The organism is Streptomyces sp. NRRL F-5122 (genome assembly GCF_001507435.1).
In the GTDB taxonomy this organism is placed as follows: domain Bacteria; phylum Actinomycetota; class Actinomycetes; order Streptomycetales; family Streptomycetaceae; genus Streptomyces; species Streptomyces lannensis.
Genome location: NZ_LMWH01000117.1, coordinates 57,672 through 115,023, shown reverse-complemented (window position 1 = coordinate 115,023; position 57,352 = coordinate 57,672). Strand labels below are relative to the sequence as shown.

The window sequence follows — 57,352 nt, the reverse complement described above, 5'->3', positions numbered from 1 at the left end:
GTCCGCGCCCGACCACAGCAGACGGCCCTGCCCGTCGCTGATGGTGGTGGTCTTGATGGTGTTCTGCTTCTTCTTGCCGGAGACGTAGGCCCGCCGTCCGGGACGGTTGGTCCTGGACCTGTGGACCTGGGTCTCTGCTCCGTCGATCCGCAGGGTGATCCCCTCGGTTTCCGCGTAGGCGAACACGTCCGCCAGGGTACGCAGCCGCACCTGGGGGCGGTCGGGGACCGCGAGGCCGTGCGCCGCCGGCAGCGGGCGGATCTCGCCGATGGCGCGGGAGACCGTGGAGCGGGCCGTGCCGTACAACTCGGCCAGTGCGGCGTGCGGAAGCCCGGTGCGCAGGTACACCAGGGTGACCAGCACCCGGTCGGTGAAGACCAGGTCGTACTTCGGCCCGGCTCCGGCTGCTCGCTGCCGCGCACCACCACGCCTCTCGTCGAGCAACGACTCACACCGAGCCAGCCACGGGTCCGCCAACTCTTCGATCAAATCCCGAGATGTGCACGGGAGACGCCGCAGAAGGCAGAATGGGACAAGGCCCCACGGGGCCAAGCTGACGTCACACTCGGCCTAACCCTCCGCGTCACGGTCGTTGCTCGGCTGCAGATGGCTATTCGGCGGGCTCGGCTATCAGGGCGGTGCCCACCCGGTCAAAGCCGAGCCGGGAGTAGATCCGAGCGACATCGTCGTCGCTCGCGGACAAGAACACGGTCCCGACTCCGCGAGAGCGTGCATCGGCCACCAAAGACGCGGTGACCGCGAGCGCGAGGCCGCGTCGGCGCGCGGTTGGCAAGGTCCCCATCCCGACAATCTCACTGACCGTTCCGACGGGTTGGTGCCGACCGGCGCATAGGGCTCTTCCGTCCACGACCGCTGCGGCAACGCCGGTCAGGCCGGCACGTATGCGGGACGCCATGCGTTCTACCGATCCATCAGCGGCCCGGCTGTCAACGGCCTCGTCCAGTTCCGTCACGCCAGCCACTCCAACCCGTGTGCCCGGTTCGCCGAAGGCCAGGTAGAGCAGGGCCAGGGCACTTGGCAGAGTGGGATCATCAGGTCCGAGGGAGCGGACAACAACCCCATCGGCCCGCTCCGGCAAAGCCGGGATGAGCGCGTGCGGGCTCAGCACCATCAAAGGGTGCTCATGCACAACGAGGCCCGTCTGCTCGACAGCCGTCCGCAGCCCAGGAGTGGTCTCAGCGACCCATTCGAAGCTCTCCGGGAGGTCCAGTGCCCGCTGCCGCTCGCGCACACTTGCAACCTCCGCAGCGCTCACTGCACCGGACCACCCCACGGACGGGCGCGCGTAGAAGGGAAATCCGTCTCCGTCGCGGACGAACAGGGTCAGCGGCCCGAAGTCCTCGACGCGGGCCGAAGAACGGGGTACCGAGTCGTAGTAGTGCTCAAGGCTGTTCAACACCCCACGCCGATCATCAAGATCCACAGCAGTCACAGTGGAGATCCAAGCAGTAGCCCGCGAACCGTCGCCACCGAATTGCACCTCCTGAGCGGCCGTCCTGCTCAGCGACGACCTGAGCTATCGCGGACCGAGTCGTAAGGCCGTTCCCCTCGCCCGTCTCAGGTGATGTTGATGTTGACGTTCCAGCCCATTCTCCTCAGGCGCTGCTGGGTCTCCAGCGTCAGTTGGTGATCGAGGCCGAGGGTGCGCACGTAGTGCCGGAGGATGTCGACGAGCAGCAGTCCGGCCTCGTGCCGCTGTCCCAGGGTGTGCAGTGCGGCCACCAGGTTGCCGCCCACGGCGAGTGTCTGGAGGTCGTCCGGGCCCAGGGCCTGCTGGTAGCCGGTGTACGCGCGGTTGAGCAGCTCGTAACCCCTTTGCTGGTCGCCCGCCTTGAACAGCACGGAGCCCAGCAGCGAGGCAGTGTCCAGGGAGTCGGGGTGGCCGGGGCCCAGAATTGCGTCGCGGCCTTCCAGCGTCCGTCCGATGAGGGCGAGCCCTTCTTCCCACTCATCGCCCATCACCAGCGCCGCCCCGAGATTGTGCGCGTAGGCGAGCGTGTCCGGGGCGTCGGCCCCGAAGAGGCGTGCCGAGCGTTCGTAGGCTTCGCGGTGCATGGCCTCCGCTTCGGGCAGCAGCCCACGCTGATAAAGGGCGTGTCCCAGCGCGTCGTACAGCTCGACCGTCATCGGGTGACCGGGGCCGAGGAGGCGTTCGTAGTCGGTGAGCAGATCCCGCATCACCGGCTCCGCCGCCTCGTACAGCTCGCGGTCGAACAACTGCTGGGCGAGTTCCTGTCGTTCGGCGGTCTCGGGTGGCAGATCCGGGGTGTGCTCGCCGTGCGGATCCCCGTCCGGTGGTACGTAGTCCTCCCTGGGCTGTGCCGTGCCTCGGTGTTCCGGGTGCATGGTTGATGTTCCTCTCGTCGCGGTGGCGGATCAGATCCCCGAATGCACGAACGGTGCCCAGACACGGGGCGGGTGGCCGGCCCTCCTCAATTCCCGGACCGCTTCGTACAGGGCCTGCGCCGCTTCGCCGGTGTCCAAGGTGCCGCCGGAGGCGAGCGCGTCGTAGAGGCCGGCGGTCACCTCGGCGGCCGTGGTGGCGCCGACGGACCACAGCGTGCCGACGACCTGCCGCCACCCGGTGTACTGGAGGGCGCTGGTGACGGCCATGGCCTCATCGGGGGCCCCGGCTCCGCCGAGGGCTGTCTGGCATGCGGAGAGGAAGACGAAATCGCCTTGGGCGAAGTGGTCGGACCGCAGGTCGGCCACGGTCAGCACCGCGTCGTGCAGCACCACGCCCCCCTGCGAGGGCCGTGTCAGGTCCTGGCCGCCGTGGCAGCTCAGATGTGCCCAGCGGTGTGTGCGCAGCCCTTCCCGTACGGCCTGGCGGGTCGCGCGTTCGCCACGGAGCACTGTCGATGTGGGGAACGCCGCTCGCAGTGCGGCCAGTTCGTCCTCGACCTGAGGCAGGGGACCGTAGCCGGGGGTCGACGGCAGCCCCACCACCAGCATTCCGTCCCCCGGCGCGGAGGAACGGGCGGCGGCACGGCTGTCGAGCAGAGCGCGCAGGGTGGGCGTGTACGAGGGCGTCACCAGGTCCTGGACGCATTCCCCGGCCTGAACGGCGGTACCGGCGCCGGATTCCGGGATCCCGGCGGCATGCAGGGGCAGCAGCGCCAGCAGGCCGGTGGGGCACCACCACAGGCGGGGGAGGCCCGCGCCGTCGGGTGGTGAAGTGGTCAACTCCAGTGCCCGCAGGGGAGGTTCCACGATGTCCCGCCACAGCCATTCCAGCGTACGGGTGACGATGAGATTGAGCGTGACCTGGGCCAGGGCGTCGCGCGGTCCGGTCTCGTACCGCTGGAGTGCCGTCAGATAGCGCTGCGTCCTGGCCAGAAGCTCCGGATGGCCTACACCGAGCGGGACCGTCCGGGTGGCGGACGTGGTGACGATCAGCGCGTCGGTGCGCCACTGACTCGACACCACCAGCACGACGGGACCGTCCGCGGCGGCCTGGCGCAGCTCCTCGATGCCTGCCGGACGCCGGAAGTCCTCGAAGCCGGTCAACGTCCTGATCTGGGCGACGAGGTCCTCACGTTCGGCGGCCAGCGTCAGGCGCCCGTCGGCGATCCGGCCCCACCACGGCTCGGAGGCGCCCGCCTCGGGTGACGTGTTCAACTCCCTTTCGACGACGGTCAGCCGCTCGGCCAGCTCCGCCTCCACGGCTTGCAGGGCATCCAGTTCCGTACGTGAGTCGAGTAGCTGGGACCACAGGACGCCTCGCCCCTGTTCCAGTAGCTCCACCGCCCGATCCGGGTTTCCGGCGGCGATCGCGCAACTCGCGGCCTCCCCGGCCAGTCCGCTCCACAGGGTGAGCAACTCCTCCTGTGCACGCGTGTCCTGGGCGGGCGTGACCAGCGTGGGCAGCACGTCGAGTGCCTGGGCGTACAGGTCGACGGCCGCGGCCCAGGCACCTCGTCGGCACCGTGCCCGCGCCGCGTATGCAGCGGCCGAGGCGCGGGACGAGGGTTGTACCGAGGGGTCGGTGACGAGCCCTTCCCACAGAGACAGGGCCCGGTCGGTCTCGGCTGCCCCGCCCAGCTCGGCCAGCAGAAAGGCAAGGAGCAGTACCGCATGGGCCCGCTGCGGATGCCGCGGCGGAGTCACCCGCACGGCGCGCTCACTGAGTTCGAGCGCCCGGTCGGCGTCGCCGCGCCGGCCGTGGAGACGGTAGAGACTGTACGAGAGGGAGCTCAGGCCGCGGAGACGGCCGCCGAGGTCCGGATGGTACGGGCCGGTCTGTTCGACGGCACGCAGCAGGCACTCGTACGCCTCCCTGACGTCCTCGAGCTCGGCGGGATCCAGCACCGGCCCTGACGCCTTCCTGCGCTCCCACTCGAGCTGTGCCGTCTCGTGGACCAGGTCGGTGAGGCCGAAGGGGGTGACCTGCCCGAGTAATCCGAAATTCCGGGCCATGAGTGCTTCGCCGAGACTTGCGAGGTGGGCCGGCGCTCCCGGGTGACCCGGCAGGTCTGCGCTCGCCGCCCCGGTGCGGGCTGCCTCACGGAACGCTTCGACGGCCCGGTCGAGAAAGGACCGGTCGTGAGCGTACTCGGACGCGGCGAACAACGCCCGCCCGAAGGTGTGCAGATGATCCGCACGGCGTGCGAGGCCGGCCGTCCCCGCCTTTTCGCCCGGGCCCTCCTTCACGGCTCTCTCTCCCGCAAGGAGAGCGTCGTCCAGATCCTGGACGGCACCGGTCTCCTCGAACCGGCTGAGCAGGGCCTTGCTCAGGCCGGCCAGAGACGCGGCCCGGTCGGGCGATCTGAGCGGTGTGGCGTCGGCGCCCTGTGTCAGCAACTCGATGGCTCGGTGCAGCGGGCGTGGGTCCCGGGTGAGGAGATACCGCGAGTGGTATGCGCCCCCGAGGCGGCTCCTCCGGGTGGCGAGGGCCCTGTCGTTCTCGGGTGTCCGCGCCACGGTGCGCTCCAACTCCTCGATGCCCTGGTCAAGTTCACCCTGGTCACCGGTCAGCTCATAGCGCCCGATGCGCGCGGAGGCGAGTCTCTCCTCGAACATCGCACGCAAGTGGTGCTCCGGCGGTGTCGATCGCACGGCACGGGCACTGAGCCGGACCGACTCGGCCCAGGCGACGGCGTCACCCGTGAACCTGGCCCGGTACTGGAGCACAGCGCTGAGATTGTCGAGGCGGAGTGGCAGTTTGGGGTCCCATGGCTCGGTGCCGCGCACCGCGTCTCGCGCTGCCCGCTCCGCCCGGTCGAGATCCGTCGGGTCGCCGCGCCGGTAGTACCGCATGTGCAGGGCCAGGCTCAGGTTCGACAGGTCTCCGGCCCAGTACTCATGGTCCGGCGTGTATGCCTCGACCGTGCCGTTGAACAGCTCGATCACCTCGTCGAGCTTGTCCAGGTCCTCGTCGACCTGCACCTCTCTCAGCAGGTGGGCCGCCCGGCGCCCCCAATGCTCCGGCCCGACGAAGGAAAGGTCGTAGTTCGACGGGTTGCGGGACAGCAGGGCTCGCACCTCGTCGGGCACCCTGACCGACTCCGCGCCCTCGACCGCGCCGTACAGCACGAGCGCACCCCAAAGGTCGTCGATGGGGCCGTCCTGGCCCAGCGCCACCGTGCGCGCCCAGTGCAGCCCGGCCAGTGCGTACACGGCCTCGACGGTGGCGCCCTGCCCGGTCAGGACGGTCCGCCAGATCCGCCCCGCCGGGGCCAGCACACCGGGCCCCGTCACGGCGTCCCGGTCGCCGCCATGCTCCCATCGGCTCACCCGTTCCCGTACCGCGTCCACGGCTTCGTCCAGGTCCACGCAACTGACCCCCGTAGCGATGCGTCCACAACTACCGTAGGAGATCAGGACCTTCGTGACCACGACAGGAAGGAAAGGCCGCATTGCCTACTGCCGAGGATCGAGCCCTGGCCGGGTGGTTGTGCGCCGTCGCGCCGGAGTTGCGCGCGGGCGCGCTCGGTGACGAGGAGGTGTTGGCCTGGATCGATGCCGCGCTGGCCGCGGTACGGAACGGAGAATCCGCTGCCCCGGTGTGCCGTCGCCTTGGCTATCCGTCCCGGGCGGAACCGGACAAGCACACGGGTGATCTGACCGTTCTCGACGACTTCGGCTTCGATCCGGTGGTCGTCCAGGGCGAGTACCGATGCCCGACGGGACGCTGCTCGCGCAGGTCGCAGGCGGACGAGTCCGGCCGGGAGCCGCGCTGCCAGGTCGACGACGCGCCGATGATCCTGCGTGCGAAGCCCTGACGATGAACACTGTCCTGGCGGAGCTTGGCAAGAAGCTCGCCGACCGCTGGATGGGCGCTCTGCTGCTACCCGGTCTGCTCTTCGTCGCCACCGCCGTGTGCGGAGTGCTGCTCGGGCAGGGATCGGCAATCGATTCCGCGCACCTTGCCGACGAACTCACGCGTCTCGGCGAGCGGATGACGACGGGTCCGGCGGCGACGGCCCTCACGGTCGCCGGAGCCCTGCTGGCCGCCACCGTGTCGGGACTGGTCGTGCAGGGGCTCGCGGCTGCCGTACGGCGAGTGCGGGTCGCCCGCCGTCCGCGGCGCTGGGTGAGATGGCGGCGGGAGAGGGCCCGCGCCGCACGAGAGCGGGACGGGGGCACCAGCCCGGACCGGTACCTTCCCGCGCGGATCACGGACATCGGGGACCGTTTCCGTCTGGTGGACGAACGGGTGGATGCGCAGTACGGGCTTTCGGCCGCCCTGGCGTGGCCTCGGCTGTGGCTCCTCCTGCCGGAGACCGCCCGGCCGCTGATCAGTTCCGCGTACTCCCGGTACCAGGGTTCGTCGGAAACCACCGCGTGGGGGCTCCTTATCATGTGCCTCGGGCTGGCCTGGTGGCCGGCGCTGCCGGTGGGCGCGGTCTTGGGACTCGTCGGCCGGCACAGGGGCCGGGCGTCGGGTGCAGCCCTCGCGGACCTGGTCGAAGCCGCCGTCGACCTCCATCAGCGGCAGCTGGCCGAGGCACTGGGCGTCGACCTTCCCCACGGCCGGATCACCCCCGCCGAGGGGCTGCAGATCAACGGCATGCTCAACAAGAGGGCGTGAGCGGGGGGTTCGGGTCAGGTGCGGCGGCCCGCACGATCGCACAGTCCCCGCGGCTGGAGCCGGGCGCTGAAGAGAGTCACCTGCGGGGGGCCGGCCGCGTCGTCCTGATCGACGGCTCACTGAAGCGGGTTTCCTGCCCAGGGATCGCGGCCGGTGCAGGGGTCTACAGCAGCACGGGGAAGGCGGTGCGCCTGGCCGAAGCGTTGCCAGTATGTATTCCTAATTTAATAGAAGCAAAGCGTGCTCGATGTCTTGACAGTCGGGTTGTGTGGCGGCAGTGTTCGGCACCGTGTCGCGGGGTGGCAACGTTGTCATCCTGGTCCCTCAGCCCGCCGTTCCTTGGATTTTCCCTGATCGGAGCCTCATGTCGGATCAGTCCACCGTGCCCTCCCGTCGTGCCGTACTGTCGGCGGGGTCAACCCTGTTGGCAGGGTTCGGCCTTGGCATGGGGCCGCTCGCGTCCGCCGCCACGGCTGGAGCAGGACACCCCGACCGGGACACGCGGTCGAGCGAACTCGCCGTCTACCGGCCGGTTTCGGTGTCCTCGACCGACTATGCCCCCACGCCGGCGGAGTTCGCGGTGGACGGTCTCGCGGTGCGCGGAGTGCGGGGCAGCGGCTGGCGTGCGGCGGCGGGCGATCCGCAGTGGATCAAGGTGGATCTTCAGGCGCTGTGCGAAGTCAGTTCCGTGCGGCTGGTGTTCGAGGCCACCTCGGACGATCCGCCGTTCAAGGAGTCCCCGACCGGCAGCCCCCGGGACAACACCACCGGGCAGGAGATCCTGTCCAGTTGCGCCGTGGACTTCGTCATCGAGATCTCGCGTGACGGCAAGACCTGGACGGCCGTGTACCACACCGATTCCGGCAAGGGCGGCGAGATGGAGATCGCCCTGCCGAAGACGGTCACCGCACGCTGGGTCCGCATGACGGTCGCCAAGCGCTCCAACGCCAACCCCCTCGGTCTCAACGGACTTCAGGTGTACGGCACCTGCCGCACCCGGCGCCCGGAGGTCACCGGCTGGACCGACTGGGCTGTGCGTGAGCGGCACCCCGAGCCGCTGAAGGTGGCCGGCGACGGCACCGTCCCGCTGGAGTCCGGCTGGGACCTGACCATGGACGACTGGACCGGCGCCGACGGTGCCGCCCTGTCCCGCACCATGTACGACACGAGCCGCTGGCTTCCGGCGACCGTCCCCGGCACCGTGCTGACCTCGTTGGTGGGCCAGGGTCATCTGCCCGACCCGGTGGCCGGGTTCAACAATCTGCACGTGCCCGAGGCCCTGTCCCGGCACGCCTGGTGGTATCGGCGCGAGTTCGCCCTGCCCAGGGGACTGCAGACCGGCTCGGGACGGCACGTCTGGCTGGAGTTCGACGGCGTCAACCACGAGGCCGAGGTCTGGTTCAACGGCACGAAGGCCGGCTCCTTCAGCAACCCGTTCTCGCGCGCCTCCTACGACGTGACCCAGTTGTTGGCGTCCGACCGCCAGGCGCTCGCGGTGAAGATCACCCCGATGCCGTTCCCGGGCAGTCCGACGGACAAGGGCCCGGCGGGCCTCGCGTTCGTGGACGCGGGCGCCAACATGATGAACCGCAACTCGCCCACCTACCTGGCCTCCTCGGGCTGGGACTGGATGCCGGCGGTGCGCGACCGTGCGGCCGGCATCTGGAACCACGTCCGGCTGCGCTCCACCGGCGCGGCCGTCATCGGCGACCCGCGGGTGGACACGCTACTGCCCGGCCTGCCCGACACCAGCACCGCGGAGCTGACCGTCGTGGTCCCGGTGCGCAACGCCGACTCCGGCGACAAGCGCGTCACCGTGACCGCCGCGTTCGGCCGGGTGCGGGTCACCCGGACCGTGACGGTGGCCGGCGGCACGAGCACGGACGTCACCTTCGCCCCCGCCGACTTCCCGCAACTGCGCCTGCACGATCCCAAGTTGTGGTGGCCCAACGGCTACGGCGAGCCGAACCTGCACGACCTCACCCTGACCGCGTCCGTGGACGGCCGGGAGAGCGACCGCCGCACCACCCGCTTCGGCATACGCCAGTTCGGCTACGAGTACGGCGCAGTGCCGATGACGTTCCGGTGGAGCAGCGACATCTTCACCCAGAGCGTGGACTTCCCCCGGCAGAAGGCACGTTACGTCCGCATCCTGTGCCACACCCGCGCCACCCAGTGGGGCTCCTCGATGTGGAGCCTGTCGGTCCTGAACAGCGCCACGCCCGGCGACGACCTGGCCCTCGGCAAGAAGGCGACCGCGTCCTCCACCGACGACCCCTCGCGTGGGGCGGGCAACGTCACCGACGGCGACGGCGACACCCGCTGGTCGTCCTCCTTCGACGACGAGCAGTGGGTCCAGGTGGACCTCGGCTCCTCCCTCGCCTTCGACCGGATCACCGTCAACTGGGAGCAGGCGTACGCGAAGACGTACACCGTCCAGGTCTCCGACGACGGCTCCGCATGGACCGACGTGCGCGACGTCGACAACGCCGCCGCTCCGCTGCCGTTCAACACCTCCGGCTCGGCGAGCATGCAGAACGTCGAGTTCGAGGCGGTCACCGCCCGCTACATGCGGGTGTTCTGCCGGACCCGCGCCACCGGCTGGGGCTTCTCGATGTGGGACCTGGCCGTCGTGGACAGCGCCAGACCGGGCACCAATCTGGCGCTGAGCAAGCCCGCGACCGCCTCCTCCGAAGGCGAGGGCACGGTCGCAGGCAACGCGGTGGACGGCGACGTCAACACCCGCTGGACCTCGATCTACGAGGACGACAGCTGGATCCGGTTCGACCTCGGCGCCCCGGAGCGGTTCGATCGCGTGGCCATCACCTGGGAGCAGGCGTACGCGCGGACGTACACGATCCAGGTCTCCGACACCGGCACCGACTGGAAGGACGTCAAGTCCGTCGACAACTCGATCGCGCCGCTGAAGATCAGTGTCAACGGTGTGCGGGTGTTCTGCCGGGGCGGCAACTGGGGCTGGGACGAGTTGCTGCGCCGGATGCCGGCCGAGCGCATGGACACGGCGGTGCGGATGCACCGCGACATGAACTTCACGATGATCCGCAACTGGGTGGGCAGCAGCAACCGCGAGGAGTTCTACACCAGTTGCGACCAGCACGGCCTGCTCGTGTGGAACGACTTCCCCAACGCCTGGGCGATGGACCCCCCGGACCACGACGCGTTCAACAGCACGGCTCGGGACGTCGTGCTCCGCTACCGCATCCACCCGAGCGTTGTCGTGTGGTGCGGGGCCAACGAGGGCAACCCGCCCGCCGCGATCGACGACGGCATGCGCGACGCGGTCCACTCCGGGGCACCCGGCGTGCTGTACCAGAACAACTCGGCCGACGGCATCGTCACCGGCGGCGGTCCCTACGGCTGGGTGGAGCCGGAGAAGTACTTCTCCGCCACCACCTACGGCAGCAAGAACTACGGCTTCCACACCGAGATCGGCATGCCGGTCGTCTCCACGGCGGAGACCGTGCGCCGCCTGGTCGGCCACGAGCCCGAATGGCCCATCGGCGGCGCCTGGTACTACCACGACTGGAGCACGAAGGGGAACCAGGCCCCGCAGAACTACCGCGCGGCCATCGAGTCCCGGCTCGGCACCGCGAAGGACCTGGACGACTTCTGCCGCAAGGCGCAGTTCCTCAACTACGAGAACCATCGCGCCATGTTCGAGGCATGGAACGCCAAGCTGTGGGACGACGCGAGCGCCCTGCTGCTGTGGATGTCCCACCCCGCCTGGTACAGCACGGTCTGGCAGACCTATGACTACGACTTCGACGTCAACGGTGCCTACTACGGCTCCCGCAAGGCCTCCGAGCCCGTCCACGTGCAGGCGAGCCCGGTCGACGGGCAGGTCATCGCCGTCAACCACACTCCGCACGCGATCCGTCAGGCCACCGTGACGGCCCGCTGGTACGACCTCGACGGCCGGATGGTGGCCGGCGAGCAGAAGGCGACCGTGGACGTCGCGCCGTCCGCAACAGCGAAGGCGTTCACCGCCGCCCCGAGCGGCTCCCTGCCGGAGCTGTACCTGCTGCAGTTGCGGCTCACGGACGAGCACGGCAAGACGCTCGCGGAGAACACGTACTGGCGGTACAAGACCCCGGAGGCCATGCAGGCGCTGAACAAGGCACGGCAGACCAGGGTCGCGGTGGACGTCACCGGCTCGCACAGCAGCTCCGACGGACGGCGCGAGCTGACCGCGCGCGTGACCAACCGGGGTTCGTCGGTCGCGTCCATGGTGCGCGTCTCCTTGGTGGACACCCCGTCCGGCCACCGGGTGCTGCCCGCCGAGTACAGCGACAACTACCTGTGGCTCCTGCCCGGTGAGTCCCGGACGATCACCGCCAGTTGGCCCGCGCATGTGGAGGCAGCACGGCCGCGGCTCCGGGTCGAGGGCTACAACGTGCCCGAGGTGACGAGCGGTTCATAGCGGGGATCGGTTGCGACTGAGCGGCCTTCCGGTTGCCTCGGCACAGGGGGCCGCTTTTCGGCTTTCCGTTCGCTCGAATTGGTCGTAGTCCTGGCCGGCGCCGATCCCGCTCCTTCTGGTGCTTTTTCTCCGGCACGGTGCAGAGCATCGAGCGCGGCCATGCGGGCGCCTGGGGGGGTACCAAATCCAGAAAGAAGCCCGCCGCAGAGGAGGAACAGCCGAGTGGTGAGTAAACGACCGCCCGGCAGTGGTGCACGAGGGCAGAGAGGCGCGTAGGTGAGCGTACCGAGGTCCGCTCCCTGGCCTCGATCGGCAACATCGAGAGCCGCTACTCGCTGTAGCACGGCAGCCCGACCCATGGCCACTAGACCGCTCGCACAACAGTTCCCGCGAGGCATCAGCCGGGTCCGCCCAGCACGATCTTCCACACCCGGGTCGCCACCTGGAGGTTGAGCCGATGCTCCACGTTAGCGAGGTCTTTGCCGCTGATGTCGCGGATGCGCTGGAGCCGATAGCGCAGCGTGCTGCGGTGGATCGCGAGGGATTCGGCGGTCTCGTCGTAGTTGCCGCCGCAGTCGAAGTACCGGGACAGGGTCTCCACCATGGCCGTGTGGTGCCGGGAGTCGTAGTCGATGAGCTGCCCGAGCCACTCGTGGACGAACGTCTGTAGTTCCTGGTAATCGTTGCCAGGTCCCAGGATGCGGTAGAGGCCGAGTTCGTCGAAGAACGTCGTGCCGTAGCACTCGCAGGAGTAACGGCGCACTTCCAGGGCGCGCTGCGCCTCCTGGTAGCGGTGAGGGATGTCGTCCAGGCAGTCGCAAGGGGCGCTCACTCCGATCGCCCCGGACGGTGTCCCGGTCTCCCGGGCGAGCGCCTCGTACAGTGCGTGGGCGTGCGGCCTGTCGTCGGCGACCAGGACCACGTGGTCGGAACGTCGGGTCAGCAGCGAGCGCATGCCCACGTTGGAGGCCGCCCGGCCCACGGTCTGCGCGAAGGAATCGTCCGCAGTCCGGTTCGACCACTGCACCACGACGACGTAGTGGATGCGGTGCAGGTCGTGTCCGACTGCCTCGGACCGGGCGTAGGCACTCGCCTCGTCCGTCCCTGCGAGGAGGTCGTCGACCAACTCGCGGTGCAGCCTCAGCTCCACTTCGGCCAGGTTACGCAGATGCGCTAGCTCCGGGGCGAGCGCCGTGGCGGCGTGTTCCATCGCGAGCACCGTGTGCTCATCGGCCTCGGTCCGGGGATCGACCAGGGCGAGCACGCCCAGGATCTTGCCGTGCGGGCGGATCAGGGTGATCAGCCGATCCTTCATCCGCACCGGCCCGACCTCCCGAGCGACGGCGTGCAGCATTTCGTCCTGGCGCACGGGGTCCGGCTCCGGATAAGGGTCGGGGCGGTTGGGGCCGGTCCAGGACCTCAGCCGACCGAAGCGGTCCTCGACCACCGCGGGGAGTCCAGTGAGCCCATGCAGTGCGTGGGTGATGGCTTCCTCACCGCCGCCCGAGGCAGCGACGTCGGCCATGAGTGCGTGAACGGCCCGCTGGTACCCCAGCTCAGCCACGACGGAGATCAGCTGCCGCTGGAAGGCTGTGCGTTCCCCCCTGAGCCGGTGCAGCGCCAGAGCGTCCTCGTGTCGGCGGCGGTGTGCGAAGGCGACTGACAGAGCAGCAGCGGTGTGCCGGACGAGCGTGGCGAGCAGGGAGCGCTCAGCCTCGGTGGGCTGGGAGCAGGACGTAACCACGAGGTAACCGTGGAGTCCCTCAAGTCCGCGCAACCCCAGGGCCCGGCCCCAGGGACTGCCGGATACGGTCACAGGGCCGTCCTGCCCGGCCAGCTCCCGCACCCTCCGGTCCACGGCCAAGGCATGGATCCGCCCGTTCCTCGGGCTGGGGACCAGGTCGCCGTCCACCCTGAGGTATCCGGCCTGGGCGCTGTATGGCCCTGCGGCGCCTACGTGGTCCATGGCCAGGCGCAAAATCTCGCCTTCGTCCAGGGTGTCGAACAGGGCGCTGGAGAGCACCATCAGTTCGTGGAGGGCATGGTCGGCTGGGGTTGACACGGGCGGACCGGGCCCTCTCCGCACGGCCATGTGGGACCGCCTGGCGCTGCCCCACGGGAGGCCCCCCTCCCGGTCGGAGCGGTGGTACAGGCTGTATACCCGACTGCCGGACATGGGATCACTCCGTTCTCCCGAGCCGTCTGGGAGGCGAGCGGTGTTCCGGGTACCCGCTCTCCGGCAGGCTCATCCGAGATGTTGGGATTCTTCCTCTAGTACTCGTGGGGCGACCGGACCCGCGCATTTCTGACTCGCCAGGCGCAGGCGTGGAACCACTCGGCTCGCCACCCTGAGAAGTGTTCGAACCCCTCCGTGCGCATCGGCAGGAAGGGCTGGGCGATGACCGAGCAGAATGGCAGGCCGGTTGCCTCGTACAAGACGTACTGGGAAGCCGAACGCGCCGTTGACCACCTCTCTGACCATGGGTTTCCCGTGGAGGGGGTGGCGATCATCGGCGAGGACGTGCGCCTGGTCGAGCAGGTGATCGGCCGGGTGGACTACGGCAGGGCCGCCCTTCACGGGGCGGCGAGCGGTGCGCTCCCGGGTGTCCTGATCGGCTGGCTGTTCGGCCTTGTGAACTGGCTCGACCCCGTCGTCTCCGGCTCCTCGCTCTGTGCGGGTTGATCTTCGGAGCTGTCGTCGGCGCGCTGCTTGGTATGCCGCTGCAGGGCCGTCGCCAGGCTTTCTCCTCGCTCCGCTCGATGCAGCCGAGCCGGTAGGAGGTCGTCGTGGTCGCTGACGTGGCTGTGTGGCTGATCGGCGCGCTGCAGACCACGGGCGGAGGTCCCATCCATACCTGAACGAACGTGATTCGGAGAGTCGGCGCAGGCCGCCGCACCAGGAGGAGATCTTCATGGCGAAGGCAGTGGGCATCGACCTGGGCACCACCAACTCGGTGATAGCTGTGTGGGAGGGCGGCGAGCCATCAGTCGTGCCCAACAGCGAGGGCAACCGCACGACACCGTCCGTGGTGGCCTTCACCGACACCGGCGAGCGACTGGTGGGCCAGCTGGCCCGGCGCCAGGCGATCCTCAACCCGAAGGGCACCATCTACTCGGCCAAGCGGTTCATCGGCCGGCACTTCGACGAGATCTCCGACGAGGCCAAGGCGGTGGCGTACGACGTCGTCGAGGGCGACGGCGGGGCGGCCCGCTTCAAGGTGCGGGACAAGCTGTACGCGCCTGAGGAGATCAGCGCACAGGTGCTGCGCAAACTCGCTGACGACGCCTCCAAGCAGCTGGGGGAACGGGTCACGGAGGCGGTCATCACGGTGCCCGCGTACTTCAACGACGCTCAGCGGACCGCCACCAAGGACGCCGGACGGATCGCGGGCCTGGAGGTGTTGCGGATCATCAACGAGCCGACGGCGGCTGCCCTCGCGTACGGCATGGACAAGAAGCAGCATGAGACCGTCCTCGTCTTCGACCTGGGCGGCGGCACCTTCGACGTGAGCATCCTCGACGTCGGCGACGGCGTGGTGGAGGTGCGCTCCACCGCCGGCGACAGTCACCTGGGCGGCGACGACTTCGACCGGCGTCTGGTGGATTACCTCGCGGACGACTTCCAGAAGGAGAACGGCATCGACCTGCGCAAGGACCCGCAGGCGCTGCAGCGACTGTTCGAGGCGGCGGAGAAGGCCAAGACCGAGCTCAGTTCGGTGACGCAGACGCAGGTCAGCCTGCCGTTCATCACCGCCGACGCGTCGGGCCCCAAGCACCTCACCGCCTCGATCATGCGGTCCACGTTCGAGCAGATCAGCGGCGACCTGGTGGAGCGGTGTCTGGGACCGGTCCAGCAGGCCATGGCTGACGCCAAGGTCGGCGAGAGCGACATCGACGAGGTCATCCTCGTGGGCGGTTCCACACGTATCCCGGCGGTCCAGGCCCTGGTCCGCCGGCTGACGGGTGGCAAGGAACCCAACATGAGTGTCAACCCCGATGAGGTCGTGGCGCTGGGCGCCGCGATCCAGGCTGGAGTGCTCAAGGGCGAGGTCAAGGACGTCCTGCTGCTCGACGTCACACCCTTGTCGCTGGGCGTGGAGACGCGCGGCGGAGTGATGACGAAGATCATCGAGCGGAACACCACCATCCCGGTGCGCCGTACGGAGACCTTCTCCACCGCTGAGGACAACCAGCCGGCCGTCGATGTGGTGGTCCTCCAGGGCGAGCGCGAACGGGCCGCCGACAACCGGGTGCTGGGCCGGTTCCAGCTCACCGACATCCGGCCGGCGCCGCGGGGCGAACCGCAGATCGAGGTCACCTTCGACGTCGACGCCAATGGCATCCTCAACGTCAAGGCCCGCGACCGGGACACTGGCAAGGAACAGGGCATCACCATCAGCGAGAGCTCCAACCTCGACCGCAGTGAGGTCGAACGCATGGTCCAGGAGGCCGAAAGCAACCGGGGCCAGGACCAGGTACTCCGCGAGGCCGTCGACGCCCGTAACGAACTCGACGCGATCGCCTACCAGGTCGAGAAGCGTCTCACCGAACTGGGCGACGCAGCGCCCGCGCACGAAAAGGCGCGAGCCGAGATGCTGGTGGCAGAGGCCCGCGACGCGGTCAAGAACGAGGCTGGAGTGGACAAGGTCAGGCCGCTGATTTCCGAACTCCAGCAGATCTACGCCGGGCTCGCCGCCCACCAGGCCGGAGCCGCGGCGGCGAGTGGTCCGTCGGACACCACCGGGCCGGACGGCTCCGGGCAGGGCGGTGCCGGCGCCGACGAAGACGTGATCGACGCCGAGTTCGACAAGGGCTGAGGTACCCGCCATGCCGATCCCCCCCCAGGACCGAGCGTCCGACCTGCCGCCCGAAGGCGCCGCACAACCGTCGCAGGGCGACCTGCCTGAGCCCGCGTCGCCGGCCACGGAGGCCGAACCGGGGCCCGACGCGGCCACCGGTCCGGCCGGGGCCGAAGACGAGTACGCGGCCGCGCTGAAAGAGGTCGAGGACCGCTGGCGTCGTGCCCTCGCCGACCTCGACAATCTTCGCAAGCGTCACGCCAGGGAACTGGACCGGGAGCGCGCGGTCGAACGCGCCCGCACGGCTGCGGCCTTCCTTCCCGTCGTAGACAACCTCGAACTGGCCCTAAACCACGCGGGCTCCGACCCCGGGGCGATCGTCGAGGGGGTCCGCGCTGTGCGCGACCAGGCCGTGTCCATCCTCGAACGCCTCGGCTACGAGCGTCACGCCGAGACCGGCGTCCCGTTCGACCCCTCCCGACACGAGGTCGTCGGCGTGGTCCAGGACCCCGACGCCCCACCGGGCACGGTCGTCGAGGTGCTGCGCCCCGGCTACGGCGAGGTCGAACGGCAGCTGAGGCCGGCCGCCGTGACTGTCGCGAAGCGGGAGTGAGCGGCCATGGCGCGGGACTTCTACGAGGTGCTCGGCGTGTCGCGCAACGCCGACAAGGACGAGATCCAGCAGGCGTATCGCAAGCTGGCCCGCAGGTACCACCCCGACGTCAACAAGGACCCGGGGGCGGAGGAACGCTTCAAGGACCTCAACGAGGCGTACAGCGTCCTGTCGGATCCGAAGACCCGGGCCCGCTACGACCGCTTCGGCGAGGACTTCCGCAAGATCCCCGAGGACTTCGACGAACGGGTCGCGGCCGGAGCGGGCGGCGGCTTCCGCGCTCGGGGCACCGCGGGCGCGGGCGGCCCCCGTGTCCGATACGCCACCGGCTTCGGCGACGACTTCGGAGCGGAGGGCATCGACATCGAGGACCTGCTCGGCTCCATGTTCGGAGCCGGCGCCGCCCGAGGCGGCGTCCCCGGAGCGGACCAGGAGGCCGAACTGCCGCTCACCGTCGAGGAGGCGTACCGAGGCGGCCGTCGCACCGTCACGCTCGCCGGTCCCACCGGGCAGCCGCGGCGGTACGAGGTCGACGTGCCGCCGGGCGTCACCGACGGGCAGCGCATCCGGCTGGCGGGTGAGGGCGCCCGGGGCAGTGGTGACGCCGCTGCGGGCGACCTGTACCTGCGGGTACGTTTCCGGCCCCACCCCCGGTTCCGGCTGGACGGCCGCGACGTGCACATCCAGGTCCCGGTCGCCCCCTGGGAGGCGGCCCTGGGTGCGACCGTGCCGGTGCCCACGCCCGGCGGCGGCACGGCCAAGGTCACGGTGCCCGCGGGCTCGTCCAGCGGCCGGCGGCTGCGGCTGCGTGGCGAGGGCATGCCGAACCCGCGCGGCGCGAACGGCGACCTGTACGCCGAACTCCGCATCATGGTGCCGCCCACCCTCGGCGACCGGGAGCGCGAACTGTTCGAGGAGCTCGCCGCCACTTCCTCGTTCGACCCCAGGAGGACGCGATGAACGAACGACCCTCGGGAGCAGCAGGCATCGACAGGGCCGGCGTGGGCGCCCGTCCGGTACGAACGGGCGCCGACCTCACCGCCTCGACGGCTGTCCGGTACGCGATCGTGCCGGTGCCCAGGCTCTCTCTGCAGACCGTGGCCCGCCGCTCCGGCGTCCATCCCGACCTCATCCGCCGGTTCGTCGCTCTGGGCCTGGTCGAGGCCGAGCGCGACGCCTCCGGAGGGCTGGTGTTCGAACCCACGGCACCGGCCGCCCTCGCCCGCGTCCAGCGGCTGCGCACCGGGCTGTGCCTCAACTACGCATCCATCGGCCTGGTGCTCGACCTGCTCGACCGCATCAGCATGCTCGAAGCCGCCCTGCGCCGCGCCGGTACGAGGAGTGAAACACCCCCATGGACATGAACCGTCTCACCCAGAAGTCCCAGGAAGCCCTCCAGGAGGCCCAGAGCGCGGCCGTCCGCATGGGGCAGACCGAGGTCGACGGGGAACACCTGCTGCTCGCGCTTCTCGATCAGGAGGACGGTCTGATCCCGCGGTTGTTGCAACAGGCCGGCACCGAGCCGGAGGAGCTGCGCGCGGCCGTGCGCGAGGAACTCTCCCGTCGCCCGAAGGTCACCGGCCCCGGCGCGGCACCCGGCCAGGTCTTCGTCACCCAGCGCCTCGCCCGCCTGCTCGACGCCGCCGAACGGGAGGCCAAACGCCTCAAGGACGACTACGTGTCCGTTGAGCACCTGCTGCTCGCCCTGGCCGAGGAGGGCTCGGCGACCGCCGCCGGACGCCTGCTCAAGGAGCACGGCGTGACCCGGGATTCGTTCCTGAGCGCGCTCACCCAGGTCCGCGGCAACCAGCGAGTGACCTCCGCCAACCCCGAAGTGGCCTACGAGGCGCTGGAGAAGTACGGCCGCGACCTGGTCCTCGAGGCTGGGTCCGGGCGGCTGGACCCGGTCATCGGTCGTGACGGGGAGATCCGCCGGGTCACCCAGATCCTCAGCCGCAAGACCAAGAACAACCCCGTCCTCATCGGCGATCCCGGCGTCGGCAAGACCGCCATCGTCGAGGGCCTGGCCCAGCGCATCGTGCGCGGCGACGTACCCGAGGGCCTGCGCGACAAAACAGTGTTCGCCCTCGACATGGGCTCGCTCGTGGCCGGCGCCAAGTACCGCGGCGAATTCGAGGAACGCCTCAAGGCCGTCCTCAGCGAGGTCAAAGCAGCCCAGGGCAGGATCCTGCTCTTCATCGACGAACTGCACACCGTCGTCGGCGCGGGCGCCGCCGAGGGGGCGATGGACGCGGGCAACATGCTCAAGCCGATGCTCGCCCGCGGCGAACTCCACATGATCGGCGCCACCACCCTGGACGAGTACCGCAAGCACATCGAGAAGGACGCCGCCCTCGAACGCCGCTTCCAGCAGGTTCTTGTCGACGAGCCGAGCGTGGAGGACACCATCTCCATCCTGCGCGGACTGCGTGAACGCCTGGAGGTCTTCCACGGTGTGAAGATCCAGGACACCGCGCTGGTCTCCGCGGCCACCCTCAGCCATCGCTACATCACCGACCGGTTCCTGCCCGACAAGGCCATCGACCTGGTCGACGAGGCGTGCGCCCGGCTGCGTACCGAGATCGACTCGATGCCCGCCGAACTCGACGAGATCACCCGCCGCGTCACCCGCCTGGAGATCGAGGAGGCGGCCCTGTCCAAGGAGACCGACGCCGCCAGCAAGACTCGCCTGGAGGAGCTGCGCAGGGAACTGGCCGAACTGCGCGGCGAGGCGGATGCCAAACACGCCCAGTGGGAGGCCGAACGGCAGGCCATCCGCCGTGTGCAGGAACTGCGCCAAGAACTGGAGCAGGTCCGCCACGAAGCGGAGGAGGCCGAACGCGCCTACGACCTCAACCGCGCCGCCGAACTCCGCTACGGCCGCCTTCAGGACCTGGAGCGCCGACTCGCCGCAGAGGAGGAACAACTGGCCGCCAAACAAGGGCAGAACCGGCTGCTGCGCGAGGTCGTCACCGAGGAGGAGATCGCCGAGATCGTCGCCGCATGGACCGGCATCCCCGTCGCACGCCTCCAGGAAGGCGAACGCGAGAAACTGCTGCGCCTCGACGAGATCCTGCGCGAACGCGTCATCGGCCAGGACGAAGCCGTCAAGCTCGTCGCCGACGCCATCATCCGCGCCCGCTCCGGAATCCGCGACCCTCGCCGCCCCATCGGCTCGTTCATCTTCCTCGGCCCCACCGGCGTCGGAAAGACCGAGTTGGCCAAGACCCTCGCCCGGACCCTGTTCGACTCCGAGGAGAACATGGTCCGCCTCGACATGAGCGAGTACCAAGAGCGGCACACCGTCAGCCGGCTCATGGGCGCACCGCCCGGATACGTCGGCTACGAGGAAGGCGGCCAGCTCACCGAGGCGGTACGCCGCAAGCCGTACTCGGTTGTGCTGTTCGACGAGATCGAGAAGGCGCACACCGATGTCTTCAACACCCTGCTGCAGATCCTCGATGACGGCCGCATCACCGATGCTCAGGGCCGCACCGTCGACTTCCGCAACACCGTGATCATCATGACGTCCAACATCGGCTCCGAGCACCTCCTCGACGGCGCCACCGCCGAAGGTGAGATCAAGCCCGACGCCCGCGCCCTGGTGATGGGCGAGCTGCGCGGGCACTTCCGCCCGGAGTTCCTCAACCGCGTCGACGACATCGTGCTGTTCAAGCCACTCGGCGAGCGGCAGATCGAGCGGATCGTGGAGCTGCAGTTCGACGAACTGCGGCAGCGGCTGGCCGAGCGCCGCATCACCGTCGAACTCACCGACGCCGCCCGAAAAGTGATCGCCCACCAAGGCTACGACCCGGTGTACGGGGCCCGGCCACTGCGCCGCTACATCTCCCACGAGGTCGAGACACTGGTCGGACGCGCCCTGCTGCGCGGCGACGTCCAGGACGGCGCGACGGTCCGCGTCGACGCCGAACACGGAGAGCTGGTGGTCACCTACGACCAGCCCGAGGACGTGAAGGGAGCACGGGCGGCATGAGCACGATGCAGGCGGCGACCGTCAGTTGTCCGAACTGCGGGCGCACCAACCGGGTGCCCGTGGCCGCAGAGGGCCGCCCCAAGTGCGGTCACTGCAAGCAGGCCCTGCCCTGGATCGTCGACGCGAGCGACGACGACTTCGCCGAGGTCGCCGACAACGCCGCCCCGCCCGTCGTGGTCGATCTCTGGGCAACCTGGTGCGGCCCCTGCCGTATGGTCAGCCCCGCCCTCGAACAGGTCGCCCGGGAGCTCGCCGGACGGATCAAGCTCGTCAAGGTCGACGTCGACAAGAACCCCCGGGTCGGCCGGCGGTTCCAGGTGCAGGCGGTGCCGACCCTGCTCGTCCTCGACCATGGCGAGACGGTCGCCCGGCAGACCGGCGCGGCACCCGCGCACGTCCTGCGGTCGTGGGTTGAGCAGGCGGTGGCGGGCCGGCAAACCAGTGCAGGAGGATGAACACGATGGGCCGGCCACCTCGGAAGCCCCACGGAACGGCAGTCCCCGAGACTCCGGATTTTTACGGGGCGTATCCCCGGCTGACGGACGAACAGATCGGCCCACCCGCCGGTCATGGCCGCCACCAGGCAGTTCACGCCGGTCAGATCCTGATCAGCTCCCAGGCTCCCGCCGAGCGCGGCCCGACTAGACGCGAAGATCTCGAGCGGACCGTGGGGGGAGGACGGGCATGGGGCGCTGGACGCTTCCGTAAGGCACTGCGCGAGGCGGTCCGCGAATCGCGTGCGCAAAGCCTGCCCGATGACGTCAATGCTCCGACCGGCCGGTCCGCCGTGCCGGGCGAAGAAGGCGGTACGGCCGCGAACCCACGAGAAGACGGAGGTGATGGGCGATGACCTTGCCCGTCCGGCGCCACCGCGGTGGCGGAACGACGGAGCGGCCCGTTGGGTGGGCCCGCAATCCGCTGATGGAATTCGACGAGCTGCTCAACCAGATGAGCGGATTGCTCGAATCCACGGTGGGCGGCGCCGCGCCCGTGGCCGCGTGGACCCCCCTCGCGGACGTCACGGAGACCGATGACGCCTTTGAGGTCGAGATCGAACTTCCTGGCGTCAAGAGCAAGGACATCGACGTCGAGGCCAACGGACAGGAACTGGTGGTCACCGGAGAGATCAAGGAAAAGGAGCGCAAGGGCGTCCTGCGACGTGGTACCCGCCGGACCGGTGCCTTCGAGTACCGGCTGCGGCTGCCCGGAGAGGTGGACGCCGAAAAGGTCAAGGCGGAGATGTCGGGCGGTGTGCTTACGGTCACCGTCCCCAAGGCGGAGGTCGCCAAGCCCCGTCACGTCCAGATCACCGAGAGCGGCGAGCGCGGCGAGAGCGGCGGTCGTTGAGCCGAGGAGCTCGGCGGTGCGGGACAACGGTCCGGCACCGCCGGGCGCTCCGGGAGCGAAAGGGGCCATGAGATGACCGAAACGGGTTTCTCCTCGTTCGACACCATGGTGGATAGGGCTAACCGGCTCCTCAGGGAAATCGAGCAGGCCAACGGATGGCCCAAGGAACGCCGGAAGCAGTCCTACGCCGCACTGCGCGCCGTCCTACACCTGCTACGGGACCGGCTCTCCGTCGACGGGGCTGCGCACTTCGGGGCGCAGCTTCCGACCCTGATCCGCGGCATCTACTACGACGGATGGAGGCCGTCCGAGACTCCAGTGAAACTGAGCGGCGAGGAATTCCTCCAGCGTGTCCGGGACGACTTTCCCTACGCGGTCGACGGTGGTATCGAACGAGTCGTGCACACCGTGCTGGAGGCTCTGGAACGCCACGTCAGCGAAGGCGAGGGGGACCACCTCAAATCCGGTTTGCCGAAATCGCTGGCATCCGTGATGCCGTAGGCGCTCGGCAACCGAACCGCCCGGCAAGGAACGGGGGTACGTCACGGTGCGCAAGAAGACGGAAGGCGACGAGAAGGGTCGACGCAAGACGCCGGCCCGCGCGGCCCGCCTTGCCGGTCAGGCACTCGGCGACCAGCAGGTGACAACCGCCGCGTCGAGACTGCGGAGCCCCTGTCCGACCGGGACTCGGAGGAGTTCGACTGTGGACGCGGCGCTACAGCGGTGCCCTGGGCAGCCTGGCGCTGTTGGTGGAACTCTTGGCGGCACAGCACCCTGCACGTGAATGAGGTCCGGGAGCAGGCCAGCAGGATCGTTGCGGCAGCCGAGGAGGCATAGCGGTGACGTTGTTGGGCGGTGGCCTGCGCCACCGGGTCCGGTTGCCACTCACAACAGCAGGTCGAAGAGGGCTCGGGCCTCGTCCCAGTGCTGGGTCTGGGGGTTCTTCAGGTCGGGGTGGAGGATCTTGAAGGTCTGGGCGAGGGCCAGGCTGAGTCCGCCGATGATGTCCGGATAGGCAGCCTCGGTCTCCTCGTCGGGCGTGCGGTCCAGAGCGGGGTGGGTGGCGAGCTGTTCCAGGATCGGCTTGAGTTCTACTTCCTGGTCGATCTTCTGGAAGTGGTGGATGCTCTCCTGCAAGCCTTTCGTGATCGGTAGGTCACAGGTCCGGATGATGTCGCGCCCGTTGGCCTTGGCCGTGGCTTGGGCGACAGTCAGCAGGTCGTAGAGCTTGGCGTCGACGAAGTCGCTATAGCGCTTGAGATCGTTCTTGTCGACGTCCAGCCCCGCGGCCGCGCGGAAGAACCTTTCGAACCTGGCGATGGACATCACGGTCATGACGGCAACCTCCGGTGGCGGGCGCTGGGGTGGCTCCCGGCGCCTGGGCTTCCCAGTCAGCCTGGCCGACGGGGCGCGGGAACGCATGCGCATGTCGGGACCAATTAGCCTTCCTGAATTACCCTGCCAGGCCCAGGCGTCCCATTGCCCGGGATAATTGGACAGGCGTGTGAACCCGCGGGTGTGCCTATTTTTGCTATCTTTGTTTGTGTTGGCCGACTTGGACAGCCCGGTGAATTCGGGCCCGGGCGGGCGTAGGCCGCATGAACCCTGGCGCCGCGACGCCGGACCGGTTGGAGTGCCCAAAAGCCCGGGAAGCCGGTCTCGACGCGTCCTGCTCTCGGCCGGTGAACCGTTTGGCCATTGTTGCCGCACGCGGCGCTGCTGGCCCACCCCAGTACCAGGAGTTTCGACGAATGAGGCCTCCAACGGCCGAGGCAGTCGGAATCGACCTCGGCACGAACAATTCCGTGACGTCGCCTGGCAGGGCGGGGAGGCAGCGGTCATCACCGACGCCGCGGGCAGCCATACCACCACCCCGTCAGTCGTCGCCTTCACCCCCACTGGCGAACCCCTTGTCGGCCAGATCGCCCGCATGCAGGCGATCCCCAACCCGAAAGGAGCCATCTACCCCGCTAATTGTTTCCCCGTCCGCTGCCTCGACGAAGCCCACGACGAGGCCAAGGCTGACGGTTCCGAAATCGTCCCCGACGAGCACGGCAACGCGTGCGTCAGGATCCGCGACAAGCTGTGCGCGCCGGAGGGAGCGCGCGGCGACCTACGGAGGCCGGACCCAGCGGGCCTCGACGTGCTGCGCGATCAACGAGCTGACCGCGGCCGCACCTTGCCTTCGGTATGGACAAGAGGCAGCACGAGACCAGCCTCGTCTTCGGCCTGGTCGGCGGTACCTTCGACGTCGGTCTGGTCGACGTCAGCGATGGCCTGGTCGATGTGCGGTCCACGGCGAACGACAGCAACCTGTGCGGCGATGGCTCCGACCGGCGCCTGGTGGACCATCCGCCGACGAGTTCCAGCAGGAGAACGGCCACGAGCTGCGCAAGGCCCCAACACGCGCTGCAGCGGCTGTTCGAGGCTGTGGAAAGAGTCAAGACCGAGGTGAACTCGGGCACCCGCCTGGCGAGCTCAAGCTCGTCAAAAGGTCGACATCGACCGGTCGCCGGCGCTCGCGCAGCGGTTCCAAGTCGTGGCGGTGCCGACCCTGGTCCAGCTCGATACGGGAGGGGAGATGTCCCGTCGGGCGTCCCCGCCCCGGGGCTGAGCCGCTGGGTGGAGGAGACCATCGCGGGCCGCGGCTGAGCGGTCCCGCCCACGGAAGGAGCACTCTCATGGCCACGATTCCCGACCCGCACCTGGCGATGGTGCGCCCAGTGACTCCTCGTACCCCGGAGGGCTGTGAGGAGTGCCTCATGGAGCATTCCCCTTGGGTGCATCTGCGGCTCTGCCTCACCTGCGGCCACGTCGGCTGCTGCGACTCCTCGCCCCTCAAGCATGCCAGGCGGCACGCGGGCAGCGCCAATCACCCCGTGGTGCAGTCCTTCCAGCCGGGAGAGGACTGGCGCTGGTGCTACGTCCACGAGGCCATGGTCTGATGAGCACGGACGAGCACAATCATGGTGCGGTCCGCGAGACACCGGACCGGTACGGGGCTTTCCCGCGCTTGGCGCCGGAGCAACTGGAGGACCTGACCGCGCACGGTGAGCGCCGCAGGACCACCGAGGGCGAGGTGCTGTACCGCGAGGGCGAGCCGTTCCGGGAGTTCCTAGCGATCCTCAGCGGGACCGTCGAGATCCTCCACGACCACGGCGGGCCCGACGAGCGCACGGTGGCGGTGCACGGACCCGGCAGGTTCCTGGGTGAACTCGGGCTGCTGGAGGGCCAGGCGGCGTTCGATACCGCCGTGGTGCGCGAGGCGGGCGAGATCCTGACCATACCCGTGGAGCGGCAACGCGCCCTGGTCGGCCGCGACCCCGTCCTCGGCGACCTGATCCTCCGCGCTTACCTGGGCCGCAGGTATCTGCTCATCGGCCTCGGCGCCGGCTTCCGGATCCTGGGGTCGTGCTATTCACCGGACACGCTGCGGCTGCGTGAGTTCGCCGCCCGCAACCGGCTGCCCCACCGCTGGGTGGATCTGGAGAAGGACAAAGAGGCGGAGGCTCTGCTACGTCGTTTCTCCATCCGTCCCGAGGAGACTCCGGTGGTCATCTGGAAGGGCGAGCGGGTGCTGCGCAATCCGAGCAACACCGAACTCGCCCGGCTCATCGGGTTGCCCGCCCCCTCGCCGGAGACCGGGCAGTGCGACGTGATGGTGGTCGGTGCGGGCCCCGCGGGACTCGCCGCCGCCGTGTACGGTGCCTCCGACGGCCTCACCACGGTCACCGTCGACGCCGTGGCCACCGGAGGCCAAGCCGGAACCTCGTCTCGCATCGAGAACTACCTTGGCTTCCCGTCGGGCATCTCCGGGGGCGAGCTCATCGAACGCGCGGTGCTGCAGGCCCACAAGTTCGGTGCCCGCCTCATGGTGCCGGCCCAGGTCAGCGAGCTGACCCCGCAGGACGACGGGTACGTCGTCACCTTCACAGACGGGTCCCAGGCCCGGGCGAGCGCCGTGGTGCTCGCCTCAGGCGTGCGGTACCGCAGGCTCGAAGTGCCCGGCATCGACCGCTTGGACGGCATCAGCGTCTACTACGCGGCGACGATCCACGAGGCCAGTCTCTGCCAGGCGGATCCGGTCGCCGTGGTCGGCGGAGGGAACTCCGCCGGGCAGGCGGCGCTGTTCCTCGCGAACCATGCATCAAGGGTCCACCTCCTCGTCCGGGGCGGTGACCTCACCGCGGACATGTCGCGTTACCTGGTCGACCAGGTGGAACGGCACCCGAAGATCGAGGTACTGCTCCACACCGAAGTCCGGGGCCTCTCCGGGGAGGAGAAACTGGAGTCGCTGACGGTGGAGGACAACGCAAGTAGTGAGCGCCGGGAGTTGCGGGCCGCAGCGCTGTTCGTGTTCATCGGGGCCCGGCCGCGCACCGAATGGCTCAGGGGAGTGCTGGCCCTGGACGAGAAGGGCTTCGTCCTCACCGGCGCCGACGCCCATGCGGCGGCCGACGCCACCCGTTGGGCCTCGCTCGGCCGGGGCCCGTTGTTGCTGGAGACCACCCTTCCCGGGGTCTTCGCCGCCGGCGACGTCAGGAGCGGCTCGGTCAAGCGGGTGGCCTCAGCGACGGGTGAGGGTGCCATGGCGATCCGCCTCGTGCACGAGCACCGGGAAAAGACGGGCAACCTGGTCCGCACCGCAGGCCCCGAGGGACGTCGGCCGGTGGCGGGCCGGCCCGTGTCCCGGCGCTCACCCGCCCCCTGACGGACCCCGTAGACGGACCGGCGCACCCCCCGGCCCACCCCACTGCCGTCCCAGCAGGCGCCCATAGCACGGCCGCCGGTTCCCATGGACGTGATGAACCGGGCGAGGGAGAGGTGATGACCGGCATCGGGCTGGTGCCCGACAACAGGGCGCAACGACTGCGGTGCGAGCAGGAACGCCCGGTGATATGGACGAGCACGGACAACGTGGCGTACAGGCAGCCGATGCCGATGAACAAGATGATCACGGTGACGAGGTTGAACAGGCGGGCCTGCTGCCGGGCGATCCCGCTGCGCGGACGGTCCCACGGTTGATGGGCTACCAGCCAACCGACCAGCGCGGTGATCGACAGCAGGGTGAACACCGCGTCGCGGAGCGGCACCATGTAAAGGTGACCCGCAAGATGTCGCTGTTGGTAGGCCGAACGCCGCGGTGGCGATCACGCCGGCGAGCGCTCGGGAAAAGCCGGAGAACGGCAGCCAGGGCCGGTCGACGCGGGCCATCCCGCCTAGGTTAGCCGTGCGTTTGGATCATCGGATCGTTGGTCCGGGTGTGCCGTTGGCTGACGCGCAGGGGGCGCGGATCGAACCGTTACTCCCGAGCCGGACACCGAAGAGGGATGGCTGGTGGCGCAGCGTGCGGTGCGGGCCTGGGTGGCGCGGAGCGGGTGTTCGCGGTGGCGAACGCGAACGTGGCCCGGTGGTTGGAGCAGGCCCTGTAGGAGGAAGACGAGGAGATCTGGCCGTACCGCCTGCACCTGCTGGCGGGGGCCAGCGTGTCACGCGGCGTCGACATTACCTCGCGGGCATCCTGTGGGCACTTGCGATCGCGGGGGCAGCCGACGAGAAGGAGTCATGCGGGTGTCGTCTCAGGGCGTTACGGTCGTGGCTCTCCTGGCGGATCCGGACGCGCCCACGGAGATCGCGCAGCGCATGGCCCGGATACTTCCTGCTCGGCTCGCCGATAAGTCAGGCCAGGGGCGACGGTTCGACGTCGAGGTGGTCAGCGAGCCCTTCACCGCAGGGACAGAGGACCCGCCCACCTTGATGCGCCGGATCATGGACCGTGGAAGAGCGGAGAGTTGGGACATCGTCGTGGCCCTCACCGACCTTCCGCTGCACTCACACGGGCGCAAGGTCGTTGTTGATCTGAGTCACGAACACGGCTTGGCGCTGCTGTCTCTTCCTCCGCTGGGGGGCTTGCGTCTGCAGAGGAGGGCCCGGCGGGCCGTGGAAGAAGCCGTGCTCAGCTTGGCGGGACCGCGGGCCACCGGGGCTGAGGGACCTCCGCAGAACCAGCCGCTGTTGGGGCCCTTCGTCAGTCGTCTCGCGCCTGTTCACCCGGGCCAGGTCGGTGAGGAGGAGACCGCTGATCTTCGGTACGTCGTCAGCGGGCCCCGCGGTTACCTGAGGGTGCTCGTCGGTATGGTCCGCGCCAACCGGCCGTGGCGCTTGGTGCCGGGCTTGTCGAAAGCCCTGGCGGCCGCACTCGCCACGGGAGCAGTCGCCACTGTGAACTCCACCATCTGGAGCCTGGCCGAGTCCCTGAGCACGCCACGCCTCGTGATCGCCACGGTCGGGTCCGTCGCGCTGATGACCGGCTGGCTGATCGTGGACGCACAGCTGTGGCATCGATCAGCAGAGGTCTCGCCGGAGGCGAGGCAGAGGGCGAGGCTCTACAACGCCTCGACGGTCATGACCGTGGGTATCGGGGTGCTCGTCTGCTACGGGGGTTTGATCGTCATCAACTTGGTGTGGGCTCTGTTCATCGTCAACGACCGAGTGTTCGCTTCCGTCACACGAACCCCGTTGCATGCCACGGAATACTTGACGTTGTCATGGTTCGTCGCTTCGGTCGCCACCGTGGGCGGCGCGCTGGGATCCGGCCTGGAGAGCGACGAGGCGATCCGGGCAGCCGCCTACTCGAAGCGCGAACAGGAACGTCGCCACATGCTCCAGAACGACCACGGTGACTAGCTGGTGACCTGGGTCGGAGATGCGTGGTCGGTGGTCGTCCGGGTCCGAAGATTCCGGGTCTGTCGGTGCGTGGCCGTTTCGCGTCGGGGGCCGAGGGGGACCCGGACAGCACGCCGCCGCAGCGCCGAAGCTCCGCCTGGCGGGTCGGCGGCGGCACCACCGTTCCACCTGAACCGGGTGAACGGCCCACAGAGGCATACCGGAGCCACGGACCCCGTCGCACGAACTCCCGGGAGTCTGGCTCTTTGCGCCGTCTCCATCACCGCCGTGCTGCGGTCATGCCGCGGCGCCGAAGGAGGCCATCATGAAAGCAGCGGTATACGAAGGCCCGCGAACGGTCACGGTGAAGGACGTACCGGACGCGAAGATCGAACACCCCTGCGACATCATCGTCAAGATCACCACCACCAACATCTGCGGTTCGGACCTGCACATGTACGAGGGCCGCACCTCGTTCGAGCCTGGCCGCACCCTGGGACACGAGAACATGGGCCAGGTCGTGGAGGTCGGCTCGGCCGTCCGCAAGGTCCAGGTCGGCCAGTACGTGGTCCTGCCCTTCAACATCGCCTGCGGCTTCTGCAAGCAGTGCGAGCGGGGTCTGACCAACTACTGCCTGACCATGCAGCCGGAACCGGCCCTCGCCGGAGCCGCCTATGGATTCGCCGACATGGGTCCCTACCAGGGCGGCCAGGCGGAACTGCTGCGCGTGCCTTACGGCGACTTCAACGCGCTGCGTCTGGGTGAGGACGCCGCCGAGCGGCAGACCGACTATGTGATGCTCGCCGACATCTTCCCCACCGGCTATCACGCCACCGAGATGGCCCACGTCAAGCCGGGCGACCAGACGATCGTCTTCGGGGCCGGTCCCGTCGGGTTGATGGCGGCCTACTCGGCCCTCCTCAAGGGCGCCGGGCGCGTCTGGGTGGCCGACTTCCAGCCCGACCGGCTGCGCAAGGCGGAGGAGATTGGGGCCATCCCGATCAACACCGCCGAGCAGAAGCCGGCGGAGGTCGTCAAGGAGGCGACCCTCGGTCTGGGCGCCGACAACGGCTGTGAGTGCGTCGGCTACCAGGCGCACGACCCCGAGGGACACGAGGACGCCAGCCTCACGCTCAACGGACTGATCGACTCGGTCAGGTTCACGGGCGACATCGGAGTGGTGGGCGTGTTCCTGCCCGAGGACCCCGGCGGTGCCGAGGCCCAGGGGGAGCTGGAGGCGCAAGGCAAGGTCCCGATCGACTTCGGCATGATGTGGTTCAAGGGCCAGCACATGGGCACCGGGCAGGCGCCGGTGAAGAGGTACAACCGGGCGCTGCGGGATCTGATCGCCGGCGAGAAGGCAACACCGAGCTTCGTCGTCTCCCACGAACTCAGCCTGGGCGAGGCCCCCATCGCCTACGAGCACTTCGACGCCCGTGACGAGGGCTGGACCAAGGTGGTCCTGCATCCGAACGGACACGGGAACGGCCAGAAGCGGTAAGGGACCCGAGGGCCGCCGTCCGCCTGCTCTCCCCTCCGGACCGGTCCGGCCGACGAGCGGCGATCGCGCCGGCTCCGGCCGGGGCAGACGGGCGGCGATCGCTTGCCTCCCGGTCGGACCTGAACCAGCGCGCACGGTCGTGGAGTCAACGGAGACGGCCAAGTTGAGGTCCTCCTCGGCGTAGGCCTGAACCATGAAGGTGAACACGCGTTCCCAGGTGATGTCGGTGGCCTACATCCGCGGCCGGTAGTAGCGCCTGGCCAGTTGCCGTACTTCTCGGGCAGGTGCACCCACTGCGTCCCCGTCGACGGGCGACGCGCCTCAGGCTGAGCAAGGGCCGCGGCAGCGCGATGTGCGCCGGCGGGTGATCATGGCGATGACGGGACTGGTGTTGTCCCGGCAGGGCAGCTCCGTCACCCTTCTTCACCCTTCGCGACCCCCGGCCATCCCGGAGCGGTCACGAGGACGATGTCGAGCCGCAGCCGCTGGGACTGAACAGACGGAGCTAGGGGTGGTCACCCTCTAAGTGACCTCTAAGCGAGGATGCCGGTTTGTGAGTGCAGGTCAGGCCTGGGTTACGCGCCCGCCGAGCACAGGCGCAGCCAAGGAGGCGGCGGCGCGGCCGACGCGACCCGGCAGGACGTTCCGGCTAGGCTCACACCCGTGACGTGGCTGCGGGCCTTCGGGGAGGTCGTGCGATCCGGGCTCACGATCGAGGAGACGCGGCTGGAGCCCCTGCTCGCGCTGCGCACGGCCGCTGGAGTGGCGATCGTCATCGGGCCGGCGCTGTGGCTGGTCTCCCCTTCATACGCCGCGTCCGCTGCCCTCGGTGCCTACTCCGCGGGTGGGGCCACCTTCCAGCGCACCTGGCGTCCACGCAAGGTGATCGCGCTCGGCGCGGGGGCGGGTCTGGCGCTCAGCACCTTCGTGGGCTACCTCGCGGCAGGGCGACTCGTGACGTTCCTCCCTCTGCTGGCCGTATGGGCCTTCCTCGCGGGCATGGCGTGGGCCGTCGGATCGACCGCTGGGATCGTCGCAGCGACGACGGTCGGCAGCATGCTGGTGACCATCACCCTGCCCACGAGCGGCGGCCGAGCCCTGGAGCATGCCGGGGTCATCGCCCTCGGAGGCGTGGCGCAGGCCGTGCTGATCCTGCTGTTCCCGATCCGCCGTTGGGGGGCACATCGTGACGCGCTCGCCGACGCCCTGGCCGCTGTGGCGGATTACGCCCGCCGGCTGCGGCACGACCCGAGCGCCCCGTTCGACCCGGAGCCGTTGATGACAGCCCGGGACGCGGCCGCCGTGACGCCGTCACAAGCCCGCACCCGTCCCCCCGTCCTCCACGGCCCCCGGGGCCTCGCCGAGCGCATTCGGCCGGTCGTCGCCGCGCTCGCCGACCCGGACGTCGGCGCCCCGGCGGAGGGACCCGGACGGGACCGCGCGCGGGAGTTGCTCAAAGCGGCCGCCGACGTCCTGGACGCGGCCGCCCGTTCGATTCGCCGCGGCACCCCCGCCAGCGTGCCGCCCGAAAGCGCTGACGTCCTGCGCGTCGACGAGGAGCACGAGGTACTGGAGGGGCCCGCCCGGCAGGCCGCCGAGCGGCTCGTGGAACTGCTCTGCGAGGCGTTGGAGGTCGCCAGGAGCGGCGGCGCCTCCAGGAAGACGCCCCCTCCTCCCGGTCCCGCGAGCGCGCAGTTCCTTATCCGGCCGACAATGTTCCGTCTACTCCCAGTTGTCGTCCGGGCGGTGCGAAGTGAGCTCCGCCGCGACTCGCCCGTGTTCCGGCACGCCGTCCGCCTGGCGGCGGTGGCCACGCTCGGCTATGTGATCGCCGCCCGGCTACCCCTGGGCCACGGCTACTGGGCGCCCATCGCCTCGGTGATGGTGATGCGACCGGACTTCCACCGGACGTACGCGCGTGCGGTGGCCCGTTTCGCCGGGACCCTGGCGGGGGTCGCCCTCGCTACCGGGATCGTCCGGGGCCTGGGCCCGGACGCCCATGTGTTCGGCGCGCTGGCGGTGGTCTCGGCGGGCCTGTCGTACACGTTGATCCGTACCGGCTACGCCTACTCCCAGTGCTTCACTGCCGCGTACGTCGTCTTCCTGCTCGGCATGGGCGGCCAGGCGTGGGAGCAGACGGTCCCGGAGCGGATGGTGCTCACCCTTCTCGGCGGGGTCCTGGCGATGCTGGCGTACGTGGTGTTTCCTGCGTGGGAGACGCCCCGGCTGCCGGGCCGGCTTGCGGACTGGCTCGCCGCCAACGGCCGCTACGCGGCCGCGGTGCTCCGCAGCTATGCCGAGCCGTCCCGGGAGCATCGCGCCGACATACGCAGGGCCCTGCTGGCGAGCAGGGAGGCACGTGCCGCCTGGCAGGAGGCCTTCGACCGCGCAAGGCAGGAACCGGTCCGCCCCACGGGCCTGACGTCGCGCGAGGCGGAGGAGGCGCAGGCGGCGCTCAAGCGGTTCGGCCGGGCGACGATGCTCATGGAGAGCCATGTCCCGCGAGCCGACAGCCATTTCGCCCCCGAGGCGGAGCGGTTCGCCGAGGCCCTGGAGGCGGACACCGCGCAGGCGGCAGTCGACGTGCGCGAGCACAGGAATCCGGACTGGGGGCGCGTGGAGGAGGCGCTCCACGCGTGGGAGGGCGCTGCCGCCGAGGACGGGAGCCCGGTGGTGCGGCGCGAGGCGGAACTGCAGAAGCGGGCCTTGGAGGACCTCGCGACGGCCGTGAGCCGCACACCCCTGGAACGGGACGTCGGGTCTGCTCGCGAGGAGCAGCGGGTGCGGGCGGCCGTGGCTGCGGAAGGTGTGACGGATCAGGACCCGCGCACCGGGGTCGGTGACGGCGCCGGCGACGGGGAGCGCCCCGCCTCCTTGAGCGGGAAGTAGTCTCCCGGCCGCGTGGAGCGCCGCCACACATACACCGCTGTCGCCATCACGAGGATCAGTCCCGCCAGGATGACCAGTTCGATCCCTTCGACGTTCCACCGGAAGGACTTCTCCGCCTCGGCCGTCACGATGAGCACCTTGCGGATGCCGGCAATCAGGCCGACGACGAGGAACGGCTCCGCGTCGAGGGTCTGGTTCCTGATGGTGAGGCGGACGGTGTGGAGCAGTTCGGCCACGATGAACAGCACAAGGCCGTTGTCCAGGGCGGAGAGAACGACTGTCTCCTCGCGGTACGGCCCCTGGATCGACCTGATGACGTCGCGGACGACCCCGACGCTCAGGAGCCCCGCGAGCAGTACGAGGAACGCCGCGACGACGAGGTGGATGCCGTCCTCGATGAGCTGCAGGAGGCCCTGTACCCGGCCGCCCTCGATCTTCGGGAGAATGGGTCGCACAGTCAGCATGCTAGGGGTGCCCCGGCCCGCAGGCACGGCGTGCTGTCGAACGGGTGGATCAGCGAACCCCTCTCTGTGGCCGCAGGGGCCTGCCCGCCAGCATCGATGGCACACGCCGACGACGAGCGCGGCATGCGTCCGGTGATGTCCTTGTTCAACGGCCGGCTGCGGCCCATTCAGGTCCGCGGCCAGCCCGCCGTCTCATGCCGCCAGGTGGGTCCCCCGCCCGCCCAGCATCATCGCGCGCACCGGCATCTCGAGCCGAGCTCACCCCACCGCCGGCGTCTGTCTCGACCAAGACGTCCCCACCTATGGGATCCCAGAATGGGTGCTGGTCCCGATTGCGGTCGCTGCGGAACACGGGAGATCGTGGAAGCAAGGATGCCGTTCCGGCTCGTTGATCATTGAGAGGAGGAACTGTGGCGTATTTCGACGACAGGCAGCTGAAGGATTTCGAAGAGCAGCTTGAGCAGAGCGACCCCCGACTCACCCAGGCCCTGGATCCTGGGCGCCCACGTCGGCGGGGAGAGTACAGGCACGCACCTGTCTTTCGAGCGGTGGCCCCGTCTCGGCGGCCAACGGGTGACCGTCCGCCTATTCGGGCACCCGCACCAGCCAAAAGAGGCATGCAATGGATCCATGGCTGATCTGGTTGATCACTGCAGCTGCGCTGGCAGTGGCGGAGATCTTCACTCTCACTGCTGCACTCGGAATGCTGGGGGCGGCCGCGTTGGTCACGGCGGGATTCGCCGCAGTCGGACTGCCGTTTCCTCTCCAATTCTTGGTGTTCACCGTCGTCGCCGTAGCCGGTGTGGTGTTCCTCCGCCCCATTGCGCTGCGACACCTGCTCCACCCCCAAGTGGAGCGGTTCGGTATAGACGCATTGGTCGGCAAGACTGCCTATGCCGTTTCGGAGGTGACGGGCATGGGCGGCAGGGTCCGCATCGACGGCGAGGAGTGGACAGCCCGCACCTACGACGAGACGCTGGTGATTCCTCCCGGAACGACCGTCGACGTCATCGAGATCAGCGGCACCACCGCACTCGTCTACCCCCGGGAGTGAAACGATGGATGCGCTCCTCATCGCCGGTGTGATCGTCGCGTTGATCGCGGTGTTCACCGTGATGCGGGCGGTCCGTATCGTGCCCCAGGCACGCGCTCGTAACGTCGAGCGACTCGGCCGCTACCAACGGACATTGAAACCCGGTCTCAACCTCGTCATCCCCTACATCGACCGCGTTCATCCGGAGATCGACCTACGGGAACAGGTCGTCTCCTTCAAGCCGCAACCGGTCATTACCGAGGACAATCTGGTCGTCGAGATCGACACCGTCCTTTATTTCCAGGTCACCGACCCACGAGCGGCCTTCTACGAGATCGCCAATTTCCTCCAGGCAGTCGAGCAGTTGACCGTCACCACCTTGCGGAACGTCGTGGGATCCATGGACCTGGAAAAGACTCTCACCTCCCGCGACGTCATCAACAGCCAACTCCGGGGCGTGCTGGACGAGGCCACGGGTAAGTGGGGACTCAGGGTCAACCGGGTCGAGATCAAGGCCATCGACCCCCCGCAGTCCATCAAGGACGCGATGCAGAAGCAGATGCGGGCCGAGCGGGACAAGCGGGCCGCGATTCTCGGGGCCGAAGGACAACGCCAGTCGCAAATTCTCACCGCTGAAGGCGACAAGCAGGCTGCTGTCCTTCGCGCGGAGGGCAATCGTAGCGCTGCGATCCTCCAGGCCGAGGGTCAGTCCCGCGCTATCGACGAGGTGTTCCAGGCCGTGCACCGTAACGACCCCGATCCGAAGCTGCTCGCCTACCAGTACCTCCAGATGCTGCCGCAACTGGCGCAAGGCTCGGGCAGTACCTTCTGGGTGATCCCCAGCGAGGTCACCTCCGCACTCCAGGGCGTGTCCCGGGCCTTCAGCGAGGTGCTTCCCCTGTCACCGGCCACCCGCGAGAAGTCGTCGGACGACATGGCTTCCAAAGCCGCCAACGACGCGGCCCAGGCCGCCGAAGCCGCGGCCGCGGCCGTCGCCGACGCAGCCAAAGCCGACAGCGTCGACGTCACCGATCCCTCCCGGCACCGACAGACTGAGCAGTACCGGTAAGTCCAGTCAAGCAGGATCAACTCGCCGGCGCCTCCGTCAGCCCTGGCGGAACCGCCGTTCGGCTGTCGACGCCTTATGCACACCACGGACGGGGCCTCGCCACGTCATCCGACGTGCGGTCTACGAGGCGGGATGGCGCGGCAGCCGAACATTCGAGGGCGATCCCTATCGGTCTCACTGAGGGGTCGACTCTGACTCCTCTTCCTCTTCCATGATCCGGATGCCGTCATGAGTCAGCGAGACGGTGGCGGGGGTCTTGTGCGATGTCCACTCGACAGTGATCAGACCTTCGCCGACGAGGAAGGCGCAGGCCGCGGTGAGATCTTCGTCGGGTACGTGGAGCTCGTCGCGGAGTGTCGCGCCACTGACTTCAGGGCGATTGCGTTCGACGGCCCCGTACAGAGATCGGAGAACCGCTTTGCGGTGGGCCTTGCGTTCATGGAGTGTCGTCATGGCTGTCGCTCCAGGCCTTGTGGCCGACGGTGCGGGCGATGATTGGGTATCGGGCTCCGCCGTGTGACCGTCTGGTCACGCATCGTCGCTGGGATCGTGTTCCGCGAACGACGATGCGCTCGAGGCCGGCCAGGACGGTGCGGGCTGCGCGGCGTGAGCGGTGTCGATGGTGAGGTGGAGACGGGTCGCCCCTTCTTGGCTGGCCGGGTAGCTGCGTTGCTCGGTTGAGTAGAAACAACAACGCGGTACTTGCGCGATGCGACGGGCGGCGGCTGCGGCAAGTGACGCCTGATCGGGCCCACCACCAACTGCCCGGCCATCGCCAGGGCGCCGACGGGCAGGTCCGGTGACGACTAGCGTCAGATCTTCACCGCCAGTCGGCCAGGCGGGCCGGAGGTGGCCTCGTTCGACGAGGAGGTGTCGCCGGCCTGTTCCCCCGTCACGAGTGCCGTCGCGGTCATCGGCGGGCCGGTGTGCGCGCTCGCAGCGGCCATCAGCCGGGCGGCCGAGGGGGCACTGGTCTCCGGGGGTATCACCATGAGGTCCCAGCGGCCCGCCGTATAGGACAGCAGCAGGATCCTGTGCGGATCCTGCTCCGACGTGAACGAACCGACCTCCACCACATGGCCGTTGACGAAGATCTTGCGCTGGAGGATCGGCCAGTAGCGCGGGTTGACGGCGACATGGGTGATCCGTCCCCACAGCGGATCCAGTACGTCCGCCAGAGCGGAGAGTTCGTGTGTCAGGTCACGCGACCGGGGCCACCAGGCGCCGTCCAGCTGGACGTGCCCCGGTGAAGGACTCACGGGTTTCAGTGCGAGGCGCGCGGTCGGGGCTCGGAAGGGAACGGCCCGTAGCGAGGGGTGAGAGGTGGTCGCGGACATCGCGCGAACCTGTCTCCGGACGTCTGCACGAGTGCAGCCGTCCGGTGTCGTTTTTCACCGGGAACGACACCGGCATCGGAGCCGGTGTGCGAAATACTCCCGATGAATTCACGCTACTCCCTGAAGAGGTCGAACGGACCACACCTGAACATGGCCTCATTTCCGTCGCCGGTAGTCCTTCGTGGAGCGGCTGGTCGCCACCCAGGATCGTGCCGGTTCTGTCGGGCTGGTGGTGACCACGGTGAGCTGGTGGCGGTCCCTCCCTCGCTGTCCGCGGGATCGCTGCGCCCCAGCGGCGGGGTCGGCGACCGTCGGGCGCCCCACACACGGGTTGCTTCGGGGCATTCCTCCTTGTCACCCCGGTGGTGCGACTCCGACCCGGGTACCGCCACCGTACGGCTGCTGCGCAACGCTCACGGGCAGCCCGTGACCGTGCTCGCCCCCGGCGTCTCCGCCCGCAGCCGTTCACTCGGGGGAGAGGCGGACGGTCATCGATGAAAACGCCACCGGCCCTCAGTTACGACATCGACCTCGTCGTCGCGGACGCGGACGGCCGTCTCGTCGTCGATGAAGTAGACCGGGAAGTCGGCCCGCTCGACGATCCGATCGGCCCAGGCGTCGTTCCGCTCCGGGAAGTGCGGTGAGTACAGGTGGGGTTTGAGATACCAGTCGAAGAGTCCGAACGGCGGCCGCACCGTCGTTGCGCCTAGCGCGTGCAGATCTGCGGTGTCGCCGATGACGTCGGCCGAGTGTTCGCTGAGATGCTGGCTGAAGATCATCGATCCGGCGCTCACGCCCACGTAGACCCGGTCCTGCAGCACGTCGAGGAACGCGTCGGCCAGGCCGTTGCCGGTGATGCTGCGCGCGAGGTGGTAGGGGTTGCCGCCATGGACGTAAATGACGTCTGCGTGCGAGAGCCGGTCCACGACCATTTCCCGGGGCAGACCGTTGAGTTCCAGGAGGTCGAGCTCCCGCCAGCCAAGGCTGTGCAAGCGGCTGAGATCTTCCACGAACCACCCGTGATCGCCTGGCTCGGCGACGGACGCGGTGGGGATGCAGACAAGCTTCGCCGACGTGAACGGCTTTCCCAGCATGTCCCGGAGCGCGATGCGCTGCGTCTCGTTGCGCAGACCGCTCGCCGTCAGCAGAAACTTCATCGGCCGAGTCAATCACTGGCAGCGCGTGCGATCAACACGCGAGGAACCGTCCCGCACTCAAGGGTCTCTGAGGGCGGCTTCGAGGGCTGAGCCCAGCCGTTCGGAAGGCGGATCGCCCGGGTGACCTCGTCCCCGAGTGCGAGGATGTCCGCAATGAGGTTCAGCAGCTCCGGCTCGTCGTCCATCATCCGACGCGAGAGAGGAAGATGGTGGGTCAGGCTTTTGCTCGCATGTGCTTCTGTGCCCATGCCTCGAAGCTGGTGAGGGGGATTCCGAGGTCCCTGGCGTACTGCGGGCGGCCCGGCTGGCCGGCCACGTTGAGCCACTCGTGGGTAGCGCCCATGGCTGGCATTCCGGCGGCGAGAGCCTCCTCCTCGGTCATGTTCGGTGCGGTCAGTGGCGTGTCCAGGGCGCGGGAGAGCGTCTCGGCGATGTCCGTCATCGACAGGTAGTCGCCGGCCAGTTCCAGCTCGATTCCGTCGAATCGCTCCGGCGCGGCGATGGCCGCGGCGGCTGCCCTGCCGATGTCATCCACCGCGACCAGGGACAGGTGGGTCCCGGGGTTCAGGACGCTGACCAGGCCGCCCTCGATGCCGCGCGGGAAGAGGAACGCCATGGACGGGAGGAAGTTCTCCATGAAGAAGCCCGGCTTGAGGAGCGTCCAGTGGGGGAAGCCGGCCGCGCGGAGCCGGTCTTGGATGGCGTTTTTGGCGCCCAGGGTGGGTTCCATCGAGGCCCAGCGGCCCTCGGCCCACCCGGGGGTTTCGGTGTGTTGACCCGCTCCGGTGACCGACGTGTGCACGAACTGCGGCACTCCGGCGGCCATGGCGCCCTCGATGAGGTTGACGCCCTGGGCCACCTCGCCGTCGAAATCGAAGCCTTCCGCGGTCACAGCGGGCATTTGCACGGAGAAGACGGCGCGAGCACCCTCGGCGGCGCGTATCACCGAATCGCGATCGTGAAGATCGCCGGTGGCCAGGTCGACGCCGAGCGCTTCGACGGCCTTGGCCCGGTCGGTGCCGGGGTCGCGCACCAGGGCGCGGACGGGAACGCCCGCTGCCCGCAGCGCGCGGGTGGTGGCCCCACCCTGTCGGCCGGTGGCGCCGGTGACCAGGACAGGCGCGGAATCTGCGGACATGGTGCTCCTCGGGTTCGACCAGTAAGTGGCGGGGTCCGCCGTTTTCGTGTCGGTTAGAATATGGCGGGCCCCGCCGCTTATCAATCCCTGGAGGTGACGCCATGCCCGACGGGTTGCGTGCTGACGCCCGGCGCAACTACGCGCGCATCCTCGCCGTGGCCGAGGAGGAGGTCGCCGCCCATGGAGCCGGCGCCTCACTGGAACAGATCGCCCGCACCGCAGGAGTCGGCTCAGCGACCGTGCGCCGGCACTTCCCCACCCGCCAGGCGCTGTTGGAGGCGGTCTCCCGGAAGCGGATCGAAGCCCTGTGCAGTCGCGCCCGCGACCTGGCCGGCAGCGGCGACAGCCGCAACGCGATGCTGGAATGGCTGAGTGACGTCGTCGCCTACTGCGTCTCCGCCCGGGGGCTGGCGGCCGCGCTGTCCTATGACGGCACCGGGGCGGACCCGGCGCACGAGAACGTCTGCTCGGCGGCACTGGAAGAGGCGGGAGACCCTCTGCTGCGGCGCGCCGCGCAGGATGGCGCGGTGGCGACAGGCGTCACTGTGGCGGACCTGATCACGTTGATCGTCGGCATCGCCCTGGCCACGGAGTCCTACCCCGACCCCGCCGACCGGGCGGACCGGTTGTTCCGGCTCGCCGTGGCGGGATTGAGCCCGCAGAGCTGAACAAGGTGCAGAGACGGCAAAGCCAAGAACGGGGGCCTGCGCCTCTCGTGGCACGCTCATCGCTGCGACACGTTCGCAGCGTCCGCCGGCCATGACCCGTCAGGGAGGGACTTGCCCAATGCTGTGAGTTGGTTGGTGACGTCGGCGGGTCACCCGGTAGCTGGGCGCGGGGTGTGAACGTGGGTGGCCCGTCGTAGCGTTTCGGTTTCGACGTTGAGCCGGTCCGCAACGCGGGCGATGTCGCAGGCCGTCGGGGCGAGTACGTGCTGTACGTGAGTTGTGATGAGTCCTCGGCGGCTGGGTCGGCGCAGGTCGGGGGTGCGGGTGTGCCGCGAGAGGGTGGCTTCGGCGCCGGCGCGGATCGCGTGCTCCGGTCCCTGCGTGCGGTCCGTCGTTGCATCAGCGGCGGCTCGCACAGCTGCGCGCCGACAGATCATGGACACATGGGTGTAACCTACACAAGATATGGTTGCTTAGGTATACTACCTAATTCGGTTCGCTGCCGCCTCGTACGCGAGCGGCGGACGATTCGGAGGAACGGACAAGTCGTGTCCCTACCTGACCAGGCACCTGTGGCTGCCTCCCCGGCGCTCGAGCGGGGCGGTCACTACAAGTGGATCGCGCTGTCGAACACCACGCTCGGCGTGCTGATGGTGATGATCAACCAGTCCATCGTGCTGATCGCCCTTCCGGACATCTTCCGGGGCATTCACCTCAACCCGCTGGACCCCTCCAACACCAGCTATCTGCTGTGGATGCTCATGGGCTTCATGGTGGTCACAGCGGTGCTGGTGGTGACCTTCGGCCGACTGGGCGACATGTTCGGCCGGGTGCGCATGTACAACATGGGCTTCGCCGTCTTCACCCTGTGCTCGATCCTGCTGTCCGTCACCTGGCTGCACGGCAGCGCCGGTGCCTTGTGGCTGATCGGCTGGCGCATCGTCCAGGGGATCGGCGGGGCGCTGCTCTTCGCCAACTCCACGGCCATCCTCACCGACGCCTTCCCGGTCGAGCAGCGCGGTACCGCGCTGGGTATCAACTCCCTGGCCGCGATCGCGGGTTCGTTCCTCGGGTTGGTCCTCGGTGGTGTCCTGGCCCCGATCGACTGGAAGATGATCTTCTTGGTGTCGGTGCCCTTCGGCGTCTTCGGCACGGTCTGGGCGTACCTCAAGCTGCGCGACACCGGGGTGCGGCAGCGGGCCCGGATGGACTGGTGGGGCAATGTCACCTTCGCCGTCGGCCTCATCTCCATCCTCGTCGGCATCACGTACGGCATCCAGCCGTACGGCTCGAGCACCATGGGCTGGGGAAACCCGTGGGTGCTCACCGCGCTGATCGGTGGCGCAGTGGTGCTCGCCGTCTTCGTGCGCATCGAGACGGTCGTCGCCGATCCGCTCTTCCGCCTCTCGCTCTTCCGGCTGCGCGCCTTCACCGCGGGCAATATCGCCAGCCTGCTGACCGCGCTCGGTCGAGGCGGCCTGCAGTTCATGCTGATCATCTGGCTGCAGGGCATCTGGCTGCCGCTGCACGGCTACAGCTTCGAACGGACACCGCTGTGGGCGGGCATCTACATGATCCCGCTGACCATCGGTTTCCTGTTCTCCGCGCCGGCCTCGGGCTGGCTCTCCGACCGTTTCGGTGCCCGCATCTTCACCGTCGTCGGCACCCTCGTCACCGCGGGCAGCTTCCTGGCGCTGATGGCCCTGCCCACCGACTTCAACTACTGGCTCTTCGCCCTCCTCCTGCTCGTCAACGGCCTGGGGTCGGGCCTGTTCGCCTCCCCCAACCGGGCGGAGATCATGAACTCGGTGCCCGCCGAATCCCGGGGCGCGGGTGCCGGAATGACCGCGACCTTCCAGAACTCCGCGATGGTGCTCTCCATCGGCATCTTCTTCAGCCTGATGATCGCGGGCCTCTCCCACACCCTTCCGGGGGCCATGCACGACGGGCTGGTGCAGCAGGGCGTGCCGGAGGGGCAGGCGCAGCAGATCTCCCATCTGCCGCCGATCGGGGTGCTCTTCGCGGCCTTCCTCGGCTACAACCCGTTCCAGCAGTTGCTCGGCAGCCACCTCGCCGTCCTTCCGGACGGCGGCGCCACCCTCACCAGCAAGGAATTCTTCCCTCACCTCATCTCCGCGCCCTTCCACCGGGGCCTTGTAGTGGCCTTCTGGTTCGCGGTGGTCGCTTGTCTCATCGCCGCCGTCTCCTCATTGCTGACCGAACGGGTCGACCGTAGGCGCGGGGTGAGGGCCCCCGAGTCACTCGGTTCCGAATTGGCGGCCGTGTCCGGCGAGGCCGGTCTCGCCCCCAGCGAGCTGGTGGTGCCGAGCGAGGACACCGCGACGACCGGTGCGGTCGGGGCCCCGGGAGGCGGGACGCCAACGGGTCGGCGGCCACGCTGAGACGCGGTCCGGGACGGTGAGGTTTCCTCAGCGGTGATCACCTCCGGATCCCGTCCCGACCCACTCGTTGCCGGTGGGCCCACTCTCACCGGGTTGACGACGGGGGTGAACGGTATGCCTGTGCGGCACGGTGTCAGGGGCCGTGCCGCACAGGCAGTCAGTGGCCGGTTCGTGCCATCTCGTGTGTGCGATCGGGGCCGGTGCGCAGGATTCCAGCGGTCCCAGCGGTGGTCACGCACAGGACGGTCAGCAGCAGGAACGTGCGGTTCAGCGCCGCGAGATGGGTCATCCAACCGATGATCGCGGGGCCGGCGAGCATGCCGAGGTAACCCAGCCCGGCAACGCGGGAGACGTTGGCGCCGGCAGCGGCGGGGTCGGCGTGCCCTGCCGCACTGAACAGCTGGGGCACGCAGCCTGACAGTCCCAGGCCGAACAGCGCCCAACCAGCGAGCGCCGCCCATATCCAGGGGGAGACGGCGACGATCGTGATACCGGCCGCGGCCATGGCCGAGCCGTAGCGAAGAACGGCCATCGGCCCGAACCGTGCGGAGAAGCGGTCGGCGAGCAGCCGGCCGGTGGTCATCGTCGCCGCGTAGGTGCCGTAACCGAAGGCGGCGGTACTCGCAGGCGCGTCGAGGATGTTCTTCAGGTGCAGGGCGCTCCAGTCGTTGGCGGCTCCCTCGCACAGCATGACCATCCAAGCCAGGGCGGCAAGCATCCAGATGCGCCCGGGCGCGGTGCGCTGCTTCGCTGCCGGTGCTCCCTCGATCTGCGCGCTGTCGGTGGCGGACGCCGCCGCAGAGGGCAGGAGACCGCGTGCCGACACCAACGCGGTCACGACGCCCACGGCTCCCACGGCGCCGAGCGTCGCGGCCGGACTCACGCCGGCGCTCGCAGCGCCCGCTCCTACGAGGGCGGCAACGACGCCACCGACGGAGAACGTGGCGTGGAAGGCCGACATGACGGGCCGGTTGTACGCCTTCTCCACGTGTACGGCATGGGCGTTCATGCTCACGTCGAGACAGCCGTTGCCGAAGCCGAAGACCAGCAGCGCGCATGCCAAGGTCCAGGGATCCCGGGCAAGGCCCGGCAGTACGAGAGCCGCAGCGCAGAGCGCGCCGGTGGCGGGGACCACGATGCGTGTCCCGAGACGGTCGGCCAGTCGGCCGGCCACCTGCATACCGACGAAGGCACCGAGGCCCAGCAGCACCAGCAGGCCCCCCAGCGTGGCGTGGCTGATGCCCACGCGTTCCTCGACGGCGGGAATCTGCACCACCCACATGCCGACCAGGGTGCCGTTGAGGATGAAGTAGACGAAGGTCGCCACTCGGGCGGCTCGCAGCGAACGTTCCATGCCGACGACCATAACGAACATTTGGCATGTTTGAAATACGCGACTTCGAACATGTTGAATGTTCGTTCTGTGTGGTGTTCAATCGCTGCATGAGCAACGCGGAGCGTCATAGGCTGATCGTGCAGGCCGTCAAGGAATCGGGCAGTGCCACGGTTGCGGAGCTCGCCGGGCTGACTGATGCCTCGGAGATGACCATCCGGCGCGACCTCGACACGCTGGCCGCACAAGGCGTCCTCGAACGCGTCCGCGGCGGTGCGCGCACCCTGCTGCTCAGGGGCGAGGAACCGCCCTTCGCGCTGCGCGCCCACGAGTCCATCGACGCCAAGCGCCGGATCGCGTCCGAGGTGTCCTCACTCATCGCCGACGGCGAGACCGTCCTTCTCGACAGCGGCACCACCTGCCTGGAAGTCGCCCGCCTGCTGCGTGGACGGCAGGTCACCGTGATGCCCCTGTCGCTGCAGGCCATCCACGTACTCAGCGACCCTCCGAGCGCAACCACGCTGCTGGTGCCGGGCGGACAGCCCCGTGCCGGTGAGGGCGCCCTCACCGGGCCCCTCACACTCGCCTCCCTGTCCGCACTGCGCTTCGACACCGCGGTCGTCGGCTGCTGCGGCCTGAGCGCCGCCGAAGGCCTGACCGCTTACGACCTCGACGACGCGGCAGTAAAAAAGGCGATCATCACCTCCGCACGCCGCATTGTCGCCGCCGCCGACGGCAGCAAGCTCGGCCACACCGCCCACGCCTACGTCGGCCCCTCCGCTCTCCTCCACACCCTCGTCACCGACACCACGGCCCCCGCCGACGAAGTAGCCGCACTCGACGACGCCGGCACCCTCGTCAAGACCGTCTGACAAGGTCGTTGCGCGGGCACACGTACTGCGATCCAAGTCCGTGGCCGGCTCCGAGTGGTAGCAGCACCGTATGGCCGTCATGGATCACATCGCCGATGCCGGGCTCAACGATGCCGCCCTCGGGGTGTCCTGCGGACGCACCGTTACAAGGTGCAGTCAGCCACCGGCCGGTACCAGCGTCCGGCTACGCCCGGGACGCCGAGCGCGCAGACCACGACCGACCCCCGGGAAGGAGTGAACGACCGCCCTGCCGACAACACGGCGGTCACCGACCCTGCGGCCAAGCGATGAGTTCAGGGCCGACGCCGCACGAAGACGGCGTAGGCAAACCCCTCGCCCGCGCGTGGCGCCCGGGTCCACGACCGGGTGGTGAAGGTGCTGAGCCTGCCTTGGGTCATCGCGAAGCGGGGGAGCGAGAGCCCGAGTTCGGTGTGCATGGCCTCCAACAGACGTAGTTCACAGTCCGGTTCACTGTCCTCGGGACGGAACAGTCGCGCGGGGTCCAGGGCCTCGGGTATCGCGCCGGAGCGCTGGATCTCCGTACCCCGCACGGTGAACGCGTAGAGCTCCTCACCCTGTTCGGCCACCGACAGGTGGAAGGCGGGCGGGTGTTGGCGCGGGGACGAGCGTCCTGGGTCACGCCACACCACCACCGCGCGGCCGGACGAGGAGGCGGCTGGAGCGGGGGACAGGAACCTCTCGTCGAGACGGCGATGGGAGTTGCCGTCGAAGGCGAAGGCCCACGCTTCGGCGGTCCGGCCGACGGAGACCACGGCCCGGTCCTCCCACAGTTCGACGCCTTCCCGCTCGTGGGGGTTGGGCGCCCGCCAGGGCATCATGCGCCGATGTGCGGGTGTGCTCAGTTCGGCTCCTTCCTCGCCGATGAGGACAGTTAGGCGAGCGGGGTCGACTCCCTCGACCCAGACACAGCGGTATCCGTCGAACCGCTGCCCGTTCGCCGCAGGCTCCGTCAGCCAGGCAAGGCCTGGCGGATCGAGATCGGGCGCCGGCTCGGGAGCGGGTCCTGTCTCCCCGGCCCGCGGTGTCGCGAGGATTTCCCGCCCACGCTCCGGAGTGATCAGCGGACCCAGGACCGGATCGGCGAGCAGACCGATCGGAGCGATCAGCAAGGGGCCGGGCGCCTCCCACAGCGCAAGGGCGGCGCGCAGCACCCGCCACGCGGCGTCTGTCGCCCCCCAGCGGGCCGACTCCCGGGCCTCGGCGACGGCCCGGCCCCATGGACCTGGAGGCGCGTAGGAGTGGGTGCCGTCCCGCATCGCGCTCAGTACGGCCTCGGCGGTGCCCTGGTCGGCCCCACGGGCGGTCATCATTCTGAGCCAGTGGTCGTCCCCGCCCAGCCGCCATTCGCCGCGTGCCGGCGCCATGGCCTCCAACGGCAGAATCTCGGGCAGGTAGCGCGCGTCGGCCACCAGGTCGCCGTATCCCTGAGCGCTGTGCGGAGCCAGCAGATGCCGGAGCTGGTTCAACAGCGTCGCGCTCCGTGGCCGACCGAAGGACAGCGCCTCCTCGAGCAGGGGCAGGGCCTCCTCGTACCGTCCGCGCAGGGCCAGCAGCCGGCCCTCATCCACATGGGCGTCCTGGACGCGAGTGGTCGCGTTCACAAAGCCGGGCCTCCCCGCCCGGTCGGCTTGGAAACCGCGGTACTTGGCCTCCATGTACGCGCGGAACGACGGGTAACGGTCCGGCAGTTCACCGCTCCAACCCCGGTAGACGTAGAGCGCCCACTCGCCGTTCTGATCACTGTCGCCCGGGTCGAGCAGAGCGTGCGACATGTCCGAGTCCGTCTCCAGCTGCAGCGCCCGTCGCCACATCCCGGCCAGCAGGACGTCCTCCTCGCGCGGGTCGTCACCCAGATTCTCCTGATACAGCGGCGTCATGCCGTGTGGATCCCGGAACCAGCCGATGTCCTCGACACCGCCGAGCTGATAGACCCCGGCCGTCTCGTCCACGTGCCACCCGTCGCTCACGGCCAGGAACTCCCGGTACGAGGGTGGCAGCCGCCGCCCCAGCCGCTCCTCCGCCGCGACGATCGCCGCTTTGCCCGCCCCGGGCCTGCCCAGGGGGACGGCGCTCTGCGCATCGTCCTCGTCCTCGCGCGGTATCCACTCCTCCTGCCAACGTCCGAGGAACTCATGCCAGTTGAACGACTCGCCACTCATGGTCGAATGGTGTCACCAGGCACCGACAACGGTGCCGGCCTTTGTCCCCGTACAGCTGCGGCCAAGGGATGTCCGTGGCCATCCGCCCTGATCAGCGGCCTGGGTCACCCCAGTCGGGGCGACGGGCGCGTGCCCCTGTTCGCAGCAGCGGGCGGTGGGCGAGCATGAACAACAGCATGAGGCCGTACACGACTGCCGTTGCCCACAAGCCGTAGATCGCAGGCTGCGGCATGTCCGGCATCAGTTGGGGCTGAGGCTGTCCGTTGCGGCTGGCGGCGCTGTAGCGGTGGATGGTGGTCGAGCCCGCGGCACACAGCAGCACGGACGCAAGAGCGGCGGATACAGTCAGCGTCGCCTTCAAACCGGCCACGGCCCGCGCGCCGCCCGGTTTTCTGTCCACCCCGCCCGCGGAGTCCGCCTGGGTGCAGTTCAAGGCTTCGGTCGCCCACCCCGCCGCAGACTGCTGCGCAGGCAGGGTGGCCTGGGCCCGGTGTACGTCGCGACGATCGGAGATCACTTCACCGGCGTCGTCGATCGCCACACGGATGTCGGCCTGTGACTCCGCTGGTGGCTGCGCGTACTGGCTCGCCCGCCTCGCGTGGTTCTGGATCTCCCGTGTGATGATCCGGAAGAGGTATGCCTGGGGCTGCTCAATGGGGGAGGGGTTTCGGTATGCCTTGGCGAAGGCGTCCTGCACGACGTCCTCGGGGCTGACGAAAGTCTCGGGCACGTGCATTCCGCGCAGCTTCTTCCGGGCAAACCTCGTCATCTTGCCGTGGCGGCGTGCGTAGACCTCATCCATAGAGAGCTCTACCTCTTGGCCGACCTCATACATTGCGTCGCGCCGTCCTACCTCCCGAGGAGAGGCGAGTGGCTCGTCTCCGATGATTTCGTCCCTCCCACTGGCACAGTTGGTTTCCGCAGCGCTGTTGATCGGACCGGTGAGGCTCGGCACCGAAGAAGCCGGAGCGACGAGCACCACGGTGATGAGTTTCCGTTCAACCCCTTTGGCCGGCAGCCTTGTTGCCCCACCCGAGAGCGGCCGTGACCTGAGAAGAGAGTCGAACCTCGGATTCGCTCTACACGACGCCGGAGCTTACCCGCAGGAAGCCCGTATCGGCCGCGAAAGTGCGGTAAGGACTGCACGGCCATGCTGATTGCCTTGGAGAGCGAACCGGCCATGACTTCGCACCACGCCGTGGAAGTATTCCGCCCCAGGCCGGTCACACCTGGTGAGCTTCATCGCGCGTCGACGGCGTCATCCATGGCCAGTGGCCGTACCCGTGTGCCGTCGAGAAACCGGTGCAATACCACCACGGCCTGGCGGAACACGCCGAGCCTCCGGGCGCCGCGCCGGGTACCGATCCGGGCGCATTGCTGCTGGATGAGCCGGGCGCGCGGTGAGGACGCAGACCGTCTCGCGCCGCGCTTCCAGAGCGCAGGTGACGGTGATCGGATCGTCTGCGTCATTGGACACCCGAAACCCCTGGTGCAGGAGTCCGACCTTGGCAGAACCGACTTCCAGCAGGGGATTCGAGCTTCTCGGTCGCAGGGGCAGATGTGCTTCCAGGCAACCGGATCCAGCGCGCCAACCACAGCAGGTGACTACTACCTGGCCCGCGAAGGCTTCAGTGGCCGAGGTTGACCTGTGCCCTGTGATGGTCGCCTTTCTCGATCAGGTCGACGAAACCGAGGGCGTAGTCGGCGGCGGAGATCGCGCCGCCGTCCTCGGGCTGAACCGCGACGTCGCTGCCGAGCCGATACCGGCCCAGTTGTTCGCCGGGCACATGCGCGCCGAATCTGAGCGCCGGGCTCACAAAGACCCAGTCGAGTGTCGCGGGCGTGGCCGGGAGGTCCTCAGTGATGAGCGCCGCCCCGGCGCGGATCTCGTCGTGGAGCTCCGTGGGGATGTGGCTGAGGTCGGTGACGAAGCGATCCGCCCCGGGCGCGGGGCGCAGCGACGAGTAGCCGCCGACGACGAACAAGAGTGCGCCTGCCGCATCGGCCAGACGCGCGATGGTGCTGTAGACGTCGCGGAAGGTGCCGGCCAGTGGGCCGCGTGGGGCGAGTGCGGCCACTACGACGTCCGCGCCCTCGATGGCTGCCGAGAGCGTCGCTTCATCGGTGGCGTCGCCTTCGACATAGGTCACGTTCGGGATGGGCGCGTCGGGGAGCGAGCGACTCAGCGCGGTGACCTGATGAGCGCGAGCAGCGGCCTCAGCGACGATGGCCGAACCGGCATAGCCGGTGCCGCCGATGACGGTGATGCGAGACACGAGGTGCCTTTCTACGGGACCGGTGGCGTCGGGCGACGCACCGCGATTACCGTATGAGTGCAGCTCTCCTTTCGGAAGAAGGCACTTTGTGGTAACCACTCAGGACGAGTCGGTGCTCCGCGGCAGCCCCTACCGCGCGGACTGCCCGACCCGCCACATCCTGGACCGCATTGGCGACCGCTGGACGGTGCTCATAGTGGGTGCCCTCTGGGACGGCAGCGCCCGCTTCTCAGAGTTGCGCCGACGCATAGAGGGCATCTCGCAGAAGATGCTCACCCAGACTCTCCGCGGGCTCGAACGGGACGGGCTCGTGCGTCGCACCGTCTACCCCGAAGTTCCGGTCCGCGTCGAGTACACGCTCACTGAAGCGGGACTCACCCTGCGCGAGCCGCTGCGCGCGCTGGAGGAGTGGTCGATCGCGCACCTCGGCGAGGTGTCAGCGTCGCAGGAAGCCTACGACCGTACGGATTGAGCCTTTCCGGGCGAGGCAGTGGTCACCTGCTGTGGTTGGCGCGCCGGATCCGGTTTGCTGGAAGCAAGATCGGACTCCGGCACCAGGGGTTTGGGGTGTCCGGTGACCCAGACGATCCGATCACCGTCAGTTGCGCCCTGGAAGCGTGGCGCGAGACGGTCTACGTCCTCACCCGGCTCATCCAGCAGCACTGCGCCCTGGTCCGTAGCCAAGCCCAACCGGTATGTAGCCAAGCCCAACCGGTATAGCGTGAACCCACCCCGTTCACGGGGTGGAGGAGTCGCCGTGGACGACGGTCGTCGGCTGAGGTTCGTGCCGTAGCCGAGCCGGATGCAGAGCCAGCCACGGTCAGCGAAGGATATCTAGGGTTCATTTTCGCTCGAAACCCCTGGTCAGCGGCATGAACCGGTTGTTCTCGACCGGATCTGTGCCGACGGCCACAGCGAACTGGATACACGTAGACGCATAATGAGCCATGACAAAGCCTGCTGCGCAAAAGCGTCATCTGCCTACCAGCCCGTTCAAGGCCCCCGTCCCCCCGGCTCCCAAGCACTTCGCCGTGGGTGACCAGGTCACGCATGACATGTACGGCCTCGGCCGGGTGATCGGCATCGAGGAGGGAACCGCAGCGCTCGTGGATTTCGGCTCGGCGCAAATGCGGATCTTGAGCCCGTACGCCAAGATGACCAAGCTGTAGGGTCGCCGTGCCCGGTCACGGCACACCCAGGCCCCCGTCAGGGGACCTGTAACGAAAGAGAGACCGCTCATCGATCTGACCTCGCTGTTTTCCGCCTTGGAGACGCAGCCCTGCCGCCCCACCGCAGCATCGCCGCTTCCGACGACCAACCCCTTCCAGGCCCCTGACTTCGGGGAAGAGGAGACCTTTCCTCTCAAGGACGCACAAGAGTCCGCCTCGGACAAAGGTGCAGCGCGACCCAAGGCAAGTTAGGGCTGTCCGCGTCGCGCCCTCTCAGGGGGACATGTGGGAGACGATCCGAGCTTCACGCTGCTCTCGTCGACTACGGACACAGCTCTGCCCGGTTCATCCCGAAGCAACTCGGCTGAGCGTTTCACCTTGACGGCGCCGCGTGCCACAGCCAGCCGGTGGCTCGGGGTACTTCAGGCGTCGTTCCGGCGTCCCGCCGAAGACGCGTACTTCGCCGGGGAAGTGCCTATGCATGCGGTGAAGTCGCGGGTGAAGTGTGCTTGATCGGCGTAGCCCAACTCCGCCGCGAGAGCGGACCAGTCCTGCGGGTCGGTGGCCGCACGTGCGGCGGCTTCCTGCATGCGGGCTCGCCGGATCCCCCACTTGGGTCCGATGCCGACGTATTCGGCGAACAGCCTCTGCAACTGGCGCACGCTCATGTGGGCGATCGCGGCCAACTGGGACACCCGTAGAACAGCAGGGTCGCTGCCGATCGTTTCGACCAGCCCAGCCGCATCGTCGATGGCAGGGTCGGGCGTAGGCCGGAAGTCGCGCAGGAGCGTGGCTGCGAGGTGGAGCGCGGTGGGCACGCAGGGTTCGGTGATGATGGCGTCTGCTGCCGCGCGCGCTGCGGCGCCGAAGATCTCCTCGATGTCCAGAACTCGGTCGGTGAGGGTGGACACCGGGGCGGTGAGGAAGGGGCGGAAGCCGCCGGGTCGGAATCGCAGCCCGAGTGCCCGGCCGGTGCCAGAGATCTCTCGGGTGAACGTGCCGCTGACGATGCCTGTGATCTGGGCCTGCCCACCGGTGGTGAAGGTGAGGTGGACCACCGGGTGGGTGAGGACTTGCTGCCGGTGCGGTTCGGTGAGGTCCCAGTGGAGGATCCAGTACCCGTCCACGAACGGGGTCAGATCCGCCGGGGCCGGCTCGTGGTCGAGTCGGAACCGCTCAGCTGCGGTGCGCGGGTCGAGGATGGCCCGCTGTCGCGTTTGTTCAATACCCGTCATCGTCACCCTGTCTACCGTGCCTGACGGCGAGCGGGAAGGGATTACGTGGAGACGAGATCTGTGATGGCCCGAGCCGCCGAATCGGCGGTGGACATCGTCCGAGGGATCGGGCCGGACGCGTTCGACGAGTGCACACCGTGTCCGGAGCTGAAGGTTGGGGCACTCCTGAATCACCTGATCTTCTTGACCGGTGTGCGGGGGCACGCCGCGGGACTGAAGCAGGCCCCGCAGGCACAGAATGAAGTGACGGAGGGACACGCCTTCATCGCGGAGCCGGATTGGGCCGAGGCGTATGCCGCCCGGTCGGCGGCGACCGCCGCCGTCTGGAGCGCTCCGGAGGCATGGGTCGGCGAGACGGCGCTGACCGGGAGCGGGCGGATGCCGGCCCGCTTCATCGGTGGGATCGTGCTGGGCGAATGGCTGTTGCATGGCTGGGACCTGGCGGTGGCCACCGGGCAGAAACTGAACGTGGACGACGAACTCGCCGCAGTGCTGTACGAGGACATCGCCGGCAAGGCCGAGATGGCGAGGCAGTACGGGGTGTTCGGCCCTGAGGTCAGCGTGTCGCCCACGGCGCCGTTGTTTGACCGGGCTCTGGGAATGGCGGGCCGTGACCCGTCATGGAAGCGCCCGGCTGCGTAAGTGAAGGGGGCGCAAGCAATTCCTTGCGGGCGGATCGCAATCCACGGGCCCTGTGAAGTAGGGCAAGTTTTACGCCGCCTGGATGGTCCGCTTCCCCACGGGCGGTGTCGCGCGTCCGGAGGGGGTCAGTCGAAGTACCCAAGCGCTGTGTCCGGGCGAGGATGAGGCACGCTCGGACCTGTTGGCGCAGCGCGTCGAGCGCTCGGCCCCCGCTGAAGGGAACACAATTCGACCGATCCGTGAGGGCGTAGCAGTCTGCCGCGTCTTCACGGTCACCTCCGGTCGTTGGCCTTTGCCGCTGGCCACCCTCGGATATTCCAGGCTCATCGCAGTTGAGGGTGTAGTGCCGAGAATATGGAGCTATTGGAGGGTTGGAAGTGAGTCGTCAGGGGGTGCGAGTGTCGTAGTTCCCGCGGTTTGCGAGGACCTCGGCCATGTGCGTCTGGGCCCATTTTCTGAGCCCGCGCGTCATGTGGTGGAGCGAGAGACCGAGGTCGGTCAGCTCGTAGGAGACGGTGACAGGGACGGTTGGCGTCACGGTACGGGTGAGCAGACCATCGCGCTCCAGCGACCGTAGCGTCTGGGTCAGCATCTTCTGGCTGACCCCGGCCAGAAGTCGAGAGATCTCGGAGTAACGCATCGCCTTCGGAGCGTCTGAGTGTGCTGCGCCGGGCTGGCCAGGGCTGTTGTCGCCACCCAGCGCACACAGGATCAGGACGACCCACTTGTCCGAGATTCGGTCGAGCAGCTGCCGGCTGGGGCACCCTGCCAGGAACGCGTTGTACTCCACCTTGGCCTGAGCCCTCTTCTGGGCCGCCTTCATCGTCGTCACTGATCGCACCTCTCACCGATGGGTGGTTACGCACTCCAGAGTGCCTACTTCCCGACAGGAAGTTTCTCTCCAATGCTGATGCAGGGAGGCAGCAGGCGCCACCCCCAAGTGCACGACGAAAGGCAACAAGATGAGCACACCCTCCCTCTCTCTTCCCGGCGGCACCTGGACTCTGGGTGACCTGGCCCTCACCCGGTTCGGCTACGGCGCCATGCAACTGGCAGGTCCCTGGGTCATGGGGCCGCCCACCGATCGCGAGGGTGCCCTGGCCGTTCTGCGTGAAGCGGTCGACCTCGGTATCACCCACATCGACACCAGCGACGCCTACGGGCCGCGCGTCACCAACGAGTTGATCCGCGAGGCACTGCACCCCTATCCCGAGTCGCTGCACATCGTGACCAAGGTGGGCGCGACCCGCGACGAACAGGGTGGCTGGCCCACGGCCCGGCGACCCGAGGATCTGCGCCGCCAGGTCCACGACAACCTCAAGTCCCTCCGGCTCGAAGTACTCGACCTGGTCAACCTCCGACTCGGCAACGCCGAAGGTCCCCAGCCCGGCTCGCTCGCCGGGGCGTTCGAGACGCTCGTGGAACTCCAGCAGCAGGGCCTGATCCGCCACCTCGGGGTCAGCAACGCCACCGAGGGGCAGGTCACCGAGGCACAGAGCATCGCGCCGATCGTGTGCGTGCAGAACATGTACAACCTCGCCCACCGCCACGACGACAAGCTCATCGACCGGCTCGCCACCGAAGGCGTCGCGTACGTGCCCTTCTTCCCCCTCGGGGGCTTTACCCCGCTTCAGTCCTCGGCGCTCTCGGCGGTCGCCGCTCGATTGAAGGCGACACAGATGTCCGTCGCACTGGCCTGGCTGCTGCAGCGATCACCGAACATCCTGCTCATCCCCGGCACGTCATCGACAGCGCACCTGCGCGAGAACATCGCCGGCGCGGGACTCTCCCTCTCTCATGAGGACTTGACCGAGCTGGACGACATCAGCCGCTGAACGGCCCACAAGCCACGACCGAAGCCACCGTCCAAGTTTCGGCCCCGGTCACCTTCGCGTACCGGGGCCGAAGCAGCGATTCGCCCTCACCTGGTTGACTTCAGATCATCAACCGTCAGGAACTTGCGGCCACCGGCGGTGGCAGCTAACCCCGCGTCGGTGGCCGGGTAGGCGTCGAGGTCTCCCAAGGAAGGGGGTTCCTACACCAAGCCCATCCGGAAGACCTCGACGTTGCACGGCGCTACCCCTGAGGCGGGCTTCGCCCGCGCTGACATGACTACGTTCTGCCGCCTTGACGAGCTCGGGCTCGAAGTCACCGGTCAGCGACTCACCCCGGACCATGCGGTTCTCGCGTGCCGGGTCGTCAATTCCGATCAGTGGTGCCGCCGCTGCGGTTGCGAAGGCACACCGCGTGACACTGTGACCCGGCGGCTGGCGCACGAGCCACTCGGCCGGCGGCCCACGATCCTTCACGTCACGATCCGCCGCTACCGCTGCATCAACCGGGGGCACGTGTGGCGGCAAGACACCACCAAGGCGGCCGAGCCGCGGGCGAAGCTCTCGCGCCGCGGGCTGCGGTGGGCGCTTGAGGCCATCGTCTGCCAGCACCTCACCATCGCTCGTGTCGCCGAAGGGCTCGGGGTCGCCTGGACCGCCGCCAACGATGCCGTTCTGGCCGAGGGCAAGCGCGTCCTCATCGACGACACGGGCCGGTTCGACGACGTCACCGCGATCGGCGTCGACGAGCATGTGTGGTGCCACATCAGGCGTGGCGACAAGTACGTCACCGTGATCATGACCTGACCGGCAACCGCGACGGCACCGGGCCTGCCCGGCTGCTCGACATGGTCGAAGGCCGTTCCAAGCAGGCTCTCAAGACCTGGCTCGCCGACCGCGAAGAGCCCTGGCGCAACCGCGTCGAGGTCGTCGCGATGGACGGTTTCACCGGGTTCAAGACCGCCGCCAGCGAGGAACTGCCCGACGCGGTCGCGGTCATGGACCCATTCCACGTCGTGCGTCTGGCTGGCGACGCACTCGACCGATGCCGCCGACGTGTCCAACTCGCCATCCACGGGCATCGCGGACGCGAGAGCAACTCGCCCTATACCGCACGGCGAACCCTCCACACCGGCACTGACCTGCTCACCGACAATCAGAAGGACCGACTGGCCACGCTGTTTGCGAGCGACGCCCACGTTGAGGCCGAAGCCACGTGGGGGGTCTACCAGCGGATGATCGCCGCCTACCGCGAACCCGATCGGAGCAAGGGCCGAGAGCTGATGGCGAAGTTGATCGAGCGGTCAGCCAGGGCGTCCCGAGCGCGTTGAGCGAGATCATCACGCTCGGCCGGACACTGAAGAAGCGAGCTACCGACGTCCTGGCCTACGTCGAACGCCCGGGCACGTCCAACGGACCGACCGAGGCCATCAACGGACGGCTCGAACACCTCCGAGGGACCGCCCTCGGATTCCGCAACCTCACCAACTACATCGCCAGATCCCTACTGGAAACCGACGGTTTCAGGCCACGACTGCACCCTGGATAGTGAAGAGCCATATTCCAGAGTACGGCCAGCCGACATTTGCTTGACGTCGTGCCGTGCAGTGTGATGTCAGAACGGCACGATGTGATTCCTGCCCGTTTTGGGTGGCGTTCCCACGCCCCAGCTCAACTGCATGCTCCAGGGTGGATCACTTGGTGGCGTAGATGGTCGTGTATCCGCCGATGAGGGGACGAGAGTTCACCGTGGAGAAGCCGGCCTCCGCCAGCCAGGTGGTCGCATCCGCGACGGTGTACTCGGATCCACCCTCTGTGTCGATGAGCATGTTCAGCGAGACCATGAAGCCATAAGTGTTGTGGCGTCATCGATCATCGCATCGTAGACGATCAGTGTGCCCCCGTCCGGCAGGGCGTCATAGGCTTTGCGGAGCAGGAACTGTCGCTGCTCGAGATTCCAGTCGTGGAGAATCTGCCCCATGACGTAGACGTCGGCGGGAGGCAGGGGGTCGGCGAAGAAGTCGCCGCCGTGGAAGAAGAGGCGGTCGGACAGGCCGTGCGTGGCGACGAATTCCTCGAACACGGGGCGTACCGGTAGCAGTTCGAAGACGGTCCCGGTCATCTCGGGGTGGGATTGCAGCACTGCTGCGGGTACGGCCCCCAGAGCGCCACCGAGATCGACCACGTGCTGTCGGCCGCTCCAGTCGAAGTCGGAGGCGAGTGCTGCGGCCAGGGGTGTGCTGACACCGTTCATGCCGTTGAGGAAGTTGCGCCACGCGACGGGGTCTTGGCTGAGCGTTGCGAAGAACGGGGCCCCGGTGTGGGTGACTTCGTTCTGCTGGGTGCCGGTTCGCAGGGCATCGGTGAGGTTGTCCCAGAAGCCGAAGAGACGGGCGTTGGCCATTTCCAGGATTCCGCCGACGTAGGAGGGCTTGGCCCGGTCCAGGAAAATCTCGGCGGTGGGGCTGTTGTGGTAGATGCCTTCATCGTCGCGGTTCAGCAGGCCCAGCGACACCAGGGCGTCGAGGAAGTCTGCGGAAGATCTGGGGTGGAGACCCACTTCGGCGGCGATGGATGCACGATCTCGACCGCCGCGAGCGAGGACGGTGAAAATGTTCAACTCCACCGCGCTCAGTAGTGTCTTTGAAGCCATGAATCCCAGACCCAAGTGAAGGATCGGCTCGGGGGTGATCGATTCGTTGACGGACATGCTTGTCTCCAGTTGCTGAACGACAGATTCTCAGGTTCATCAGTGGTTGCGGCCTCGCATCGCTGTATGTCGCACGTGTGCGCCATGCATAGACCGGAGTGGGGTGAGCCGTGCCTCGGGAGCTGCCGACGATTTCATCGACCGGGTCGGCTGGGGGCGGGCGCGGATGAATTCCGCGCCTCTTGCCCGGTGTCGTGCGGCAACTCGGCGATCCGGCACGGACGGGGCCCCACGGTGGCCGGATGCGCGATGTCTGTCGCATGCGCCGCACTTCGTGCTCGTTCGGGGGGCAAATACCGCCCCGCAATGCTGAGTCGGGAAGGTCGAGCCCAGCCGGCGATGTCGCCGAGGACGGAGCGGGTCAGGGGAGGGTCCTGCCCGCAGGAGCGTTCAGAGGGTCTTGATCTGGCCGCCGTCGATGACCACCTCGGCTCCGTTGATGTTTCCTGCCACCGGTGAGGCCAGGAAGAGGGCGAGGTCGGCGACCTCCTGCGGCTCGGTGATACGGCCCGAGGTGATGCCCATGCTCTG

47 protein-coding genes and 3 pseudogenes (2 of these 50 only partly in view) are annotated in these 57,352 nt (G+C 68.5%); 30 read left to right on the top strand and 20 right to left on the bottom strand.

The annotated features are described in order from the left end of the window. The 4 genes from ADL25_RS15400 to ADL25_RS15385 form a co-directional block, all read right to left on the bottom strand. On the bottom strand, positions 1-444 hold the 5' portion of the coding sequence (locus ADL25_RS15400) for a transposase family protein (protein ID WP_324614049.1). Its footprint begins 291 nt before the window's first position; the window shows 444 of its 735 coding nt (coding positions 1-444); it begins with the start codon at positions 442-444; its stop codon lies beyond the left edge, outside the window. Between the two features lie 166 nt (positions 445-610). Then, complete coding sequence (locus ADL25_RS15395) at positions 611-1,444, bottom strand: GNAT family N-acetyltransferase (protein ID WP_199839162.1); 834 nt, start codon at positions 1,442-1,444, stop codon at positions 611-613. 134 nt (positions 1,445-1,578) lie between these two features. Next, positions 1,579-2,367 (bottom strand): tetratricopeptide repeat protein, encoded by a 789-nt coding sequence (locus ADL25_RS15390; protein ID WP_059128295.1) that lies wholly within the window; start codon positions 2,365-2,367, stop codon positions 1,579-1,581. A 30-nt stretch (positions 2,368-2,397) separates the two neighbouring features. Further along, on the bottom strand, positions 2,398-5,859 hold the full coding sequence (locus ADL25_RS15385; protein WP_159044932.1) for a CHAT domain-containing protein: 3,462 nt from the start codon (positions 5,857-5,859) through the stop codon (positions 2,398-2,400). A gap of 20 nt (positions 5,860-5,879) precedes the next feature. On the opposite strand from ADL25_RS15385, the gene ADL25_RS15380 reads away from it, so the two are divergent. The 3 genes from ADL25_RS15380 to ADL25_RS15370 all read left to right on the top strand — a co-directional run bounded on the left by ADL25_RS15380 (position 5,880) and on the right by ADL25_RS15370 (position 11,495). Further along, on the top strand, positions 5,880-6,245 hold the full coding sequence (locus ADL25_RS15380) for a hypothetical protein (RefSeq protein WP_147317853.1): 366 nt from the start codon (positions 5,880-5,882) through the stop codon (positions 6,243-6,245). 2 nt (positions 6,246-6,247) lie between these two features. Beyond that, on the top strand, positions 6,248-7,054 hold the full coding sequence (locus ADL25_RS15375; protein ID WP_059128292.1) for a hypothetical protein: 807 nt from the start codon (positions 6,248-6,250) through the stop codon (positions 7,052-7,054). 364 nt (positions 7,055-7,418) lie between these two features. After that, complete coding sequence (locus ADL25_RS15370) at positions 7,419-11,495, top strand: discoidin domain-containing protein (RefSeq protein WP_059128291.1); 4,077 nt, start codon at positions 7,419-7,421, stop codon at positions 11,493-11,495. 397 nt (positions 11,496-11,892) lie between these two features. Here the strand turns inward: ADL25_RS15370 and ADL25_RS15365 are convergent, their stop codons facing one another. Further along, positions 11,893-13,587, bottom strand: coding sequence for a PucR family transcriptional regulator (locus ADL25_RS15365; protein ID WP_059128317.1), 1,695 nt, complete (start codon positions 13,585-13,587; stop codon positions 11,893-11,895). Between the two features lie 306 nt (positions 13,588-13,893). On the opposite strand from ADL25_RS15365, the gene ADL25_RS50515 reads away from it, so the two are divergent. The 9 genes from ADL25_RS50515 to ADL25_RS15320 all read left to right on the top strand — a co-directional run bounded on the left by ADL25_RS50515 (position 13,894) and on the right by ADL25_RS15320 (position 22,749). After that, positions 13,894-14,178, top strand: a complete 285-nt coding sequence (locus ADL25_RS50515) for a general stress protein (RefSeq protein WP_234380923.1) — start codon at positions 13,894-13,896, stop codon at positions 14,176-14,178. Between the two features lie 229 nt (positions 14,179-14,407). Beyond that, complete coding sequence (gene dnaK, locus ADL25_RS15355) at positions 14,408-16,312, top strand: molecular chaperone DnaK (RefSeq protein ID WP_059128290.1); 1,905 nt, start codon at positions 14,408-14,410, stop codon at positions 16,310-16,312. A gap of 10 nt (positions 16,313-16,322) precedes the next feature. Further along, complete coding sequence (locus ADL25_RS15350) at positions 16,323-16,907, top strand: nucleotide exchange factor GrpE (protein ID WP_059128289.1); 585 nt, start codon at positions 16,323-16,325, stop codon at positions 16,905-16,907. Positions 16,908-16,913: 6 nt separating this feature from the next. After that, positions 16,914-17,867 carry a DnaJ C-terminal domain-containing protein gene (locus ADL25_RS15345; protein ID WP_059128288.1) on the top strand — a complete coding sequence of 318 codons (954 nt, stop codon included), beginning with the start codon at positions 16,914-16,916 and terminating at the stop codon, positions 17,865-17,867. Further along, a complete protein-coding gene (locus tag ADL25_RS15340) occupies positions 17,864-18,271 on the top strand; it encodes a chaperone modulator CbpM (protein WP_059128287.1) in 408 nt (135 codons plus the stop codon). Before ADL25_RS15345 ends, ADL25_RS15340 begins: the two co-directional genes overlap by 4 nt. Then, on the top strand, positions 18,262-20,901 hold the full coding sequence (gene clpB, locus ADL25_RS15335; protein ID WP_059128286.1) for an ATP-dependent chaperone ClpB: 2,640 nt from the start codon (positions 18,262-18,264) through the stop codon (positions 20,899-20,901). Before ADL25_RS15340 ends, clpB begins: the two co-directional genes overlap by 10 nt. Continuing rightward, entirely contained in the window at positions 20,898-21,356 is a 459-nt protein-coding gene (gene trxA, locus ADL25_RS15330; protein ID WP_059128285.1) for a thioredoxin, read from the top strand. The genes clpB and trxA overlap by 4 nt, the downstream gene beginning before the upstream one ends. A gap of 391 nt (positions 21,357-21,747) precedes the next feature. Continuing rightward, complete coding sequence (locus tag ADL25_RS15325) at positions 21,748-22,248, top strand: Hsp20/alpha crystallin family protein (protein WP_059128284.1); 501 nt, start codon at positions 21,748-21,750, stop codon at positions 22,246-22,248. 72 nt (positions 22,249-22,320) lie between these two features. Continuing rightward, a complete protein-coding gene (locus ADL25_RS15320; protein ID WP_059128283.1) occupies positions 22,321-22,749 on the top strand; it encodes a DUF2267 domain-containing protein in 429 nt (142 codons plus the stop codon). A 384-nt stretch (positions 22,750-23,133) separates the two neighbouring features. On the opposite strand, the gene ADL25_RS15315 is transcribed toward ADL25_RS15320, so the two are convergent. Beyond that, entirely contained in the window at positions 23,134-23,583 is a 450-nt protein-coding gene (locus tag ADL25_RS15315; RefSeq protein WP_059128282.1) for a DUF1931 family protein, read from the bottom strand. 169 nt (positions 23,584-23,752) lie between these two features. On the opposite strand from ADL25_RS15315, the pseudogene ADL25_RS50510 reads away from it, so the two are divergent. From ADL25_RS50510 to ADL25_RS15280, 8 genes and pseudogenes are all read left to right on the top strand, one after another. Then, positions 23,753-24,271: pseudogene (locus ADL25_RS50510) on the top strand (Hsp70 family protein); the annotation flags it as partial. Between the two features lie 167 nt (positions 24,272-24,438). Then, entirely contained in the window at positions 24,439-24,900 is a 462-nt protein-coding gene (locus tag ADL25_RS50505; protein ID WP_234380922.1) for an Hsp70 family protein, read from the top strand. A gap of 29 nt (positions 24,901-24,929) precedes the next feature. Continuing rightward, positions 24,930-25,193 (top strand): UBP-type zinc finger domain-containing protein, encoded by a 264-nt coding sequence (locus tag ADL25_RS15305; protein ID WP_059128280.1) that lies wholly within the window; start codon positions 24,930-24,932, stop codon positions 25,191-25,193. Further along, on the top strand, positions 25,193-26,959 hold the full coding sequence (locus tag ADL25_RS15300) for an FAD-dependent oxidoreductase (protein WP_059128279.1): 1,767 nt from the start codon (positions 25,193-25,195) through the stop codon (positions 26,957-26,959). The genes ADL25_RS15305 and ADL25_RS15300 overlap by 1 nt, the downstream gene beginning before the upstream one ends. 116 nt (positions 26,960-27,075) lie before the next feature. Further along, a complete protein-coding gene (locus ADL25_RS15295) occupies positions 27,076-27,273 on the top strand; it encodes a hypothetical protein (protein WP_059128278.1) in 198 nt (65 codons plus the stop codon). Positions 27,274-27,813: 540 nt separating this feature from the next. Further along, positions 27,814-28,935, top strand: coding sequence for a hypothetical protein (locus ADL25_RS15290; RefSeq protein WP_079050370.1), 1,122 nt, complete (start codon positions 27,814-27,816; stop codon positions 28,933-28,935). Between the two features lie 304 nt (positions 28,936-29,239). Next, positions 29,240-30,415 carry a glutathione-independent formaldehyde dehydrogenase gene (locus tag ADL25_RS15285; RefSeq protein WP_059128277.1) on the top strand — a complete coding sequence of 392 codons (1,176 nt, stop codon included), beginning with the start codon at positions 29,240-29,242 and terminating at the stop codon, positions 30,413-30,415. A gap of 663 nt (positions 30,416-31,078) precedes the next feature. Further along, positions 31,079-33,258, top strand: a pseudogene (locus ADL25_RS15280) (FUSC family protein). On the opposite strand, the gene ADL25_RS15275 reads toward ADL25_RS15280, so the two are convergent. Continuing rightward, entirely contained in the window at positions 33,232-33,768 is a 537-nt protein-coding gene (locus tag ADL25_RS15275; RefSeq protein ID WP_059128276.1) for a phosphate-starvation-inducible PsiE family protein, read from the bottom strand. The pseudogene ADL25_RS15280 and the gene ADL25_RS15275 overlap by 27 nt on opposite strands. Positions 33,769-34,390: 622 nt before the next feature. Here ADL25_RS15275 and ADL25_RS15270 point away from each other — a divergent pair. Both ADL25_RS15270 and ADL25_RS15265 read left to right on the top strand, forming a co-directional pair. Further along, a complete protein-coding gene (locus ADL25_RS15270; RefSeq protein ID WP_059128275.1) occupies positions 34,391-34,822 on the top strand; it encodes an NfeD family protein in 432 nt (143 codons plus the stop codon). A gap of 4 nt (positions 34,823-34,826) precedes the next feature. Continuing rightward, positions 34,827-35,870, top strand: a complete 1,044-nt coding sequence (locus ADL25_RS15265) for an SPFH domain-containing protein (protein ID WP_059128274.1) — start codon at positions 34,827-34,829, stop codon at positions 35,868-35,870. A 174-nt stretch (positions 35,871-36,044) separates the two neighbouring features. Here ADL25_RS15265 and ADL25_RS15260 read toward each other — a convergent pair whose 3' ends face one another. The 4 genes from ADL25_RS15260 to ADL25_RS15240 all read right to left on the bottom strand — a co-directional run bounded on the left by ADL25_RS15260 (position 36,045) and on the right by ADL25_RS15240 (position 39,502). Further along, the gene (locus tag ADL25_RS15260; RefSeq protein ID WP_059128273.1) at positions 36,045-36,323 is read right to left on the bottom strand and encodes a hypothetical protein; all 279 of its coding nucleotides are present in this window, start codon (positions 36,321-36,323) and stop codon (positions 36,045-36,047) included. 359 nt (positions 36,324-36,682) lie between these two features. Continuing rightward, entirely contained in the window at positions 36,683-37,129 is a 447-nt protein-coding gene (locus tag ADL25_RS48980; protein WP_059128272.1) for a DUF5994 family protein, read from the bottom strand. A 566-nt stretch (positions 37,130-37,695) separates the two neighbouring features. Next, the gene (locus ADL25_RS15250) at positions 37,696-38,364 is read right to left on the bottom strand and encodes a Type 1 glutamine amidotransferase-like domain-containing protein (protein WP_059128271.1); all 669 of its coding nucleotides are present in this window, start codon (positions 38,362-38,364) and stop codon (positions 37,696-37,698) included. A gap of 214 nt (positions 38,365-38,578) precedes the next feature. Beyond that, positions 38,579-39,502, bottom strand: a complete 924-nt coding sequence (locus tag ADL25_RS15240; RefSeq protein WP_059128269.1) for an NmrA family NAD(P)-binding protein — start codon at positions 39,500-39,502, stop codon at positions 38,579-38,581. A 101-nt stretch (positions 39,503-39,603) separates the two neighbouring features. On the opposite strand from ADL25_RS15240, the gene ADL25_RS15235 reads away from it, so the two are divergent. Both ADL25_RS15235 and ADL25_RS15230 read left to right on the top strand, forming a co-directional pair. Next, the gene (locus ADL25_RS15235) at positions 39,604-40,170 is read left to right on the top strand and encodes a TetR/AcrR family transcriptional regulator (RefSeq protein ID WP_059128268.1); all 567 of its coding nucleotides are present in this window, start codon (positions 39,604-39,606) and stop codon (positions 40,168-40,170) included. Between the two features lie 572 nt (positions 40,171-40,742). Continuing rightward, entirely contained in the window at positions 40,743-42,572 is a 1,830-nt protein-coding gene (locus ADL25_RS15230; protein ID WP_063805649.1) for an MFS transporter, read from the top strand. 157 nt (positions 42,573-42,729) lie between these two features. Here ADL25_RS15230 and ADL25_RS15225 read toward each other — a convergent pair whose 3' ends face one another. Next, positions 42,730-43,926, bottom strand: coding sequence for an MFS transporter (locus ADL25_RS15225; RefSeq protein ID WP_059128315.1), 1,197 nt, complete (start codon positions 43,924-43,926; stop codon positions 42,730-42,732). 89 nt (positions 43,927-44,015) lie between these two features. Between ADL25_RS15225 and ADL25_RS15220 the strand changes: the two genes are divergently transcribed. After that, positions 44,016-44,777, top strand: coding sequence for a DeoR/GlpR family DNA-binding transcription regulator (locus ADL25_RS15220; protein ID WP_059128314.1), 762 nt, complete (start codon positions 44,016-44,018; stop codon positions 44,775-44,777). 293 nt (positions 44,778-45,070) lie between these two features. Here ADL25_RS15220 and ADL25_RS15215 read toward each other — a convergent pair whose 3' ends face one another. The 3 genes from ADL25_RS15215 to ADL25_RS15205 form a co-directional block, all read right to left on the bottom strand. After that, complete coding sequence (locus ADL25_RS15215; protein WP_059128267.1) at positions 45,071-46,957, bottom strand: SMI1/KNR4 family protein; 1,887 nt, start codon at positions 46,955-46,957, stop codon at positions 45,071-45,073. A 91-nt stretch (positions 46,958-47,048) separates the two neighbouring features. Further along, the gene (locus tag ADL25_RS15210; RefSeq protein ID WP_159044931.1) at positions 47,049-47,939 is read right to left on the bottom strand and encodes an RNA polymerase sigma factor; all 891 of its coding nucleotides are present in this window, start codon (positions 47,937-47,939) and stop codon (positions 47,049-47,051) included. Positions 47,940-48,585: 646 nt separating this feature from the next. Further along, positions 48,586-49,233, bottom strand: a complete 648-nt coding sequence (locus ADL25_RS15205; RefSeq protein ID WP_059128265.1) for an NAD(P)-dependent oxidoreductase — start codon at positions 49,231-49,233, stop codon at positions 48,586-48,588. 88 nt (positions 49,234-49,321) lie between these two features. Between ADL25_RS15205 and ADL25_RS15200 the strand changes: the two genes are divergently transcribed. Together ADL25_RS15200 and ADL25_RS15195 are read left to right on the top strand one after the other, a co-directional pair. Further along, positions 49,322-49,705 (top strand): winged helix-turn-helix transcriptional regulator, encoded by a 384-nt coding sequence (locus tag ADL25_RS15200; protein ID WP_059128264.1) that lies wholly within the window; start codon positions 49,322-49,324, stop codon positions 49,703-49,705. Between the two features lie 475 nt (positions 49,706-50,180). Further along, entirely contained in the window at positions 50,181-50,402 is a 222-nt protein-coding gene (locus tag ADL25_RS15195) for a CarD family transcriptional regulator (protein WP_059128263.1), read from the top strand. Between the two features lie 422 nt (positions 50,403-50,824). On the opposite strand, the gene ADL25_RS15190 is transcribed toward ADL25_RS15195, so the two are convergent. Further along, positions 50,825-51,637 (bottom strand): helix-turn-helix domain-containing protein, encoded by an 813-nt coding sequence (locus ADL25_RS15190; protein WP_063805652.1) that lies wholly within the window; start codon positions 51,635-51,637, stop codon positions 50,825-50,827. A gap of 63 nt (positions 51,638-51,700) precedes the next feature. Between ADL25_RS15190 and ADL25_RS15185 the strand changes: the two genes are divergently transcribed. Continuing rightward, positions 51,701-52,279 carry a TIGR03086 family metal-binding protein gene (locus ADL25_RS15185; protein WP_059128262.1) on the top strand — a complete coding sequence of 193 codons (579 nt, stop codon included), beginning with the start codon at positions 51,701-51,703 and terminating at the stop codon, positions 52,277-52,279. Between the two features lie 385 nt (positions 52,280-52,664). On the opposite strand, the gene ADL25_RS15180 is transcribed toward ADL25_RS15185, so the two are convergent. Beyond that, positions 52,665-53,102, bottom strand: coding sequence for a winged helix-turn-helix transcriptional regulator (locus tag ADL25_RS15180; protein WP_416070672.1), 438 nt, complete (start codon positions 53,100-53,102; stop codon positions 52,665-52,667). Between the two features lie 139 nt (positions 53,103-53,241). Here ADL25_RS15180 and ADL25_RS15175 point away from each other — a divergent pair, with 139 nt between their 5' ends. After that, positions 53,242-54,114: an aldo/keto reductase family oxidoreductase gene (locus ADL25_RS15175; RefSeq protein WP_059128260.1), complete on the top strand. Its 873-nt coding sequence runs from the start codon at positions 53,242-53,244 to the stop codon at positions 54,112-54,114. Between the two features lie 273 nt (positions 54,115-54,387). Continuing rightward, positions 54,388-55,660 (top strand): annotated as a pseudogene (locus ADL25_RS15170) (ISL3 family transposase). 145 nt (positions 55,661-55,805) lie between these two features. Here the strand turns inward: ADL25_RS15170 and ADL25_RS51535 are convergent. The 3 genes from ADL25_RS51535 to ADL25_RS15160 form a co-directional block, all read right to left on the bottom strand. Beyond that, complete coding sequence (locus ADL25_RS51535; RefSeq protein ID WP_267889248.1) at positions 55,806-55,940, bottom strand: hypothetical protein; 135 nt, start codon at positions 55,938-55,940, stop codon at positions 55,806-55,808. A gap of 2 nt (positions 55,941-55,942) precedes the next feature. Continuing rightward, positions 55,943-56,821: an acetylserotonin O-methyltransferase gene (locus ADL25_RS15165; RefSeq protein WP_234380921.1), complete on the bottom strand. Its 879-nt coding sequence runs from the start codon at positions 56,819-56,821 to the stop codon at positions 55,943-55,945. A 390-nt stretch (positions 56,822-57,211) separates the two neighbouring features. Further along, positions 57,212-57,352, bottom strand: the final stretch of a protein-coding gene (locus tag ADL25_RS15160; RefSeq protein WP_059128259.1) for an SDR family NAD(P)-dependent oxidoreductase. 654 nt of this gene lie beyond the right edge of the window; 141 of the gene's 795 nt are visible here — the last part of the coding sequence; the start codon falls outside the window, past its right edge; its stop codon occupies positions 57,212-57,214.

What these genes read in the sequence shown, in the direction of transcription:
- ADL25_RS15390 (WP_059128295.1), bottom strand. Translation starts at nt 2,367, where the DNA reads ATGCACCCGGAACACCGAGGCACGGCACAGCCCAGGGAGGACTACGTA.
- ADL25_RS15375 (WP_059128292.1), top strand. Translation starts at nt 6,248, where the DNA reads ATGAACACTGTCCTGGCGGAGCTTGGCAAGAAGCTCGCCGACCGCTGG.
- ADL25_RS15370 (WP_059128291.1), top strand. Translation starts at nt 7,419, where the DNA reads ATGTCGGATCAGTCCACCGTGCCCTCCCGTCGTGCCGTACTGTCGGCG.
- ADL25_RS15365 (WP_059128317.1), bottom strand. Translation starts at nt 13,587, where the DNA reads ATGGCCGTGCGGAGAGGGCCCGGTCCGCCCGTGTCAACCCCAGCCGAC.
- ADL25_RS50515 (WP_234380923.1), top strand. Translation starts at nt 13,894, where the DNA reads ATGACCGAGCAGAATGGCAGGCCGGTTGCCTCGTACAAGACGTACTGG.
- dnaK (WP_059128290.1), top strand. Translation starts at nt 14,408, where the DNA reads ATGGCGAAGGCAGTGGGCATCGACCTGGGCACCACCAACTCGGTGATA.
- ADL25_RS15350 (WP_059128289.1), top strand. Translation starts at nt 16,323, where the DNA reads ATGCCGATCCCCCCCCAGGACCGAGCGTCCGACCTGCCGCCCGAAGGC.
- ADL25_RS15345 (WP_059128288.1), top strand. Translation starts at nt 16,914, where the DNA reads ATGGCGCGGGACTTCTACGAGGTGCTCGGCGTGTCGCGCAACGCCGAC.
- ADL25_RS15340 (WP_059128287.1), top strand. Translation starts at nt 17,864, where the DNA reads ATGAACGAACGACCCTCGGGAGCAGCAGGCATCGACAGGGCCGGCGTG.
- clpB (WP_059128286.1), top strand. Translation starts at nt 18,262, where the DNA reads ATGGACATGAACCGTCTCACCCAGAAGTCCCAGGAAGCCCTCCAGGAG.
- trxA (WP_059128285.1), top strand. Translation starts at nt 20,898, where the DNA reads ATGAGCACGATGCAGGCGGCGACCGTCAGTTGTCCGAACTGCGGGCGC.
- ADL25_RS15325 (WP_059128284.1), top strand. Translation starts at nt 21,748, where the DNA reads ATGACCTTGCCCGTCCGGCGCCACCGCGGTGGCGGAACGACGGAGCGG.
- ADL25_RS15320 (WP_059128283.1), top strand. Translation starts at nt 22,321, where the DNA reads ATGACCGAAACGGGTTTCTCCTCGTTCGACACCATGGTGGATAGGGCT.
- ADL25_RS15315 (WP_059128282.1), bottom strand. Translation starts at nt 23,583, where the DNA reads ATGACCGTGATGTCCATCGCCAGGTTCGAAAGGTTCTTCCGCGCGGCC.
- ADL25_RS50505 (WP_234380922.1), top strand. Translation starts at nt 24,439, where the DNA reads ATGGACAAGAGGCAGCACGAGACCAGCCTCGTCTTCGGCCTGGTCGGC.
- ADL25_RS15305 (WP_059128280.1), top strand. Translation starts at nt 24,930, where the DNA reads ATGGCCACGATTCCCGACCCGCACCTGGCGATGGTGCGCCCAGTGACT.
- ADL25_RS15300 (WP_059128279.1), top strand. Translation starts at nt 25,193, where the DNA reads ATGAGCACGGACGAGCACAATCATGGTGCGGTCCGCGAGACACCGGAC.
- ADL25_RS15295 (WP_059128278.1), top strand. Translation starts at nt 27,076, where the DNA reads ATGACCGGCATCGGGCTGGTGCCCGACAACAGGGCGCAACGACTGCGG.
- ADL25_RS15290 (WP_079050370.1), top strand. Translation starts at nt 27,814, where the DNA reads ATGCGGGTGTCGTCTCAGGGCGTTACGGTCGTGGCTCTCCTGGCGGAT.
- ADL25_RS15285 (WP_059128277.1), top strand. Translation starts at nt 29,240, where the DNA reads ATGAAAGCAGCGGTATACGAAGGCCCGCGAACGGTCACGGTGAAGGAC.
- ADL25_RS15275 (WP_059128276.1), bottom strand. Translation starts at nt 33,768, where the DNA reads ATGCTGACTGTGCGACCCATTCTCCCGAAGATCGAGGGCGGCCGGGTA.
- ADL25_RS15270 (WP_059128275.1), top strand. Translation starts at nt 34,391, where the DNA reads ATGGATCCATGGCTGATCTGGTTGATCACTGCAGCTGCGCTGGCAGTG.
- ADL25_RS15265 (WP_059128274.1), top strand. Translation starts at nt 34,827, where the DNA reads ATGGATGCGCTCCTCATCGCCGGTGTGATCGTCGCGTTGATCGCGGTG.
- ADL25_RS15260 (WP_059128273.1), bottom strand. Translation starts at nt 36,323, where the DNA reads ATGACGACACTCCATGAACGCAAGGCCCACCGCAAAGCGGTTCTCCGA.
- ADL25_RS15250 (WP_059128271.1), bottom strand. Translation starts at nt 38,364, where the DNA reads ATGAAGTTTCTGCTGACGGCGAGCGGTCTGCGCAACGAGACGCAGCGC.
- ADL25_RS15240 (WP_059128269.1), bottom strand. Translation starts at nt 39,502, where the DNA reads ATGTCCGCAGATTCCGCGCCTGTCCTGGTCACCGGCGCCACCGGCCGA.
- ADL25_RS15235 (WP_059128268.1), top strand. Translation starts at nt 39,604, where the DNA reads ATGCCCGACGGGTTGCGTGCTGACGCCCGGCGCAACTACGCGCGCATC.
- ADL25_RS15225 (WP_059128315.1), bottom strand. Translation starts at nt 43,926, where the DNA reads ATGGAACGTTCGCTGCGAGCCGCCCGAGTGGCGACCTTCGTCTACTTC.
- ADL25_RS15220 (WP_059128314.1), top strand. Translation starts at nt 44,016, where the DNA reads ATGAGCAACGCGGAGCGTCATAGGCTGATCGTGCAGGCCGTCAAGGAA.
- ADL25_RS15215 (WP_059128267.1), bottom strand. Translation starts at nt 46,957, where the DNA reads ATGAGTGGCGAGTCGTTCAACTGGCATGAGTTCCTCGGACGTTGGCAG.
- ADL25_RS15195 (WP_059128263.1), top strand. Translation starts at nt 50,181, where the DNA reads ATGACAAAGCCTGCTGCGCAAAAGCGTCATCTGCCTACCAGCCCGTTC.
- ADL25_RS15190 (WP_063805652.1), bottom strand. Translation starts at nt 51,637, where the DNA reads ATGACGGGTATTGAACAAACGCGACAGCGGGCCATCCTCGACCCGCGC.
- ADL25_RS15185 (WP_059128262.1), top strand. Translation starts at nt 51,701, where the DNA reads ATGGCCCGAGCCGCCGAATCGGCGGTGGACATCGTCCGAGGGATCGGG.
- ADL25_RS15180 (WP_416070672.1), bottom strand. Translation starts at nt 53,102, where the DNA reads ATGAAGGCGGCCCAGAAGAGGGCTCAGGCCAAGGTGGAGTACAACGCG.
- ADL25_RS15175 (WP_059128260.1), top strand. Translation starts at nt 53,242, where the DNA reads ATGAGCACACCCTCCCTCTCTCTTCCCGGCGGCACCTGGACTCTGGGT.
- ADL25_RS51535 (WP_267889248.1), bottom strand. Translation starts at nt 55,940, where the DNA reads ATGCTCATCGACACAGAGGGTGGATCCGAGTACACCGTCGCGGATGCG.
- ADL25_RS15165 (WP_234380921.1), bottom strand. Translation starts at nt 56,821, where the DNA reads ATGTCCGTCAACGAATCGATCACCCCCGAGCCGATCCTTCACTTGGGT.